General features: G+C 40.7%; 60 protein-coding genes and 6 riboswitches (1 of these 66 running past the window's edge). Of the genes, 43 read left to right on the forward strand and 17 right to left on the reverse strand.

The genetic code is table 11. The annotated features are described in order from the left end of the window. The first annotated feature begins 77 nt into the window (after positions 1 to 77). The gene (locus ACSLGF_RS08290; RefSeq protein WP_060596095.1) at positions 78 to 506 is read left to right on the forward strand and encodes an organic hydroperoxide resistance protein; all 429 of its coding nucleotides are present in this window, start codon (positions 78 to 80) and stop codon (positions 504 to 506) included. A gap of 32 nt (positions 507 to 538) precedes the next feature. Here ACSLGF_RS08290 and ACSLGF_RS08295 read toward each other — a convergent pair whose 3' ends face one another. Next, a complete protein-coding gene (locus ACSLGF_RS08295; protein WP_456004244.1) occupies positions 539 to 985 on the reverse strand; it encodes a MarR family winged helix-turn-helix transcriptional regulator in 447 nt (148 codons plus the stop codon). 161 nt (positions 986 to 1,146) lie between these two features. Between ACSLGF_RS08295 and ACSLGF_RS08300 the strand changes: the two genes are divergently transcribed. Beyond that, positions 1,147 to 1,563, forward strand: a complete 417-nt coding sequence (locus ACSLGF_RS08300) for an organic hydroperoxide resistance protein (RefSeq protein ID WP_099727471.1) — start codon at positions 1,147 to 1,149, stop codon at positions 1,561 to 1,563. 84 nt (positions 1,564 to 1,647) lie between these two features. Here ACSLGF_RS08300 and ACSLGF_RS08305 read toward each other — a convergent pair whose 3' ends face one another. The 3 genes from ACSLGF_RS08305 to ACSLGF_RS08315 form a co-directional block, all read right to left on the reverse strand. Then, on the reverse strand, positions 1,648 to 2,118 hold the full coding sequence (locus tag ACSLGF_RS08305) for a nucleoside deaminase (RefSeq protein WP_456004247.1): 471 nt from the start codon (positions 2,116 to 2,118) through the stop codon (positions 1,648 to 1,650). A gap of 139 nt (positions 2,119 to 2,257) precedes the next feature. Continuing rightward, the gene (gene metE, locus ACSLGF_RS08310) at positions 2,258 to 4,546 is read right to left on the reverse strand and encodes a 5-methyltetrahydropteroyltriglutamate--homocysteine S-methyltransferase (protein WP_456004250.1); all 2,289 of its coding nucleotides are present in this window, start codon (positions 4,544 to 4,546) and stop codon (positions 2,258 to 2,260) included. Between the two features lie 152 nt (positions 4,547 to 4,698). Next, positions 4,699 to 4,890, reverse strand: a riboswitch (cobalamin riboswitch). A gap of 112 nt (positions 4,891 to 5,002) precedes the next feature. Beyond that, positions 5,003 to 5,962, reverse strand: coding sequence for a S8 family peptidase (locus ACSLGF_RS08315; RefSeq protein ID WP_456004253.1), 960 nt, complete (start codon positions 5,960 to 5,962; stop codon positions 5,003 to 5,005). 457 nt (positions 5,963 to 6,419) lie between these two features. Here ACSLGF_RS08315 and ACSLGF_RS08320 point away from each other — a divergent pair, with 457 nt between their 5' ends. The 7 genes from ACSLGF_RS08320 (at position 6,420) to ACSLGF_RS08350 (ending at position 12,779) form a co-directional block, all read left to right on the forward strand. Next, positions 6,420 to 7,106: a response regulator transcription factor gene (locus ACSLGF_RS08320; RefSeq protein ID WP_456004256.1), complete on the forward strand. Its 687-nt coding sequence runs from the start codon at positions 6,420 to 6,422 to the stop codon at positions 7,104 to 7,106. Between the two features lie 3 nt (positions 7,107 to 7,109). Further along, complete coding sequence (locus ACSLGF_RS08325) at positions 7,110 to 8,459, forward strand: sensor histidine kinase (protein ID WP_456004259.1); 1,350 nt, start codon at positions 7,110 to 7,112, stop codon at positions 8,457 to 8,459. Between the two features lie 66 nt (positions 8,460 to 8,525). Continuing rightward, positions 8,526 to 9,215 carry a PepSY domain-containing protein gene (locus tag ACSLGF_RS08330; RefSeq protein ID WP_456004262.1) on the forward strand — a complete coding sequence of 230 codons (690 nt, stop codon included), beginning with the start codon at positions 8,526 to 8,528 and terminating at the stop codon, positions 9,213 to 9,215. A gap of 93 nt (positions 9,216 to 9,308) precedes the next feature. Then, positions 9,309 to 9,827 carry a PepSY domain-containing protein gene (locus ACSLGF_RS08335; RefSeq protein WP_456004265.1) on the forward strand — a complete coding sequence of 173 codons (519 nt, stop codon included), beginning with the start codon at positions 9,309 to 9,311 and terminating at the stop codon, positions 9,825 to 9,827. Positions 9,828 to 10,104: 277 nt separating this feature from the next. Continuing rightward, complete coding sequence (locus tag ACSLGF_RS08340) at positions 10,105 to 10,245, forward strand: hypothetical protein (RefSeq protein ID WP_003212346.1); 141 nt, start codon at positions 10,105 to 10,107, stop codon at positions 10,243 to 10,245. A 131-nt stretch (positions 10,246 to 10,376) separates the two neighbouring features. Continuing rightward, a riboswitch (M-box (ykoK) riboswitch) is annotated at positions 10,377 to 10,541 on the forward strand. Positions 10,542 to 10,749: 208 nt separating this feature from the next. Beyond that, entirely contained in the window at positions 10,750 to 12,108 is a 1,359-nt protein-coding gene (gene mgtE, locus ACSLGF_RS08345) for a magnesium transporter (protein WP_249705228.1), read from the forward strand. A 275-nt stretch (positions 12,109 to 12,383) separates the two neighbouring features. After that, the gene (locus ACSLGF_RS08350; RefSeq protein ID WP_456004267.1) at positions 12,384 to 12,779 is read left to right on the forward strand and encodes a hypothetical protein; all 396 of its coding nucleotides are present in this window, start codon (positions 12,384 to 12,386) and stop codon (positions 12,777 to 12,779) included. Positions 12,780 to 12,813: 34 nt separating this feature from the next. Here the strand turns inward: ACSLGF_RS08350 and ACSLGF_RS08355 are convergent, their stop codons facing one another. Then, a complete protein-coding gene (locus ACSLGF_RS08355) occupies positions 12,814 to 13,143 on the reverse strand; it encodes a MerR family transcriptional regulator (RefSeq protein ID WP_456004269.1) in 330 nt (109 codons plus the stop codon). 191 nt (positions 13,144 to 13,334) lie between these two features. On the opposite strand from ACSLGF_RS08355, the gene ACSLGF_RS08360 reads away from it, so the two are divergent. From ACSLGF_RS08360 to ACSLGF_RS08370, 3 genes are all read left to right on the forward strand, one after another. Further along, entirely contained in the window at positions 13,335 to 13,490 is a 156-nt protein-coding gene (locus ACSLGF_RS08360) for a hypothetical protein (protein ID WP_099727520.1), read from the forward strand. Positions 13,491 to 13,528: 38 nt separating this feature from the next. Continuing rightward, positions 13,529 to 13,693 (forward strand): stress protein, encoded by a 165-nt coding sequence (locus ACSLGF_RS08365; protein WP_099727461.1) that lies wholly within the window; start codon positions 13,529 to 13,531, stop codon positions 13,691 to 13,693. A 358-nt stretch (positions 13,694 to 14,051) separates the two neighbouring features. Next, a complete protein-coding gene (locus ACSLGF_RS08370; protein WP_456004271.1) occupies positions 14,052 to 14,516 on the forward strand; it encodes a MarR family winged helix-turn-helix transcriptional regulator in 465 nt (154 codons plus the stop codon). A gap of 234 nt (positions 14,517 to 14,750) precedes the next feature. Here ACSLGF_RS08370 and ACSLGF_RS08375 read toward each other — a convergent pair whose 3' ends face one another. Then, complete coding sequence (locus ACSLGF_RS08375; RefSeq protein WP_456004273.1) at positions 14,751 to 17,174, reverse strand: EAL domain-containing protein; 2,424 nt, start codon at positions 17,172 to 17,174, stop codon at positions 14,751 to 14,753. A gap of 251 nt (positions 17,175 to 17,425) precedes the next feature. On the opposite strand from ACSLGF_RS08375, the gene ACSLGF_RS08380 reads away from it, so the two are divergent. The 4 genes from ACSLGF_RS08380 (at position 17,426) to ACSLGF_RS08395 (ending at position 21,271) form a co-directional block, all read left to right on the forward strand. Further along, positions 17,426 to 18,037, forward strand: a complete 612-nt coding sequence (locus ACSLGF_RS08380; RefSeq protein WP_456004275.1) for a DedA family protein — start codon at positions 17,426 to 17,428, stop codon at positions 18,035 to 18,037. Between the two features lie 77 nt (positions 18,038 to 18,114). Then, positions 18,115 to 18,286, forward strand: a riboswitch (yybP-ykoY riboswitch). A gap of 32 nt (positions 18,287 to 18,318) precedes the next feature. After that, entirely contained in the window at positions 18,319 to 19,110 is a 792-nt protein-coding gene (locus ACSLGF_RS08385) for a TerC family protein (protein WP_456004277.1), read from the forward strand. A 215-nt stretch (positions 19,111 to 19,325) separates the two neighbouring features. Next, positions 19,326 to 20,081: an RNA polymerase sigma factor SigI gene (gene sigI / locus ACSLGF_RS08390; RefSeq protein ID WP_456004279.1), complete on the forward strand. Its 756-nt coding sequence runs from the start codon at positions 19,326 to 19,328 to the stop codon at positions 20,079 to 20,081. After that, the gene (locus ACSLGF_RS08395) at positions 20,078 to 21,271 is read left to right on the forward strand and encodes an anti-sigma-I factor RsgI family protein (RefSeq protein WP_456004281.1); all 1,194 of its coding nucleotides are present in this window, start codon (positions 20,078 to 20,080) and stop codon (positions 21,269 to 21,271) included. Before sigI ends, ACSLGF_RS08395 begins: the two co-directional genes overlap by 4 nt. Before the next feature lie 38 nt (positions 21,272 to 21,309). On the opposite strand, the gene ACSLGF_RS08400 is transcribed toward ACSLGF_RS08395, so the two are convergent. Continuing rightward, on the reverse strand, positions 21,310 to 21,504 hold the full coding sequence (locus ACSLGF_RS08400; RefSeq protein ID WP_099727455.1) for an alpha/beta-type small acid-soluble spore protein: 195 nt from the start codon (positions 21,502 to 21,504) through the stop codon (positions 21,310 to 21,312). 107 nt (positions 21,505 to 21,611) lie between these two features. Then, on the reverse strand, positions 21,612 to 22,343 hold the full coding sequence (locus ACSLGF_RS08405; RefSeq protein WP_456004284.1) for a DUF1836 domain-containing protein: 732 nt from the start codon (positions 22,341 to 22,343) through the stop codon (positions 21,612 to 21,614). A gap of 278 nt (positions 22,344 to 22,621) precedes the next feature. On the opposite strand from ACSLGF_RS08405, the gene htpX reads away from it, so the two are divergent. From htpX to ACSLGF_RS08430, 5 genes are all read left to right on the forward strand, one after another. Beyond that, positions 22,622 to 23,521: a protease HtpX gene (gene htpX, locus ACSLGF_RS08410; RefSeq protein ID WP_099727453.1), complete on the forward strand. Its 900-nt coding sequence runs from the start codon at positions 22,622 to 22,624 to the stop codon at positions 23,519 to 23,521. A gap of 339 nt (positions 23,522 to 23,860) precedes the next feature. Next, the gene (locus ACSLGF_RS08415; RefSeq protein WP_456004286.1) at positions 23,861 to 25,207 is read left to right on the forward strand and encodes a TrkH family potassium uptake protein; all 1,347 of its coding nucleotides are present in this window, start codon (positions 23,861 to 23,863) and stop codon (positions 25,205 to 25,207) included. Between the two features lie 98 nt (positions 25,208 to 25,305). Beyond that, a complete protein-coding gene (locus ACSLGF_RS08420; RefSeq protein WP_456004288.1) occupies positions 25,306 to 25,857 on the forward strand; it encodes a DUF421 domain-containing protein in 552 nt (183 codons plus the stop codon). Next, positions 25,832 to 25,996: a hypothetical protein gene (locus tag ACSLGF_RS08425; protein WP_456004290.1), complete on the forward strand. Its 165-nt coding sequence runs from the start codon at positions 25,832 to 25,834 to the stop codon at positions 25,994 to 25,996. The genes ACSLGF_RS08420 and ACSLGF_RS08425 overlap by 26 nt, the downstream gene beginning before the upstream one ends. Beyond that, positions 25,989 to 26,171 carry a hypothetical protein gene (locus ACSLGF_RS08430; protein WP_456004292.1) on the forward strand — a complete coding sequence of 61 codons (183 nt, stop codon included), beginning with the start codon at positions 25,989 to 25,991 and terminating at the stop codon, positions 26,169 to 26,171. Before ACSLGF_RS08425 ends, ACSLGF_RS08430 begins: the two co-directional genes overlap by 8 nt. 87 nt (positions 26,172 to 26,258) lie before the next feature. Here ACSLGF_RS08430 and ACSLGF_RS08435 read toward each other — a convergent pair whose 3' ends face one another. Further along, the gene (locus ACSLGF_RS08435; RefSeq protein ID WP_456004294.1) at positions 26,259 to 27,278 is read right to left on the reverse strand and encodes an acyltransferase family protein; all 1,020 of its coding nucleotides are present in this window, start codon (positions 27,276 to 27,278) and stop codon (positions 26,259 to 26,261) included. A gap of 293 nt (positions 27,279 to 27,571) precedes the next feature. Between ACSLGF_RS08435 and ACSLGF_RS08440 the strand changes: the two genes are divergently transcribed. The 3 genes from ACSLGF_RS08440 to ACSLGF_RS08450 all read left to right on the forward strand — a co-directional run bounded on the left by ACSLGF_RS08440 (position 27,572) and on the right by ACSLGF_RS08450 (position 30,499). Further along, positions 27,572 to 29,782, forward strand: a complete 2,211-nt coding sequence (locus tag ACSLGF_RS08440; protein ID WP_456004297.1) for a PAS domain S-box protein — start codon at positions 27,572 to 27,574, stop codon at positions 29,780 to 29,782. A 1-nt stretch (position 29,783) separates the two neighbouring features. Further along, positions 29,784 to 30,275, forward strand: a complete 492-nt coding sequence (locus tag ACSLGF_RS08445) for a methylated-DNA--[protein]-cysteine S-methyltransferase (protein WP_456004300.1) — start codon at positions 29,784 to 29,786, stop codon at positions 30,273 to 30,275. Positions 30,276 to 30,364: 89 nt separating this feature from the next. Next, a complete protein-coding gene (locus ACSLGF_RS08450; protein ID WP_256499502.1) occupies positions 30,365 to 30,499 on the forward strand; it encodes a hypothetical protein in 135 nt (44 codons plus the stop codon). Positions 30,500 to 30,523: 24 nt separating this feature from the next. Here the strand turns inward: ACSLGF_RS08450 and mtnA are convergent, their stop codons facing one another. Then, positions 30,524 to 31,585, reverse strand: a complete 1,062-nt coding sequence (gene mtnA / locus ACSLGF_RS08455; RefSeq protein ID WP_456004302.1) for an S-methyl-5-thioribose-1-phosphate isomerase — start codon at positions 31,583 to 31,585, stop codon at positions 30,524 to 30,526. A gap of 6 nt (positions 31,586 to 31,591) precedes the next feature. Beyond that, positions 31,592 to 32,785, reverse strand: a complete 1,194-nt coding sequence (gene mtnK, locus ACSLGF_RS08460; RefSeq protein WP_456004305.1) for an S-methyl-5-thioribose kinase — start codon at positions 32,783 to 32,785, stop codon at positions 31,592 to 31,594. A gap of 80 nt (positions 32,786 to 32,865) precedes the next feature. Continuing rightward, a riboswitch (SAM riboswitch) is annotated at positions 32,866 to 33,023 on the reverse strand. A 162-nt stretch (positions 33,024 to 33,185) separates the two neighbouring features. Here mtnK and ACSLGF_RS08465 point away from each other — a divergent pair. The 6 genes from ACSLGF_RS08465 to ACSLGF_RS08490 all read left to right on the forward strand — a co-directional run bounded on the left by ACSLGF_RS08465 (position 33,186) and on the right by ACSLGF_RS08490 (position 38,230). Beyond that, entirely contained in the window at positions 33,186 to 34,367 is a 1,182-nt protein-coding gene (locus ACSLGF_RS08465) for an aminotransferase class I/II-fold pyridoxal phosphate-dependent enzyme (protein ID WP_456004307.1), read from the forward strand. Between the two features lie 52 nt (positions 34,368 to 34,419). Continuing rightward, positions 34,420 to 34,521, forward strand: a riboswitch (SAM riboswitch). 99 nt (positions 34,522 to 34,620) lie between these two features. Continuing rightward, positions 34,621 to 35,841 (forward strand): 2,3-diketo-5-methylthiopentyl-1-phosphate enolase, encoded by a 1,221-nt coding sequence (mtnW, locus tag ACSLGF_RS08470; protein ID WP_456004310.1) that lies wholly within the window; start codon positions 34,621 to 34,623, stop codon positions 35,839 to 35,841. Further along, positions 35,842 to 36,537, forward strand: a complete 696-nt coding sequence (locus ACSLGF_RS08475) for a 2-hydroxy-3-keto-5-methylthiopentenyl-1-phosphate phosphatase (RefSeq protein ID WP_456004312.1) — start codon at positions 35,842 to 35,844, stop codon at positions 36,535 to 36,537. Beyond that, on the forward strand, positions 36,501 to 37,139 hold the full coding sequence (locus ACSLGF_RS08480) for a methylthioribulose 1-phosphate dehydratase (protein WP_456004315.1): 639 nt from the start codon (positions 36,501 to 36,503) through the stop codon (positions 37,137 to 37,139). The genes ACSLGF_RS08475 and ACSLGF_RS08480 overlap by 37 nt, the downstream gene beginning before the upstream one ends. Positions 37,140 to 37,155: 16 nt before the next feature. After that, positions 37,156 to 37,686: a 1,2-dihydroxy-3-keto-5-methylthiopentene dioxygenase gene (locus tag ACSLGF_RS08485; RefSeq protein ID WP_099727440.1), complete on the forward strand. Its 531-nt coding sequence runs from the start codon at positions 37,156 to 37,158 to the stop codon at positions 37,684 to 37,686. 301 nt (positions 37,687 to 37,987) lie between these two features. Beyond that, positions 37,988 to 38,230 (forward strand): aspartyl-phosphate phosphatase Spo0E family protein, encoded by a 243-nt coding sequence (locus ACSLGF_RS08490; protein WP_099727439.1) that lies wholly within the window; start codon positions 37,988 to 37,990, stop codon positions 38,228 to 38,230. 47 nt (positions 38,231 to 38,277) lie between these two features. Here ACSLGF_RS08490 and ACSLGF_RS08495 read toward each other — a convergent pair whose 3' ends face one another. After that, positions 38,278 to 39,783, reverse strand: a complete 1,506-nt coding sequence (locus ACSLGF_RS08495) for an ATP-binding protein (RefSeq protein ID WP_456004319.1) — start codon at positions 39,781 to 39,783, stop codon at positions 38,278 to 38,280. A 204-nt stretch (positions 39,784 to 39,987) separates the two neighbouring features. Here ACSLGF_RS08495 and ACSLGF_RS08500 point away from each other — a divergent pair, with 204 nt between their 5' ends. Further along, complete coding sequence (locus tag ACSLGF_RS08500; protein ID WP_003211701.1) at positions 39,988 to 40,443, forward strand: MarR family winged helix-turn-helix transcriptional regulator; 456 nt, start codon at positions 39,988 to 39,990, stop codon at positions 40,441 to 40,443. A gap of 229 nt (positions 40,444 to 40,672) precedes the next feature. Here the strand turns inward: ACSLGF_RS08500 and motB are convergent, their stop codons facing one another. The 3 genes from motB to ACSLGF_RS08515 all read right to left on the reverse strand — a co-directional run bounded on the left by motB (position 40,673) and on the right by ACSLGF_RS08515 (position 44,709). Continuing rightward, entirely contained in the window at positions 40,673 to 41,437 is a 765-nt protein-coding gene (gene motB / locus ACSLGF_RS08505; protein ID WP_456004321.1) for a flagellar motor protein MotB, read from the reverse strand. Beyond that, entirely contained in the window at positions 41,430 to 42,224 is a 795-nt protein-coding gene (gene motA / locus ACSLGF_RS08510; RefSeq protein WP_456004324.1) for a flagellar motor stator protein MotA, read from the reverse strand. The genes motB and motA overlap by 8 nt, the downstream gene beginning before the upstream one ends. A 382-nt stretch (positions 42,225 to 42,606) precedes the next feature. Further along, a complete protein-coding gene (locus tag ACSLGF_RS08515) occupies positions 42,607 to 44,709 on the reverse strand; it encodes an AAA family ATPase (RefSeq protein WP_456004327.1) in 2,103 nt (700 codons plus the stop codon). 244 nt (positions 44,710 to 44,953) lie between these two features. On the opposite strand from ACSLGF_RS08515, the gene ACSLGF_RS08520 reads away from it, so the two are divergent. The 6 genes from ACSLGF_RS08520 to ACSLGF_RS08545 all read left to right on the forward strand — a co-directional run bounded on the left by ACSLGF_RS08520 (position 44,954) and on the right by ACSLGF_RS08545 (position 49,094). After that, positions 44,954 to 45,997: a YkvI family membrane protein gene (locus tag ACSLGF_RS08520; RefSeq protein WP_456004330.1), complete on the forward strand. Its 1,044-nt coding sequence runs from the start codon at positions 44,954 to 44,956 to the stop codon at positions 45,995 to 45,997. Between the two features lie 71 nt (positions 45,998 to 46,068). After that, a riboswitch (PreQ1 riboswitch) is annotated at positions 46,069 to 46,113 on the forward strand. Between the two features lie 156 nt (positions 46,114 to 46,269). Beyond that, the gene (gene queC, locus ACSLGF_RS08525) at positions 46,270 to 46,926 is read left to right on the forward strand and encodes a 7-cyano-7-deazaguanine synthase QueC (RefSeq protein WP_034324944.1); all 657 of its coding nucleotides are present in this window, start codon (positions 46,270 to 46,272) and stop codon (positions 46,924 to 46,926) included. After that, positions 46,927 to 47,367: a 6-carboxytetrahydropterin synthase QueD gene (gene queD, locus ACSLGF_RS08530; protein ID WP_456004332.1), complete on the forward strand. Its 441-nt coding sequence runs from the start codon at positions 46,927 to 46,929 to the stop codon at positions 47,365 to 47,367. It abuts the gene before it with no gap. Next, complete coding sequence (gene queE, locus ACSLGF_RS08535) at positions 47,360 to 48,091, forward strand: 7-carboxy-7-deazaguanine synthase QueE (protein WP_456004334.1); 732 nt, start codon at positions 47,360 to 47,362, stop codon at positions 48,089 to 48,091. The genes queD and queE overlap by 8 nt, the downstream gene beginning before the upstream one ends. Positions 48,092 to 48,106: 15 nt before the next feature. Then, positions 48,107 to 48,604: a preQ(1) synthase gene (gene queF / locus ACSLGF_RS08540; protein ID WP_034324938.1), complete on the forward strand. Its 498-nt coding sequence runs from the start codon at positions 48,107 to 48,109 to the stop codon at positions 48,602 to 48,604. A gap of 271 nt (positions 48,605 to 48,875) precedes the next feature. After that, on the forward strand, positions 48,876 to 49,094 hold the full coding sequence (locus ACSLGF_RS08545; protein WP_456004337.1) for a hypothetical protein: 219 nt from the start codon (positions 48,876 to 48,878) through the stop codon (positions 49,092 to 49,094). Positions 49,095 to 49,217: 123 nt separating this feature from the next. On the opposite strand, the gene ACSLGF_RS08550 is transcribed toward ACSLGF_RS08545, so the two are convergent. Beyond that, positions 49,218 to 49,406: a YkvS family protein gene (locus ACSLGF_RS08550; RefSeq protein WP_003211747.1), complete on the reverse strand. Its 189-nt coding sequence runs from the start codon at positions 49,404 to 49,406 to the stop codon at positions 49,218 to 49,220. Between the two features lie 167 nt (positions 49,407 to 49,573). On the opposite strand from ACSLGF_RS08550, the gene ACSLGF_RS08555 reads away from it, so the two are divergent. From ACSLGF_RS08555 to ACSLGF_RS08580, 6 genes are all read left to right on the forward strand, one after another. Continuing rightward, complete coding sequence (locus ACSLGF_RS08555; RefSeq protein ID WP_034324929.1) at positions 49,574 to 49,768, forward strand: hypothetical protein; 195 nt, start codon at positions 49,574 to 49,576, stop codon at positions 49,766 to 49,768. A 306-nt stretch (positions 49,769 to 50,074) separates the two neighbouring features. Next, entirely contained in the window at positions 50,075 to 50,737 is a 663-nt protein-coding gene (locus ACSLGF_RS08560) for a cell wall hydrolase (protein WP_456004340.1), read from the forward strand. Positions 50,738 to 50,849: 112 nt separating this feature from the next. Further along, positions 50,850 to 52,166: a polysaccharide biosynthesis protein gene (locus ACSLGF_RS08565; protein ID WP_099728687.1), complete on the forward strand. Its 1,317-nt coding sequence runs from the start codon at positions 50,850 to 50,852 to the stop codon at positions 52,164 to 52,166. 54 nt (positions 52,167 to 52,220) lie between these two features. Continuing rightward, a complete protein-coding gene (stoA, locus tag ACSLGF_RS08570; protein ID WP_456004343.1) occupies positions 52,221 to 52,709 on the forward strand; it encodes an endospore biogenesis thiol-disulfide oxidoreductase StoA in 489 nt (162 codons plus the stop codon). A gap of 295 nt (positions 52,710 to 53,004) precedes the next feature. Next, complete coding sequence (locus ACSLGF_RS08575) at positions 53,005 to 54,924, forward strand: heavy metal translocating P-type ATPase (RefSeq protein ID WP_456004346.1); 1,920 nt, start codon at positions 53,005 to 53,007, stop codon at positions 54,922 to 54,924. Positions 54,925 to 55,029: 105 nt separating this feature from the next. Beyond that, positions 55,030 to 56,124 carry a M24 family metallopeptidase gene (locus ACSLGF_RS08580; protein WP_456004349.1) on the forward strand — a complete coding sequence of 365 codons (1,095 nt, stop codon included), beginning with the start codon at positions 55,030 to 55,032 and terminating at the stop codon, positions 56,122 to 56,124. Between the two features lie 54 nt (positions 56,125 to 56,178). Here ACSLGF_RS08580 and ACSLGF_RS08585 read toward each other — a convergent pair whose 3' ends face one another. Beyond that, positions 56,179 to 56,222, reverse strand: the final stretch of a protein-coding gene (locus ACSLGF_RS08585) for a hypothetical protein (RefSeq protein ID WP_180275569.1). 100 nt of this gene lie beyond the right edge of the window; only the last 44 of its 144 coding nucleotides appear in the window; its start codon lies off the right edge, out of view; its stop codon occupies positions 56,179 to 56,181.

The raw sequence follows: 56,222 nt of genomic DNA on the forward strand, positions 1-56,222 counted from the left end.
TTTCATTGACTCTTGAAATTAGATTGTGTACAATTAAATTGTAGAAAATATTAATGGAGTGAAAGAGGGTTATATTCATGTCAGACGTTTTATTTACTGCAACGGTATCAGCTGTAGGAGGAAGAGAAGGAAAGGTTGTTTCAACAGATGGAGTACTAGAGCATGATGTGGCAATGCCTGGAACACCAAGAGCGAAAAAGCTTGAAAAAGCAACAAATCCAGAGCAATTATTCGCAGCAGGCTACTCTGCATGTTTTGATTCAGCCCTTCAAATGGTAGCGAGACAAGAGCGCATCCGTTTTGAAAGTGAAGTAACGGCACATGTGAGCTTAGTCAAAGACAGTTCAGATGGCGGTTTTAAACTAGGCGTTAAATTAGAAGTAAAAGGAACTGGAATCGAGCAATCAGCATTAGACGAACTGGTTCATAAAGCACACGGCGTATGTCCATATTCAAAAGCAACTCAAGGAAACATTGAAGTAGAACTAGTGGCTGTCGCACAATAATTGACATCATAAAAGGCTGAGGGAATGTTCCCTCAGCCTTTTGGTTGTGTTAATTTTTGCAAAAGCTCATGTAAAGAGGCGCGCAATGTTTTAAGCTCTTCTTCTGATCTGCCAGTTCCAGACAGCATGCGAAATGGAATCGCAGTGGCCTTCTCTTTTAGCTGTACTCCATATTCAGTTAAACGAATTTGCACAGATCGCTCATCCTCTTTTGAACGCTCGCGGATGATGAGTCCGTTTTGCTCCATCCGTTTGAGCATGGGGGTGAGTGTACCGGAGTCTAAATACAGAAGCTCGCCCATTGTCTTCACATTTAACGTCCCATGCTCCCACAATAAAAGCAGTGCCAAATATTGCGGGTAGGTGATGTTTAACTCTTCTAATAACGGTTTATACTGCTTCGTCATCTCTCTTGAACTTGCATATAACAAGAAACAGAGCTGATTATCCAGCTTCATATGTTCGAATTCATTTGTCATGTCAGTCACCAACTATTTTTTGTCATACTTATCATTGTATAAGATTTTCTTCCTTTTTAAAATAAATACAGACTAAAAATGAAAAATTCTTCAATGTGCGATAAATGTTTGAGAAATGAATAGAACGTGAAAGGTATAAATAGAAGAAGGAGGAGATGAAGATGAAACCATTATTCACAGCAAAAGTAAAGGCGCAGCATGGAAGAGCTGGGCATGTTCGTTCAGACGATGGTGTGCTTGATCATAACATTGTCATGCCAAACGCAAAGAAAGATGGAGAGACTGGCACGAATCCAGAGCAATTATTTGCAGCAGGCTATGCGGCCTGTTTCGGAGGAGCGCTTGAACAAGTAGCTAAGAAGCAAGGGGTAGAAATTGAATCAGAAGTAGAGGGACATGTTAGTCTATTAAAAGATGAAAGCGATGGCGGCTTTAAACTTGGCGTGAAGCTGATTGTGTCCGCTAAAGGCCTTGACCATGACAAAGCAAAAGAGCTTGTCGAGGCTGCGCATCAATTCTGTCCATATTCAAAAGCAACAAGAGGGAACATTGAAGTGGAGCTTGAAGTGGCTGAATAATGAAAAGAAGACAAAGGGCTAAAATAAAGGTCATTTTAGCCCTTTGTCAACGATCTGACACCTGCTCTCAGCAGGTGTCTTTTTTTAATATTCTTTCTTTTTGTCGTATGTTTCCCAAGCTTCAAACGGTGCAAGGGTTTTTTGAAGAGTCAGCTGGTAAAATGGAATGTTTCTTGATTCGTATTCTTTGTTGATTTCTTCATAAATAAACGAGTCATCAAAACCAGAAGTCGCGGCATCCTGATGTCCAGCTGCAAAATACACGGCTTTTGGTCTAGCCCAGTAAATAGCGCCGAGGCACATCGGGCAAGGCTCACAGCTTGTATATAAAATACAATCTTCTAATTGGTATGTATGTAGAGCCTGGCACGCCTTTCGAATGGCTGTGACTTCTGCATGTGCAGTTGGATCATTATTCGTTGTGACATTGTTGCTTCCCTCTGCAATAATCTGACCATCCTTGACAATGACTGCTCCAAACGGGCCGCCAGTACCACTATTGACTCCTTCTACTGCAAGATCAATTGCGCGTTGTAAAAAAGCTTCGTGATTCATTGTCTTCCTCCCTTTGTTCGACTGACTTCTCTAGTATAAACGAGTCATGCTAGAAAAGGAATCATCCTAGTAGATGATCGAACAGGACAATACGCGGATAAAAAAACCCCTGCCATGTTCAGCAGGGGAGAGAAATCAATTATGCATGCTGCGCCAGTTTTTTACGAGCCACTTCAGCGGCTGTGACCATATTTTTCAAAGCAGCAATGGTTTCAGGCTCTTGTCTTGTTTTTAGACCACAGTCAGGGTTGACCCAGAAGCGATCTGTCGGACAAACGTTCAGTGCATCATCAATGATTTTACTCATTTCTTCAACAGATGGAACGCGCGGGCTATGGATGTCATATACCCCAAGTCCAAGTCCTTTCAGATACGGATGTTTTTCTAAATAATCAAGGAATCCGCCATGACTGCGTGAGTGCTCAATCGTGATCACGTCGGCATCAAGGTCTTCGATGGTATCGACAATATCCTCGAAGTTACTGTAGCACATATGTGTATGAATTTGCGTTTCATTTTGAACAGAAGATGTTGATAAACGGAAGGACTCGGCTGCCCAGTTTAAATATTCTGCCCAATCACTTTCTTTGAGCGGAAGACCTTCTCTAAGCGCAGGCTCATCCACTTGAATGACTTGAATACCTGCTTTTTCTAACGCTTCTACCTCTTTACGCAAAGCGAATGCGATCTGGAAGGCAATGTCTTTCCGGGAGATATCTGTTCTTGGGAAGGACCAGTTTAAGATGGTGACAGGTCCTGTCAGCATTCCTTTGACCTTTTTCTCAGTTAAGCTTTGTGCGTAAACCGTCTCTTTCACTGTCATTGGCTCTGTAAATTCTACATCTCCATAAATGATTGGCGGCTTCACGCAGCGTGATCCATAGGATTGCACCCAAGCAAATTTCGTAAAGGCAAATCCGGCGAGCTTTTCACCGAAGTATTCAACCATGTCTGTACGTTCAAATTCTCCATGAACGAGAACATCCAGACCAATCTCTTCTTGAATATCAATCCATCTTTTTGTTTCTTGCTTAATAAATTCATCATATTCTGCATCTGTCCACTCGTTTTTACGCCATTTTTGACGAGCACTGCGCACTTCAGCTGACTGCGGGAAGCTGCCAATTGTTGTCGTTGGCAGGAGCGGCAGTTCAAGAGATTCGTTTTGGATACGAAGGCGCTCTTCAAAGGCAACTGGACGTTTAAAATCTTTAGATGAAAGATTGTTGCGTTCGGCTGTCAGCTCCGCATTTGTTCCTTTCGCAAATTCTTTTAAGGTAAGAAGCGCTTGTGCTGCTTCAGTGATGTCTGCATCAATGGCAGCCGCTCCTTTTGTTAAGCCTTCTTTTAATCGTGTTAATTCAGCCAGCTTTTCAGTGGCATAAGAAAGTCCGTTTAATAGTTTTTCTTCAAGCTGTTCGCTTGGGTGTTTCGCAACTGGCACATGAAGCAAGCTGCTTGATGGCTGTAGCCACACTTCTTTCGGCTGAACGTTAGCAATCACTTCAGAAAGAAATGATAATCTTTCGCCAAGATCTGACCTCCATATATTTCTTCCATCAATGATGCCTGCTGCTAAAATTTTATCTTTCGGGAAGCCATGCTTTTTCACTTGATCAAGGTTGCGCCCTTGATCATGGACAAAATCAAGACCGATGGCTTCAACAGGATAAGAGACAAGCTCTTCATAGGCATCAACTGAATCAAAGTATGTTTGAAGAAGAATGTTTAAGGCAGGTACGGCTTCTTTGATTGTTTGATAGATTTCTTTTACTGCTGTCACGTCTTCACTTGAAGCTGTGACAAGTGCAGGTTCATCAATTTGAACCCATTTGACGCCGGCTTCTTCAAGTTCTTTTAACAACTGAGTATAAAGCGGCACTAGACGCTGCTCGATCTCTTTCACTTCATTTGCTTCATAGCCTTTAGAGAGAGAGACAAATGTATAAAGTCCAAGTACAACAGGTTTTGTTTCAACGCCAAGCGCCTTTTTCACCTTTTCGTAAGCTTCAAGCGGTTTGTTGTGTGTGAGTTTGAATTCGGTGCTTTTTTCGTATTCTGGAACGATGTAGTGATAGTTTGTATTAAACCATTTTGTCATTTCACTTGAGACAGCATCTTTTGTTCCTCTTGCCATCGCAAAGTATGTATCTAGCGGGTCTTTCAAGCTGCGGAAGCGCTCTGGAATCCAATTGAACATAACAGCAGTATCCAGCACGTGATCATAGAAGGTGAAGTCTCCAGAAGGAACAACATCAATTTGTTGGTCAATTTGTGTTTTAATGGCGGTTAAAAATTGTTCATCCAGTGTGCTTAAGAGGGTTTCACGGTCCGTTTGACCCTTCCAATAAGACTCAAGTGCTTTTTTCCATTCTCTGTTTAAACCAATTCGCGGAAAACCTAGATTACTTGTTTTAACAATAGTCAATTCGAATTCCTCCTCTAAATATAAAAAGACATCTACACTCATGATCAAGATTGATGAGGACAAATGTCTGGTTTAAAAAGACAAAATGTGTGTGCGAAATCAAGCGTGAGTATAACTGACGCTTTTCCGACATCTCCTATCAACCGTAGGGGGTTTGATGTGATAGAGCGGCTGGTATCCTGGCTGGTGAATCTTCAAGCTTTTCATCCTTCCCATCCTCATGACAGTGGATCAAAAAGAAAAGCTCTCCTCACTTACAGTGGCGGGACCGCGCCGGATTTTCACCGGTCTTCCCAATTAAAATTCGACGTGGCATCGAATTACCGACTCTCAAACTATGAATTTATTGTGTTCGATTATATAACGTTCACTTCATTTCGTCAAAGTAAATTTTGAATAATTTTAATTAAAAAAATCCTGAGAAAATTCGATCTTTTCTCAGGACCTATATTTAAGCTATAGAGATAAAAGATCTGCTTCCAATGTTTTTTCTAAAAGGACATCAGGCGCAGTTAAATATAAAAATCCGTTCCCTACAAGGGTTTTCGATTGTTTCAGCGGAAGGGTTCTTCTCACAAGCTGAGCATAGACCTCAGGTTCTGTCAACTTGCGCTGGAACGCTTCTTCCTCAGCATTTTTAATAATGGCCAGTGCACCGCTCACGTGAGGGGCAGCCATTGAAGTACCTGTGAGTCTGCCGTATTTATGGTTAGGGAGAGTGGATAAAATGTCTTCTCCTGGAGCGACGAGGTCGATTTCTTTATTGGCATTGGAAAATTCAGAGGATTCTCTTGCAAGGGAGACAGAGCCGACGGCAATGACCTCATTGTATGCAGCTGGATAGGAGAACTCTTCAGTACGCTCGTCCCCGTCCCCTTCATTTCCTGCTGCGCAGACAACAAGCACACCGCTTTTCACCGCATTTTGAATGGCTTCCTGCAGAGCTGGCTCATTGCTTGGACCACCGAGAGACATGGAGATAATATCAGCCTTCTGCTCTGCGGCATAGTTGATGCCATTAATGATCCATTCGTATTTCCCGCTGCCATTTTCTCCGCCGAGGACTTTCACGATTAGCAGCTTGGCTTCAGGGGCAACCCCTAAAATGCCGCCATTTTGATCCGTTGCTGCAATTGTTCCTGCTACATGGGTACCGTGCCCATTGTAGTCTTTCACATTATCCGCATCTCCATTGTCATCATCGGTAAAGTTCTTCCCTCCGATAATTTGATCTTTTAAGTCGGGATGCTCCGTGTCGCAACCTGTATCAAGGACAGCAATGGTTATGCCTTTTCCTTTGAAGCCACTTGACCAAAGTTCGGGTGCTTTAATCTCCTGAATACTTTCCGGCGTCTCTTTCGCTTCCATCACATTGGCTTTTACTTCATACGGAATTAAGCGAATGTCACCTTTCATAAGAAAGCCCTCCTTATTTTGTTTTCAAAGTAGATTCAGGCTGCGTAATGTTATTGTATAAAAGAAACTTTTGTTCGAAAAGGGTCAATTGTAATAATTTTTAAAATAATCAATCTATTATCAAGTGTGCAGTTCTCCTCGCTTCTTGCCGAAAGAGGTCATCTTTTGAGGAAAACTCTTGATATCATATGAAAAAGAAGGAAATGCTGCATAGTGAGCTTGCACCTGTATAGAGCAAAATGGGTGGAAAGAACTAAAAAGGGCAGACTGAAAAAAACAATCAAATAAAGAGATAGATGAGACGAAAAGAGAAGAAGGCATATATGAAATGTTTTTGTTCGAAAATAAATTCCTCTTTCATGAAAAATAAGATATGAAGATTGTGACTGTTCCTAATGTGAAAGGCAACATATAATAATGGAAAGACAAGCCTGCCTTTTAGATAGGAGAGATAGAGATGAACAAAGGGAAGATACTCGTGATCGAAGATGAAAAGAAAATTGCAAGGGTGCTGTCGCTTGAACTTGAATATGAAGGATATGAGGTTACAGTCAAAGATACAGGCATGAACGGACTCCAGGCTCTTGAAGAAGATAGCTTCGATTTAGTGCTGCTTGACGTCATGCTGCCAGAATTAAGCGGCCTTGAGGTGCTTAGAAGGGTCCGGAAGACAAATGCAGCCACGCCCATTATTTTGATTACAGCAAGAGGAAGTGTTCCTGATAAGGTAAGCGGCCTTGATCTTGGGGCAAATGATTATATTACAAAGCCTTTTGACATAGAGGAATTATTAGCGCGAATTCGTGCGCAGCTGAGATTCAATATAAATGCGCAAGAAGAAAAGGAGACAGAGCTGAGCATAGCAGATCTGACCGTCAATGAGAAAACAAGAGACATACAAAGGGGCGGTCAAATGCTTGAGCTCACACCGAGAGAATATGACCTGCTTGTCCACTTGCTGAAACATCAGCAGCAAGTGCTCACAAGGGATCAGCTTTTAACAGCCGTTTGGGGCTTTGATTACTTCGGTGACACAAACGTGGTGGATGTCTATATTCGCTATTTAAGGAAAAAAGTCGACTACCCATTCGAAAAACAGCTGATTCACACAGTGAGAGGTGTGGGTTATGTGATGAAAGGATAAAGAATGAGATTAAAAAATAAAATCCAGCTTTATACGTCGTTGTCTTTGTTTTTAATGGTGCTGCTGTTTCATACAGCCATTTATTTTATTTTTTCGATGACCTTGACGCAAAAAGATATGTCCCGGCTGTCTGAGGTGGCCGAAAATATTGCTATTGCTTTAAAAAAATCAGAAGAAGAGGGCCTTCCATCCTCGGAGCTGCTGAAGGCGTACCTGCCTCAAAATGGCATGATCCGTGTCGTGACAGAAAAGGACCAATCGAAGCTAACTGTCACAAAGGAATCAACGTTTAGCTCACTGCCTTTTACATATGAATCTGGTCAGACAGCAGAAATAAAAGAATACAACAAACAGATGATTGTGTTCGCTGCTATTCCAGTCATTTGGACAAATGGTGAGATTGTGTCGCTTCAAGTATATGAAGAAATTGAAAATACGGAAGAGAATTTGGCGTTATTAAGAATGATTTTAATCGCTGCTGGCGTTTTAATTATTGTGCTTTCCTATTTTGCTGGCCGCATTTTAACAAAACAAATCGTCCGCCCTATTAGTAGAATGACCAATACAATGAAGGCAAGTATGAAAGAGAAGGCGTTTAAGCGAATCAAACTAGCAGGCGATTCAAAGGATGAATTGTATCAAATGGGACAAACCTTTAATGAAATGTCAGAAATACTCGAGAAACATTATGAGAAAGAGCAGCAATTCTTGCATGATGCCTCTCATGAATTGAAGACACCGATTACCGTCATTATGAGCTACAGTCATTTACTAAAGCGCTGGGGACAGACACGTCCAGAGGTTGTAGAAGAATCCTCTCAAGCGATTCATGATGAAGCGAAAAAAATGAAAAGGCTGACAGATCAATTATTAACACTTGCGAAAAATGGCCAGCCGCTTTACTTGGACATGAAGCCAGTTGATCTTGGTCATTTATGCAAGCAGGTATGTCATACACTTGAAGTCGCAACCAATCGAACCAATCATCCTGATGTGCAAACAGATCAGCCGCTCGTCGCTGAGGGGGATGAAGAGAAAATCAAACAGCTTTTGACCATCTTGATTGATAATGCGGTTAAATATAGTGCAGCGCCAGTTGGTGTGACCTGCGGGAAAGCAGGAGACAAGCCGTTTATTTCAGTCATTGATAAAGGAATTGGCATAAAAGAAGAGGATCTGCCAAAAATCTTTGACCGCTTTTTCCGTGTGGATGAAGCGAGAAACAGTGAGACGGGCGGAACCGGACTTGGCCTTTCAATTGCGAAGCAAATTGCTGAAGAGCACGGGGCCGAACTGAAGGTAGACAGCCGTATAGGCGAAGGGACAACCATGACCATTCTTTTTCAGAAATAAATGGGTCTTTTCTCATCAATTTCTCATTTCCTCCTTATAAAATAGGAAATAGGAAGGAGGCGCTGCATGTCTAGAAAAACGAAAATGGTGCTTGCGCTCGCAGGATGTCTCGTCATTCTTGCGGCCTTTGCAATGCTTATGATTCAAACCATTGATCAAAAATTATTAAGTGAAGCCGAAATCAAAAAAATCATCGCAAAAGACTACAATGGAAACATTACAAATATTGCTTTAATCAATCATAAACAGGACTATACATTGACGCTGGAAAATTCAAATGGCATTTATCAAATCATTGCATCTTCCGCAAACGGTCAAATGAAAGAAATCAAACAGCTAAAAAGCTATCAAAAGCCAAATGAAAAAAATGCTGCACTGCAAGCAGAAGAAGCGGCCGTTAAAAAAGTGAACGGAACCGTGATCCAAAAGAAAGAGAAGTCAGATCGTTTTATCTTTACGATCCAATCAAAAAAAGAATTATATCAAGTGGATGTCGATAAACAAACCTTTAAGGTGATAGAAGCAGAAAAGAAAAAAACAACCTCTAAAGAAAAGAAGCTGACGAAAATCACGGTGGAAGAAGCCATTCAAATCGCCGTAAAAGAAGTCGGAGGGGCAGTGGATGATGCAGACCTTGAGACGTTTAGCGGCATGCTCGTGTTTGAGGTGGAGCTAGATTTGCCGGACGGAAGAGAGGCAGAGGTGCTTGTGAACGCATATACAGGAGACATTGAAGGCATTACGTACGAAAACTAATCCTTTTCTCATAATTTTCTCATGTTTCTTTCCTTCCTTTATCATCTTGTTTTATTAAGATAAAGGAGAAATCAAACAGAGGAGGAAATGAACATGATGAAAAAAGTACTAGTAGCTACAGTATTCACAGGAACTCTTGTCGCAGGTGGTTTCACACTTCAAGCGCAAAATACAAATCAAACAGCAAACGCCGAGCAAGTGGTGCAAAAGAAACCATCGTTTGTCTCAAAGAAACAAGCTGAAAAGGCAGCACTAAAAGTGGTGAAAGGCTATGTGGATGATGTGGACCTTGAGCGTAAAAAAGGAAAATGGGTGTATGAGGTCGAGATTAAAAAAGGCGGCTTTGAATATAAAGTATATGTTGATGCAAAAACAGGAAAAGCGCTTAATGATCCAGTGAAAGAAAAGAAACAAAATGTGAAAATCACTAAAAAGCAGGCTGAAAAAATTGCCCTTGCAAAAGTAAAAGGCACAGTCACAGATTCAGATTTAGATAAAGAAAATGGTGTGTACATTTATGAAGTTGAAATCACTACACCAGGCGGCGAGGAAGTTGATTTTGAGATTTCCGCAAAAACAGGCAAAATCCTGAAGCAAGAATGGGATGATTAAGCAATGATCGAACCTTACACTTTCATGTGTAAGGTTCAGCGTGTAGACAAACCCTCGCATTCTTTGTCAGTCCTGCGTTCCGGTGCTCACGAATCTCAAATTCGCTCCGCTCCGGTACTCGTCCTTCCTAGACTGCAAAGGTTTTCTATCACGCTGAAAAGAAGACAAAGAGCTAAAATTAAGGTCATTTTAGCCCTTTGTCAACAATCTAAACCTTACACTTTCATGTGTAAGGTTTTTTCATTAGGACAAACTACGGGAAAGGAGGCGAGAGAATATGAAGAAAAAAGAAGAAGAGCAGACAATGGATCATGCGGAATATGTTCCGCACCCTGATGGAGAAGGATATGCTTTGTTTTTGCATGATTCCTTTCATCTCCTCTCCCAAGAGGATATGAATCAGCCGGAAGAGGAATAAAAGACATGAAAGGGCGATGGTCAACTTGTCTATCGCTCTTTTTTTGAAAAGTAAGCGAATACATGAGTAGACTTGGCATCTTGCTTATTGACATCATTCCACTTTTTCTGTAATCTCATTGTGTTAACAATATGAGACTTCGTTAGGTGAGGCTCCTGTATGGAGATACGCTGCTGCCCAAAAATGTCCAAAGACGCCAATGGGTCAACAGAAATCATCGACATAAGGTGATTTTTAATGCAGCTGGATTTTATCCTATGCCATACAGTGCTAAAGCTCTACGATTGAAGGAGCAAGTGTTTATTTTGCCATGCTTACAAAGCGCCTTCATTCGGTTGAAGGTGCTTTTTTATAAGAAAAGGAGGTGTGGGGATGGATCATCCCGATTCGAGACACATAGAGAGTATGTCAAAAGATCAAATTGAGACATCAGATAGAGGAGATCCTGACCCCCGCACATTCTAAGGGATTCGGGTATCTCCTGACTTTGGGGAGGTAACAGCAATGATACAGAACATTACGTACGATGAACTCATTTTAAGAATCATTATTCTATTAAGAGATGGCAAACGTAAAGAATTTAAAAACATTATGGAAGAGCTTCAGCCGTATGATATGGCCTATTTATTTAAAGAGCTTCCAGAAAAACACCGCGGCCGCTTTCTCAGTTTTTTAACAGTCGATGATGTAACGGAAATGATGGGTGAGCTTGAGCGGGAATATCAAGAGATCGTTCTTGAAAAAGTAGGGAAAGACAAAGCTACCTTCGTTACAAACAAAATGGATAACGATGACTTAGCCAACTTGTTCGATGAAATGGATGATGATCTAAAAGATCAGCTTTTATCAAACATGGAAGCAGAGGAATCAAAGGCCGTCCAGCTTCTCATGAATTACCCTGCTGAGACAGCAGGCCGGATCATGACCAACCGTTACGTATGGATACCTCAGCATTATACGGTTCAGGATGCGGTTGTGAAGCTGAAAAGCTTTGCTGAAATTGCAGAATCGATCAACTACTTATATGTGATCAATGATCAAAAACAGCTTGTAGGTGTCCTCTCATACCGTGATCTTATTTTAGGTGAACCGGATGAAAAAGTGCAGGATCTCATGTTTACAAGAGTCATTGCCGTCGGAGCATTTCAAGACCAGGAAGAAATCGCAAAGCTGATTGAACGGTATGATTTCCTCGCCATTCCTGTTGTGGAAGAGAACAATGTCCTTGTCGGAATTGTCACAGTCGATGATATCATTGATGTCGTCATTCAAGAGGCAGGCGAAGACTATGAGAAGTTTGCTGCCTCTGGTAAAGATATTACGTTTGACACGCCGTCATTTGTTGCGGCATACCGCCGTCTTCCTTGGCTGATTTTACTATTATTTATTGGACTGATTTCAGGCAGTATATTAAATTATTTTGAAGATACCCTTCAGCAAGTTGTTGCTCTTGCTTTCTTCATGCCGATGATTGCAGGTATGACAGGGAATACTGGTACACAGTCTCTTGCAGTCGTCATTAGAGGGCTTTCAAAAGAAGAATTAACGAAAAAAACCATTATGCGCCTTATTTTTAGAGAGCTGAGAACAAGTATTTACATTGGGATTGTCTGTTCAATCATTATTACAGTTGTCGCGATGGTTTGGCAGGGCAATATGATTTTAGGATTTGTCGTTGGTTCCTCACTCCTTGCGACACTCATTATTGGAACAATGGCAGGTACTGTCGTGCCCATTATTTTACACAGATTAAACGTGGACCCTGCTATTGCATCTGGACCGCTGATTACAACATTGAATGATATTTTATCACTGCTTATCTATTTTGGCATTGCCACAGCGTTCCTTCATACACTGATGTAGCAAAAAGACTGTAAAACGTGTCGTTTTACAGTCACAGCGTGTAGACAAACCCTCGCATTCGGTGTCAGCCCTGCGTGCCGGTGCTCACGAATGTCAAATTCGCTCCGCTCCGGTACTCGTCCTTCCTAGACTTCAAAGGTTTTCTATCACGCTGAAAAGAAGACAGAGGGCTAAAATGAAGATCATTTTAGCCCTTTGTCAACAGTCTTTTTTGAATAAAGATTGCATATAGCGCTTTCATCCTTTACATTTTAAGGAGAAGGTGGGAGAGAAGCATGAAGAAGTTCTTATTCATTTTGATGTGTATTCTTTTGCTTAGTGCATGTCAAAGGGAAGACGAAGGGAAAGACAGGCGGCTTGTTGCTGCAGAGCACATGCTTGAAGCGGTCGCTGAAGGGAATAAAAGAAAAATGGAGAACATCTATGTCGAAGGTGCGGTTCCAAGCCCGAATGATATTCTGACATTAAAAAAAGAATGGGGCATTGAGAAGCTTTCCTATCAAGACTTTCAGCTGGAAGAAGCAAGCATTCATGTCTTTCATGCGAATTATAAAGATGCTCAAACTGGAGAGAAAAAGGCACTTGCCCTTCGGGTAAAAGAAGATCCTGAAAGAGGCGTCCTCATTGACTTTGTAGGGGTTGTCGAAGGAGATGAAGCTTCGCCTAAATAAAAAGAATCGTTCAAAAGAGCGATTCTTTTTTTGTTTATCGATTTTTGTACCGGAAGTGTGCGTTGATCTGGCCTTCCAGCATTTTTTTCTTAAATTGCCCGCTTTTTAACGCCTGTTCTTTTTTCTTCATATCTTTTAAAATTTCGGCTGTCTGCACACCATCTTCCCGTTTATTGGCGATGTCCATTAAACGTTCTACATCAGAAAAAGAATATTTCCGCGTGCCTCTTGTTGAGCGCTGGGGGTAGATGAGTTTACGTTCCTCATAATATCGGATTTGCCTGACAGAAAGCCCTGTTAATTCACTGACAATTCCGATTGAAATGACTTTTTTATCTTTATAAAATACATCTTCCTGCGTCATATACTCACCCCTGCAAGTCTTTTCTTTATATTATATAGAACGACAAGTAAAAAAACCTAACGTTTGTTAGAAAATATAACATAAAAACGAAAAAATGAAAAATTCATGGGAGGAAACTTAACACTAACCGTGCAAACCATCTCACGAGCACATATCATAATGGTGAATTGAAATAGGAGGAGGAGCATATGATGGAGCAAACACAGATCATCCGTATGGCAAAAGAAATCATCGCTTTAGATGTGAAGAGGGACGAATTGCTTGAGCAATTCATGCAGGCTGCGGGTCAGAATGCACATGCTCTTCTAAGAGCCGTACAAAATGATTTGTATAAAAGGTCTTCATAAGCACCCGATCCATATCAATTGATAGGAGGGGATATTCGGTGCGGCGTATATTAAAAGAAGCTTTAGCGAAAGAAAGACGTTATTATACGAAGCAGCTGTGTTCGTTAGGGGTTTACAGCCCTGACACGGCCAAAAACATGACAATTAGTGACTTGAAAAAAGAGTATCATTTCTTTTTCAACAAAACAGAGCGCAATCTGTGAAAATCCCTTTAAATGTGCGCACGTCACATAGAGGGTTCTTTTTTTGCGTGTTCAATATTATTTCAATATTGAATTTTGTAGAATTTTGACGAATTAGTTGCAAGAAAACATAGAGTCTTTACAGATTATGTTAAAATTTGTCGTAACTTGATGGTTTGCTAAAAAAGCTTTTTTTCGAGATGATTGTGAAAAATAAGAAGGATTTTAAAAGTTTATATCGAAATCTTATACATAACACGAATGGAGTCAATTATGTGGTTGAAAGGGTTTTCAAAACGTACTTCTATTTTTTACGAAAGGCTCCAACTGCACCGCAAGAAAGCCTTGAAGTTAAAAAAATATTATAAGAGGTAGATATGTGATGAGACTATCGTTTAATGAAGAAGAAGTAGAACGTTCAATGACGCTTTACAAGGTTTTTGCAAGAGCATTTAAAAGCGTTTCAGAACACAGTATTAGAGACAGCAAAGAGCATGGATTTAATCCAACTGAATTTGCCGTTCTTGAATTGCTGTACACAAGAGGTGCTCAAAAGCTTCAGCAAATCGGCTCAAGACTCCTGCTTGTCAGTGGGAATGTCACGTACGTAATTGACAAGTTAGAACGAAATGGTTTCATTGAAAGAGAACAGGACTCAAAGGATAAACGGTCGGTTTATGCCCATTTAACAGATAAAGGGCGCAGTTATCTTGATAAGATTTACCCGATCCATTCTCTTCGTATTGCGCGGGCGTTTTCTGGTCTGACGCGTGAAGAACAAGAGCAATTGATTAGTCTGCTGAAAAAAGCGGGCATTCACAGTCAGCATTTATTATTTAGATAAAACGAAAAGGTGCCATGGTTGGCACCTTTTAGATTGTTGACAAAGGACTAAAAGGATCTTTATTTTAGTTCTTTGTCTTCTTTTCAGCTCAGCGTGATAGAAAACCTTTGAAGTCTAGGAAGGACGAGCACCGGAGCGAAGCGAATTTGACATTCGTGAGCACCGGAGCGCAGACCTGACAAAGAATGCGAGGGTTTGTCTACACGCTGAAAGGTGCCATCGTTGGCACCTTTTTTATGTGTCCAGCTCATGTGCAGGATAGGCGATGAATTTCTCAATATCGCTTGCTGGAAGGGGTTTTGCATAATAAAAGCCTTGTAAGTCGTCACAGCCCTGCGCAGATAACAGCTGCGCCTGTGCGAAGGTTTCAACGCCTTCTGCAATGACTTCGAGAGATAATTGGTGACCCATCGCTATAATGGCACCTGTGATCTGTTCAGACTTTGAATCACTTAGAATATCCTCAATGAAGGATTTGTCAATTTTCAGTCTATGAATTGGCAAATCCTTTAAATAGCTTAAGGAGCTGTGACCTGTACCGAAATCATCAATACTAATGCGAACGCCAAGCTGCTTCAGCGACGTAAGCACCTGTTTTGATTGCTTAATGTTGTCCATTGTCATACTTTCTGTGACTTCAAGTTCGAGCAGTGACGGCTTAAGGTCGTATTTTTTCAGTGTCAGCTTGATCAAATCAATTAAGTCTTCAGCATTGAACTGTTTAGCAGATAAATTGACGGCCACAGGAATCTTTAAACCATTGTCATACCAAATTTTTGCCTGCTTACACGCGGTATCAATGACCCATCTGCCAATATCAATGATAAGGCCTGATTCCTCGGCTAGTTCAATAAAAGCCTCAGGTGACTTTAAGGAACCGTCTGGTGCTTTCATTCTTAAAAGGGCTTCAACCCCTGTCATTTTTCTTGTTTTGGCATTGACTTGAGGCTGATAGTGAAGCACAAACTGCTCTCTTTGAATGGCATCTCTTAACTCCAGCTCTCGATTTAGCCTGTCTTCACTCGATTTTTCCATTGATTCGGTGAAGAACTCATAACGGCTTTGCTTATGTTTTTTGGATAAATACATCGCCATATCGGCTTTTCTCATCAGTTCCATCCCATCTTTGCCATTTTGCGGGGAGATGGCGATTCCAATACTGATAGATGTAATGAGCTGATGATTCTGGATGAAAAAAGGGCGTTCAAATTGACGGATGATATTTTTAGAAAGCTGTTCAATTTTATATGTATTATGCTCCAAGTGTGGGAAAATCATTAAAAATTCATCTCCGCCAAGTCTAGCAATAAAGCCATTGTCCGGTAAACATTGCGTCAGTCTGTTTGCAGCGGCTTTGAGCAGTAAGTCCCCTATGTTATGACCAAGTGCATCATTAATAATTTTAAAACGATTCAGGTCAAGAAAAAGAACAGCCGTTGATGTCCTTGTCTCTCCTTGAGTGGATAAAACATCATTTAAATGATTGATACCGTGACGCCGATTAGGAAGCTCAGTTAATGCATCATAATGTGCCATCACATGAATTTCTTTTTCTGCAATCCGCTGCTGCGTTAAATCCTTTAAAACAAGATAAATGCTGTCAAGTGTATTGTTGACATGAACAGGTATGTAAGTGACATGGTAATAATAAAAACGATCTGCTGCTTTCAGTTCTGCTTCACGTGTGATGGCCTTCTTTGATTGGTAAATAAATTCTTCCCACATCTCAGTCGGCATCACGTATTGGCTGACATCATCACCAATCCAGGAATTGCACACTTTTAAAATTTGCTTACCTGAGTCATTAGCAGAAAGTACCTTTCGATCGACAGATAACACGATAATGCCATCGATATTATGTTTGATGAGTGATTGGAATCGCTGCTCATTTTCCTTTAGCTTATCTGACTGCTTCATAATTCGGTGATCAATAAAGGCGCCGAAAATCATCAGCGTTTGGACAATAAGAGTCATCAAACCAATGAAAATGGATAGACTGAATGGCGACATTTCAAGAGAACCACCCGCAGCGACCTGTCCCTCTGAATGAAAAAACATGGTAGAAGCAGCCATTCCGGTATAGTGCATACCAGCAATAGCACCACCCATCACGAGTGCGCCAGCTATTTTTAACAGATGATCTTCCTGTCTTTTCTCAGATCGATGGAGCCGAAAAAAGAGATTTAACGAAAAGTAAGAAGCTAGCGCAGCAAGGAAAAACGAAAGGAAAAAGAGGACTGGATCATAGCTAATTGAAACATTGGCCATTGATTCCATTCCGAGATAATGCATGCTGCAAATAGCCGATCCCATAGTGATTGAACTAATCAGCAGTCGTCTTGTGGAGAGCTGCTGCTGAATGCATATCGAAAAAGCGATCAAAGAACCGATAAAGGATGCCAAAATCGATAAAATCAGTAAAGGAGTTTCGTATGTGATGCCAGAATGCATGTGAAATGCCGTCATACCGATAAAATGCATCGACCATATCCCCATCCCCATGATCATTGCACCAATGATCAGCCATCCCTTTTTCTTTGCGCCGCTTGACTGTATCACTCGGCTGGCTAAATGAAGAGCTGAGTAGGAGGCGACAGCGGCGACAGCGACTGACAGAAAGACAAGCCATCCGTTGTAGCTTCCTGTTAAATGTGTCATGTGAGAAAACCTCCTGTATCCAAAAACAGACATATATTTAATATATCGGATCGATTGGCTCCTGTGTTCACTTTTCATTCACTTAAAAAGGACAATCAGCATTTTTTTCGTTCATTTTGTATAGTAAAATCAAATTTTAATGTAAAAAAACGATGAAAAGTGAATCGTTTCTTCGGTTTTATTCGTTTAATAAGTGGCACGGTTCTAAAAGCGATAGGGCCTGTCAAACTGATTATGTGTGAAAGGGATTGATGAACATCGAAGATTTTATTATTTCTTTAGCTGATGCCTTTAAGAATTTGTCGTACTTTGGCATCTTCCTCGCATTATGCATTGAATTTGTTCCTGCTGAAGTGGTTTTGCCTCTCGCGGGTTACTGGGTCTCAGAAGGGGACATGGCCTTCATCGGTGTTGTGGCTGCAGGATCGATTGGCGGCGTGGCTGGCCCTTTGACCTTGTACTGGTTAGGACGTTACGGCGGCAGACCCTTTTTAAATAAATATGGGAAATACTTTTTTGTAAAACCTGAGTCGCTTGATAAATCGGATGCTTTCTTTGAAAAGCATGGCGGTTTTGTCGCGTTTAGCGGCCGGTTTATTCCAGGAGTGAGAACCCTTATTTCCATTCCATGCGGTATTGCCAAGATGAATGTGTGGGTATTTTGCCTGTATACGTTTTTGGCCATTACGCCGATTACATTTGTGTATGTGTATCTAGGATTTATGCTTGGGGAGAACTGGAAAGAGGTTGGCGCCATTTTAGATCCATATCTTTTACCGATTGGGATCGGTGTTGTGTTATTGTTCGTTCTTTACGTATGGCTTAAGCGAAGAAAGAGAAAAACAGAAACGCCAACTGCTTAATCACGGTATTGGGATGAACGTAACCTGTTGACAATCCAGTATCTATTGATTAATATATAAGTAATCTAAATATTCTTAATCCCACCAAAGGGGAGTAGCGTCCGGTTTTTACCGGAAACAAAGTCGTCATTACATGGACTTACGTTCCATCGGCTTTGTTGGCATGATTCTACATATCACATGTCTAGCAAGACCTTTGCCATTTCAGGCAAAGGTCTTTTTTGCATTCATAAGCCTTTGTCTGTTGTGGGACAATAGATAAAAAACAAGGAGGAATGATGATGGATGCAGCAATTATTTTAGAATACGGGTGGGTTCTTCTCGTATTGATTGGATTAGAAGGGATTTTAGCAGCTGATAATGCGCTAGTCATGGCCGTGATGGTCAAACACCTTCCTGAAAAGCAAAGAAAAAAGGCATTGTTTTACGGACTTGCGGGTGCGTTTGTCATGCGATTTGGTTCTTTATTTCTTATTTCGTTTTTAGTGGACGTGTGGCAAGTTCAAGCAATTGGCGCAATTTATCTTCTTTATATTTCCATTCACCACATTTTGAAATCTCATGTATTTAAGAAAAAGGAATCAGAAACAAACATGAAGCAAAGCGGCTTCTGGGCAACAGTTGTGAAAGTAGAGCTTGCCGATATTGCTTTTGCAGTAGACTCTATTTTAGCAGCCGTCGCTTTAGCGGTGACACTTCCAAAAACAAATCTTCCGCAAATCGGTGGACTTGATGGCGGTCAATTTATCGTTATTCTTTTAGGCGGTATCATCGGTCTTGTCATCATGCGATTTGCAGCAACTGTCTTTGTGAAACTGTTGAAAACAAGACCAAGCCTAGAAACAGCAGCATTTGTCATTGTCGGGTGGGTTGGCGTGAAGCTCACGCTTTATACACTTTCACATCCTGCCATTGGAGTCGTGTCCTCTCATTTCATTCATTCAACATTATGGAAAATCATTTTCTGGACGGTGCTTCTCGCGATTGCAGCATTTGGCTGGTTTTTATCAAGTCCATCCAGAAAGGGCGGGCAAGATAGCAAGGAAAAACAAGAAGTGCGCCTAGAGGAGTAGGTTTTTTGAAAGAAATATCATTTCATTTTCATAACACGTATATTACAAAAAAGGGGGAGATACCCCCTTATTTCTTTGCTTTTAGACGAAACGTTGTAAAGTAGATAATGAAATACGTGTCATAATTGAGTAACAGGAAATGAATTCCTCATTTCTTCCTTTGCGCTTCCCTCATAAATTAGCTATCATAAATGAGTAATATAGGGAGAACTGAGGTGAAACCATTGCTTAGCCTTTTGTTTAAAAAAGGAAAGAAAAAGCAAACATTAGAGCAGTCGGCTATCAGTATCCAACAAGGTGATAGCGATCTGCAAAATGCATTAATAGAGCAATACAAACCATTTGTCGCTAAGACGGTTTCATCCGTTTGTAAACGATATATAGATGAAAAAGATGATGAATTCAGCATAGGCTTAATTGCCTTTAATGAAGCGATAGAAAAATACTCTGCTGAAAAAGGAAACTCACTCCTTGCTTTTGCGGAATTAATTATTAAAAGAAAAGTGATCGACTATATTCGAAAAGAAACAAGAAAGGCGCCAACGGTTCAAATGGACCTTCAAGAAAGTGAGAATGGCGAATACTCTCAAAGCAAGATTGAAGCAGAGCTTTCTGCAAATGAATATAGGCGTTTAATTGAACAAGAACACAGAAGAGAAGAGATTGAACATTTTAAAGAACGATTGAAAGTATACGGCCTCACGTTTCAAGAGTTGCTTGAGCATTCACCAAAGCATGCAGATGCCAGGCAAAATGCAATTAAAGTGGCCCATACACTCGTTGAACACGATGAGCTAAGAACCATTTTATTTCAGAAAAAACAATTGCCAGTCAAACAGCTGGAAAAGCTAGTAGAAGTCAGCCGCAAAACGATTGAGAGAAATAGAAAATATATCATTGCGATGGCGATCATTATGACGGGTGATTATGTGTATTTGAAGAATTATCTTAAAGGGGTGCTTAATTCATGAGAAGAGGCATTATAGTAGAGAAAAACAAAAAATATGTCACGCTGCTGACCCCTGATGGACAATTTCTGCGGACAAAGTACGAACAGCAAGACTATGAAATCGGGCAAGAAGTGACATTTCCGAATGAATCACGTCTCGAAAGAAAAAGAGCCGGTTTTTTTGATCTGCTCCGTTTACGTCCGTTAAATGCAGGAATTCTATCAATCGCAGCTATTATTGTCGTGATTTTCACTATGATGCCATCTTTCTCAAGTCAAAAAGCATATGCATATATGACGATTGACATTAACCCAAGCTTTGAGCTAAAGCTGGATCACAATTATCAAGTGATCGGTGTCACACCGCTGAATAAAGATGCGAAACAAGTACTCGCCAGTATGAAAGACAGTATGAAAGATTTGGAAAAAACCGACATGACCAAAGTTGTGCAGGAAATCATAGACGATTGTGATAAAAAGGGATACGTGAACCACTCTAAAAGCATTTATATTTCAACTGTTTATGAAAACAAGCAGGATCATACATATAAAACAAACGTAAAAAGCAAAATTAACACCATCTCTGGTGAATATCAAAAGCGCGATTACAAGCTTGAAACTGTGGAGGGTGACCTGGAAACAAGAGAGAAAGCACAAAAGGCAGGCATCTCAACAGGAACATATATTAGAAATCAAGAAATGCAAGACAAAGAACAGGAAGACATCAAAAAGGATGAAGACGCAGAGGGTGATGCTGTCAAAGAAGAAGAGCCAAAGAAAGATGATGAAGATCAAGCAGACAAAGACGAACAAGAAGAAGTAAAGACAGACGATAGTGAAGAGGTGCAGCCTGATCAAGAGGCTCCTGAAGGCGAAGACAAAGAGCAGCAGGAAGTAGAGAGGGAAGAGCAAGGGTCTGTTCAAACGCCTCACCAAACAAAACCTGATGATGAAAACAAAGACAAACAGATAAAAGAGGAAAAGGATCGCTCTTTCGATAAAGAGCAAAAAAAAAATCACTCAACTGACCCTGATGAAAAAAAGAACTCGAACGACACATCACGTGGTCATGCTGAAAAGCACGCAAAAAAAAACGACAGGGATCAGAAGCGACCGCCCGGTGAACGAAAAAGAGAACATGCAAAGCAAAAAGGAAAAGATGTGCCGCCCTCTTATCGCGAGAAAAGGCATGAGCACACATATGAACAATAAAAAACGCCAGAATAGCTCCGGCGTATTTCACCATGTCATTATTTAGATTGATTGCCCATTTGTGATTGAGCCTGTTGAACGAGTCTTTTTGTGATTTCGCCGCCAACAGAGCCGTTTGAACGTGCGACTGTATCTGAACCGAGAGTCACGCCAAATTCTTGAGCGATCTCGTATTTAAATTGATCTAAAGCTTGTTCTACTCCAGGCACAAGAAGTTGATTTCGATTTGCCATATTATATTCCTCCTTTCACCTCATGTTTGTTGCGCCTTCTTATTTTGAAAAAAACAGCCTGCAATTATGCTGGCAATTGCTGCACAAAAAAGCCAAGGTGATGAAGGTCACCTCGGCTCTGATTTAAGCTTTTTCAGCTGCAGCGTATTAAACATCATTTCTTGTGCGGTGCTTTGCAAGTGAGAAGTGAAAACAGAGAAGACTGTAGAACTGATAATGCCTTTAATCAAGTGCCATTGCGGCTTCGACAATTCTGTAAATCCTTCACGGAGCTTGTCTGTCTGCTCCTCTGTCATTTCTCGTAAATTCGTTTCCTTTAATGGAAAATGTGTATGATGATAAATAAAATCAAGGACATGCGCATATGCTTCATAAAAGCGGATGGGGCTAATAATATCATCCGTTCGATCTGTGATTGTGTTTAATAAGGCAGATAAGATCATGCGAATGGAATCAAAATCAAATACTGATTTTAAATCCCTGACAATTAATAAAATAACGACTTGATCAATGGAGTACTTTTTGCCAAGCTCTGGATGGCCGATCATATCCTTAATATCACGTTTGATCCAGTTTTGAATCGCAGTCGATTTAAGTGAAGTCAGCTCACACAAGTTACCAAGCTCAACAATTTCATTCGTTGAAAGTCCGTGCTCCGATTTTTGCTTCCGCCGTTCAAGCTTCTCAAAAAACGAAGGGATTTTTATGTCAACATATTCATGTTCCTTATCGCTTTTTACAGATGAATTCAAAAGCTGAAGCGGAGTCAGATCTCCCTCTCCTTTTAGAGAATACAGAAGTCTCGTCATGTCAATTCTCGTTAATTTAAAAGTCATCATGTTCCACCTCATTTTTACGTCAAAAACGTGATTATTGATCTAATTCAACATCATAATCTCTTTTTGATGAAAATGCAAAATAAACTAAAACTGGAACGGAGCGTCACAATTTGTTCACTATTCATCGGTTGCAAGTAGCGTGATCATTGAAATGGCGGGGCTTAAGCCGTTATGATAAACATAGAAAACGATTCCTTTTTCCTTGCAATTTGAGACGTTTATTTTTATAATTTTATTAATAAGTTCATTTGAACTTAATATGACAGCGGAGGTTATGTATGGGTAAAAGAATATTTCTGTTTATATTAACGAACATTCTTGTTATCACTACGATTGGTATTGTACTATCGGTTATTAGTGCAGCAACTGGTGTTGGTTCTTATATAGGAGCAGACGGAAGACTTAATATCATGTATCTTCTTGTATTCAGTGCAGTTGTTGGTTTTGTTGGCTCGTTTATGTCATTAGCAATGTCTCGCTGGATGGCAAAAATGATGATGGGTGTGCGCGTGTTAAACCCTGAAAAGGATACGTTAACATATGATGAGCAGCAGCTTGTTGACCGTGTTCACAGATTATCTAGAGCAGCAGGTCTTTCTAAAATGCCTGAGGTTGGTATTTATCAATCATCTGAAGTAAATGCTTTTGCGACAGGTCCTTCTAAGAGAAGATCACTTGTTGCTGTATCGACTGGATTGCTGCATGAAATGGATGATGCAGCGGTTGAAGGTGTTATCGCTCACGAAGTCGCTCACGTTGCGAACGGTGACATGGTGACAATGACGTTGCTACAAGGGATCGTCAACACGTTCGTTGTTTTCCTTTCAAGAATTGCGGCATGGATCGCAAGTCGTTTCGTTCCACGGGAAGAGCTTGTGCCGATTGTCCACTTTATCGCTGTCATTGTCTTCCAAATTATTTTCTCTATCCTAGGAAGCCTTGTCGTGTTTGCATATTCTAGACATCGTGAATTCCATGCAGACCGCGGCGGTGCTGACCTTGCAGGAAAAGACAAAATGATTCATGCACTTCGTTCTCTTGAGGCGTATACGTCAAGAATCAAAGATGATGATCAAACAGCAGTCGCTACATTAAAAATCAGTGGTAAACGAAAAGCTTCTCTTTTCTCGACACACCCTGATTTAAACGAAAGAATTAGAAGGCTAGAAGCAAAATAAGAAAGATCTTAAGACATTCTGTGATAGAATGTCTCAGCGTGTAGACAAACCCTCGCATTCGTTGTCAGTCCTGCGTTCCGGTGCTCACGAATGTCAAATTCGCTCCGCTCCGGTACTCGTCCTTCCTAGACTGCAAAGGTTTTCTATCACGCTGAAAAGAAGACAAAGGACTAAAATAAAGATCATTTTAGCCCTTTGTCAACAATCTGAGACATTCTGTGATAGAATGTCTTTTTTTTTGATGAAAATGAAAATAAAACATAAAATACCTTTAAAATGATGGCTCTTTTCATTAAAATGATATGTATTGAAAAATGAAAGTTAAAAGAAGGAATAACAATGAACCCAATAAAAAAGTTAATTGACCGGCTATCGGCTTTCCAGCTGATTGCCCTTTATTATTTTCTCGCTGTCACAGTCTCATTTGTTCTTTTAAGTTTGCCAGTTGCTCATCAAGAGGGAGTAAAGTGGACATTTATTGATGCCCTATTTACAGCTGTAAGTGCTGTAAGTGTCACAGGTCTGACCGTTGTCGATATTTCACAAACATTTAGCGTCACAGGTATGTGGATTCTTGCGTTTGTTCTGCAAATCGGTGGAATCGGAATTATGACCCTCGGCACCTTCGTATGGATCGTCATGCGAAAAAGGATTGGGATTAAAGAAAGAAAGCTCATTATGGCAGACCAAAACCAAAGCAATTTATCAGGAATTGTGAAACTAATGAAGCAGGTCTTATATTTAATTTTGCTCATTGAGTTTGTAGGCGGTCTGATTTTAAGTATGTATTTTCTGAAATATTACGATGTGCAAGGGGCTTTCTTACATGGTTTCTTTTCGAGTATTAGTGCAACAACCAATGGAGGCTTTGACATTACAGGGAATTCGTTGATCCCTTACAAAGATGATTATTTCGTTCAATTTATTACGATACTGCTCATCATTTTTGGTGCGATCGGTTTCCCGGTACTCGTTGAAGTAAAAGATTATTTATTCAATCAAGACCGAAAACAGGCATCGTTTTCGTTGTTCACAAAAATCACAACGATCACATTTGGCAGCCTAGTCGTTGTTGGCGCAATCGGGATATATGCACTTGAAGCAGGTTTTACCTTTCTAGGGAAGAGCTGGCACGAAATTTTGTTTTATTCTTTGTTCCAATCAACGGCTACAAGAAGTGGTGGGCTTTCGACATTAGACATTACTCAATTAACAGAGCCGACGCTGTTATTTTTATGTTTGCTCATGTTTATCGGGGCATCTCCAAGCTCGGTGGGAGGCGGAATTCGGACAACCACATTTGCTCTGAATTTACTCGCCCTGTTTCATTTTGCGAGAGGAAATAAGTCCATCAAAATTTTCAAAAGAGAGCTTCACCAAGCGGATGTTAATAAATCCCTCATGGTGACGATGATGGCCTTTATCTTGGTATTTGGTGCCACATTCCTGTTAACCTTATCAGAGCATAATACTCTTCTTGAAAATTTATTTGAAGTTTGTTCTGCCTTCGGAACAACCGGTTTGTCACTAGGAATTACCTCTGAGCTCACTGTATTCGGTAAGTGTATTATCATGGTTGTCATGTTTATTGGCCGGATTGGGATTCCAAGCTTCTTATATTTAATTGGCCGAAGAGAAAGTGAAGCGAATTATCATTACCCGAAAGAGCGCGTCATCATCGGCTAAACAGCATTCCCTGTGAATGCTGTTTTTTTTATTTCCAATATATAACTGTCTAAATCACGCGAGATGTTCGCAATCTATAGGTAAGAGGTGAACGAGACGTGCTGGATATAATATGGAAAGCAATTGTCATGCTGCTAGTTGGTACCTTGTTGCTGAGAATAGCAGGGCCTAAATCCATTAGTCAATTAACTGTACAACAAACGGTCATCATGATTTCAATCGGATCGATTATTATCCAACCCTTTATTGAGCATAATTTACTTGAAACGATTTATGCCGCCGCTACATTTATCATTGCACTCGTCATCATGGAAAAATTGTCTATCCAATCTGATTTCTTTGAAAAATTGGTTTCAGGGAAATCTGTGGTCATTTTGCAGGATGGAGAAATGCTTGATCACAAGCTGAAGAAAACGAGGCTCACAAGGGATGAATTCAAAATGCGCTTAAAGCAGCAAGGCATCACGGACATCAGCAGTCTCAAAAAAGCCACGTTAGAAGCTAATGGGCAAATTGGCTATGAATTAAAACCTGAGGAAAAACCAGTAACGGTTAAGCAAATGAAAGAGCTGTTTGAACAATTAAGAGAAGAACTAAACATGTCAAAAAAAGGACTGATTTCAAATGAAAAGAAAAGCAGGGAAAAATGAAGCACTCACAAACAATATGACGCCAACAGAAAGCATGGTACATGACCAAGGTCAAACACAATTTGACGAACAATCAAAAGATCGTCAGGCAAACCGAAATTCTCACCAAGGTAAACAAGGGGGAGCATCTCGTGACTAAAAAACAGGTGAAGAGCAAGGATATCAAAGACCATAAAAAACCGATGAACCCAGACATCTTAGAAGAGGAATTTGGCAGTGAGCTTGGAGATGTGAACAGCAGCAAATGGATTGATACCCTCATGAAGCCAAAAAAGGATGCTGAATGTCATACTGGGCAAAAGAACAAGAAATAGAAAAAACGATCCTCGAGGGCGTCAGCGTGCAGACAAACCCTCGCATTCTTTGTCAACAATCTAAAACGATCCTCGAGGGATCGTTTTTTATTTGATATAGCTGCTTTGTCTGCCAGTGATCGTTCGCATGAGATTGGTCATTTTGAGCTCAATCACTGGCTGTGCAACGGTTTTGACAAATGTACTAGATAGGGTAAAGGTTAAGAGGATGGTTAGCAGCAATAAAATCAGTACACTTGATGTATTTAGTGCCCAATCATCAAACCACGTTGTTCTGAGCAGCTTGATGACAAAGCCATGCAATAAATAGACATATAACGTTCTCGTGCCCCATTTTGTAAAGAAGAAACGGCGTGTTGGGACTAATGCAAAGAAGCTAAATGTAGCGCCAAAGGCAAGCAAATACCACGCCATTCGTTTCATAGCCGCAATCAGTCCTTCATCTCCAAGAGAAGAGTATGATTGTGACCCAAATAAGAAGGAATAATCGAATTCATAGAAATAGCAAAACATGAACACACCGATCAATACAAGAAGTGCTGTTATTTTTCCTTTGCTTGTTCGGATGAATTCAAAGTGCTGCTTCTTTAAATAAAAGCCAGCCAAAAACATGGGCAAAAAGACAAACGTACGCGATAAGCTGAGCGTATTGCTAATGCTGTCCACGTAACCGACAAGTAATGCAATCGATAAACTGACGATCATCGCCCAGTGGAACGGCAGTTTGGAAAAAGGAATGAGCAGCAAATTCCAAAAGAATAAACTAATTAAAAACCATAAAGACCATTGCGGATCAATTGGATTTAAATTGGACATGCTTTGATCCTGCAAGAGATAATAGTACACAGAATAGATCACCTGGAAAATTAAATATGGAATGATCAGCTTAACGGCGACTTTTTTCATAAAACCAGGCTTTCTAAACCCTTTTGCAAAGAAGCCAGAAACCAAGATAAAGGCCGGCATATGAAATGTATAAATCAACTTGTATAAGTAGAGCAGCCAATCATTATCATGGATGAATGATCGTAACAAATGACCAAAAACGACTAGAAAAATCAGAAGAAATTTCGCATTATCAAAATAATTATCTCGTGAAGATGCCATAACATCACCTTTCCTGCTTCATTTCAAACATAAACGTTCTATGTCCACTGTTCCCTCATTTGCCCCATTTTAAAATACATTTTGGCTCATTTCGCTATTTGATTTGAAATTGTAGAATGGTTGTAAAAGAAGCGTAAGAAAAGAGATTCATTATACAATCGTGTCATCCGCATGAAATAAATTAAACAGTCTTCGTGTAAAAAGTTATCTTTTTTTATGAGTCGAATGAAGGAACAATGAAAATATTGTAGAAATATTGTAGAGGAATGAGGCTGGAAAAGGAGTGTAAGAGAATGACTGAAACGCTCGATGGCAAGCGATTAATCCCCGCGGGAGATATCAGAAAATTAGAAAAAGAGAACGAATATTTGCGAACTGAGTTGATGCAGCAAAAAATGCTGTTAAATAAGACGTTAGATTCCATTTTTATATTTGATCAGCACCTCAACATTATCCAAGCCAACGAAGCGACATGCAGGCTTGTACAGACACCGAAAGAAGACCTCCTCAATAAATCCGTTCTAGATTTCCTTTACGGCATCCCGAAAGATAAAATTGAATGCTCACTCGAGATTTTTTTTCGAAAAGGTACATTAAAAAGAGAAATCTCCATCCAGCTTGAAAATGGCGAGACAAAATACATTGAATTTGTCGCAGAACATGACGCCTTGAATCAACAATATATTGTGGTGATGCGAGATATTTCTTCAAAGAAAATCTTAGAACGAGAACGCTCCATGAATGAGCAGCTGTTCAAAGATTTGTTTGACCGAGCGATTGATGGTATGGTCATTTTTGATCAGGATGGCTGCATGATCGACGCCAATCACTCTTTTTGTCAGAGCTTTGAGCTTCAAAAGACAGATTTAACAGATCGCTATTTAAATGAATTTGTCGAAGAAGAAAATCTTCCAGCCTTGCAGCACCTTTTAACGTCATTAAAAGAAACAGGGAAGGCAAAGGGAGAGCTTCCCGTTACCCTTCAATCTGGTCAGCACAAATTATTCGAACTGACCATTACATCAAATGTCATGAGCGGTTTTTATATGTCCATCATGCGGGATATTACAGAAAAAAGGTTAATGGAAGAGAAGCTGTTAAAAAGTGAAGAACGCTTTAGAGAAATATTCGAAAATGCGATGGATGCTATCATCATATGGGCGGACGATGGAGAGATTGTGAGAGCCAATGAATCGGCCTGCCGTATTTTTGAATTACCAATGCATCAGCTGATTGGCAAGAAACTCACAGACTTTCTCGTCAAATCTGATAAGAGATATAGACCGACAAGAAGACGTTATATCAGGAATCATGAAATAAGGGAAGAACTCCTGTTCAGAATGGCAAATGGTCAATTTAAAGAGCTTGAGTTCACCTCAAAGCATGCGGTATTAGAAGGACAGCACTTAACCATTTTACGTAATGTCAGTGATAGAAAGCGAATGGAGCAGGAGCTTCGTGAAAGTGAGCTCAAATTCCGTAAAGTATTTAATGGGTCAATGGATGGCATTGTTCTTTTCGATAATCAATACCGGATTATTGATGTCAATCCTTCTGCAAGCGAACTGCTAGAACTGAAGGACGATCATTTAACTGAAATGAATCTCTTTCATATACTTGCCCCATATCAAATTGAAAATTTAGCACAGCCCGCTCAGGCAATGTCATTAGATGAGATGGACAATGAGGTTCCGTTTGTGCTGAGCCACCCAGATCAGCGCATACTGGAATTCTCTTTTAAACGCAATATTATTCATAACATGAATCTAGCGATCTTTAGAGATGTGACAGAGCGGAAGGAATTAGAAGAGCGGGTGAGAAAATCAGATACACTTCATGTGGTCGGAGAGCTTGCCGCTGGAATTGCACATGAAATTAGAAATCCGATGACGGCATTAAAAGGCTTCATTCAGCTGTTGAAAGGAAATATTGAAGGGGAGTATTCACTCTATTTCAATGTCATCACATCAGAGCTAAAAAGAATTGAATCCATCATTACAGAATTTTTGATTTTAGCGAAACCGCAAGCCATTGTGTATGAAGAAAAAAATGTGGTGCAAATTGTAAAAGACACGATGGATCTTCTGCACGCACAGGCGAATCTTGGCAATGTCCAAATGCACCTCAATGTCATGGATGAGATTCCGCTGATCTACTGTGAACAAAATCAATTAAAGCAAGTCTTCATTAACATTTTAAAAAATGCAATTGAAGTGATGCCGCGGAAAGGAAATGTATTCGTGAGCATTCAGCGGAAGGGCGAGGAGCATATTGTCATTTCATTGCGTGATGAAGGCTGCGGAATGACAGAGGATAAGCTAAAGCGTCTTGGTGAACCATTTTATACAACGAAAGAACGAGGAACTGGACTTGGTTTAATGGTTAGTTATAAAATTATTGAAGAGCATCAAGGAACCATTGAAGTAGAGAGTGAGGAAGGAGTAGGGACGGTTTTCCACCTTACACTGCCACTCAGGCAACAGAAACAAGAAGGAGAGCTTTAATATGTATTATACAGTCTATAGCGCACCAATCGGGGCATTATACATACTAGAAAAAGACGGTGTCATTATCGAAGTGGTGTTTGATGATGAACCGTTCTTGACAAAAAAGCAGGCAGCCGATCTAAAAAAAGAAGATACGTTTGTTTTACGAGAAGCGAAAAAACAGCTTGATGAGTATTTCAAGGGAGATCGTAAAGTATTCGATCTTCCACTCAAGCAAGCTGGCTCTCCATTTCAAGAGCAAGTGTGGGAGGCACTTTCGGCTATTCCATACGGTGAATCAAAAAGCTATGCAGACATTGCAGAAGCGATTGGCAATCCACAGGCCGTCAGAGCCATTGGACAAGCCAACCGGCGCAATGCCTTGCCTATTTTTATCCCGTGTCACCGGGTCATTGGAAAAGACCGGTCTCTCACGGGCTATGCAGGAACGAAGACAGATATGAAAGCGGTTCTGCTTGAATTAGAAGGCATCCCATTTGTTCAAAAATAAATCGATTGACCTGTTCCAAATGTTTAGCAAACGACATATCCTTTTATTAAGCTAAAAAAGTTGGTTGAGGGAAAAAGGAGGGCGCTAGGATGTTTTGGGGCAAAAAAGATAAAATGTATGCTGTCACGTCACTATGTGTCAAAATGAACGTTTTGACAGAGGAACAAAAAAAAGAAATTTTAGCCAAAACGATCGAAACAAAAAAGCGCGGTGCTCTTAAATGACAAGAACACGGCGCTTTTTTGTGATCAGAGTGAGATGCTTTCAGTGAAAAGTGCATCAATCTCCTCTGTGTAATTGGAAGTGATAATTCCTTTCTCTGTAATGATACCTGAAATGAGGTGGTGGGGAGTGACATCAAAGGCGGGATTAAATACCTGAACATCGGGCGGTGCAATTTGTATGCCATTTAATTCCTTTACTTCCAGCGGGTCGCGCTCTTCAATCGGAATATCTGTCCCATCGCGGGTCGATACATCAAAGGTCGAAAGTGGTGCTGTCACAAAAAACGGAATTTGAAAGTGTTTAGCCAGAATGGCAAGACCTAACGTTCCAATCTTATTCGCTGTATCTCCATTTCGAGCGATTCGATCAGCTCCAACAATGACAGCAGAAATTTGCTTTTCTTTCATCGTATGGGCTGCCATGTTATCTGTGATGAGCGTCACATCCACACCACCCTGCATCAGCTCCCATGTCGTCAGTCGAGCGCCTTGAAGAACGGGGCGTGTTTCACAAGCATAAATGTGAAGATCGAGATTTTTCTTTTTGGCTAAATAAAAAGGAGCAAGCGCTGTTCCGTAACGGCTCGTTGCGATGGAGCCTGCATTACAAATGGTCATAATACGGTCACCTGATTTAAAGAGCTGGAGAGCATTTTGACCAATTTGCCTGCATGTTTCTTCATCTTCGATTTGAATTTGAATGGCTTCATGGACAAGATCTGTTTTGGCTGCATTCACCGAAGCAGCACGCTCAATGCGCTGAATCAGTCGGTCTAATGCCCATGCAAGGTTCACAGCGGTTGGACGAGCACTGTTTAAATATTCTTTTAGTCGAGCGACTTCTTGTTGAAAGACATCAATGTCTTCTGTATCAATCTCTTGAGCACTCAGCGCCAGCCCAAAAGCTGCTGTAATGCCAATAGCAGGTGCTCCGCGTACTTTTAACGTCACAATCGCATCATACACATCTTCTTTAGTAAATAAATGCTCAAATACGGTTTCGGCCGGTAATTTTTGCTGATTCAAAATGTTAATATGGTTTTCTTCCCATTCGACGGAACGGGGAACTTCAAATTCTTTAGACAAAACCCGTCACTCCTTTACAGATTGCTGGAATAATGCGACGAGGTCAGACGCTGTTTCCACTGCATGATATTGTTTAATGAATGTTTTGCCGAGCGTAAGTGCTGCTTTTTTCTGCTGAATCCGTTTAGTTGATGATGGAATCGCATCAAGATCAGCTGCATGAGCAAGACCAATGGTTCGGCGAACAAGCTCACAGCCGGCAAAGCCTGCCGCTTCTTTTAAAATCCGGTCAAAGGTTGTTTCTAAAAAGCTGTCCGATACACTAAACGCTTCAATGCTGTCTTCTTTCCATGCCTTTGTGAACACTTCTTTGAATGTTGCCCACACATTGACGACATGGTCAAAAAGGTGCTGCTGTTCTTGTTCATTCTCATGAGATAAAGCATTCAGGAACAGATTGGAAATGAAGTGACCGATATCGAATCCGAAAGGACCGTAAAAAGCGAATTCTGGATCAATGATTTTCGTTTCCGTTTCGTTTGCAAAAATACTTCCAGTATGAAGATCTCCATGAACCAGTGTTTCAGCTGAGGTTAAGAAGATACGCTTCAGCTCTGCGGCTTTTGCTTGCAGTTCAAGATCAGCCCACAGTGCTTTTGCATCTTCTCTTAATTCCTCTTCGAAGTCATTTGTTTCACTATCAAAGAAAGGGTCTGTGAAGACGAGCTTTTCTGTGATGTCACAAAGATCAGGGTTCGTAAACTGCTTCACGAATTGTTTTTTGATTTTAGGATTTGTGGCAAAGTCAGATGTGTAAAATAGTGTTTTGCCTAAAAATTCACCGACATGATCTGATAAATGCGGATATTGTTTTCCGGCAATTAGCCCTTTTCTGACGATTTCTAAGTGTGATAGATCCTCCATTGCTGTCACAGCAAGAGCTGTATCAGAATAATAGACTGCTGGTACGAGATGCGGCGCATATTCTGACTGCTTAATCAGTGCAGCACTTTCAATTCTTGCACGATCTAATGTAAGCGGCCAGCTCTCCCCAACCACCTTTGCATAAGGCAGTGCCTGCTTGATGATCAATCCTTTTTCACGTTTGTGATCAAAAATATGAAAGACGTAATTTAAATTCCCGTCACCGATTTCAGTACATGTCAAATGACTGCTTTCTTGGATCAAACCAAGTCTAATCGCCAGTGCAACTGCCGAGCTCTCTGTTAATTCTTCATATGATGCCGTAAGTGTAACCAATTGCTTCCCCTCCAAATCATATAAAAAAGCCTCTTTCTCCTGAGAGAAAGAGGCTTGATAGCGTGTATGCTCTAAGCCTCTCTTATCTCTCAGCACATACGTCTGATGGAATTAGCACCGTGCCCTATAAGACAATTGTCTTGGCGCTGTACTTGCTGCGCCCCACTTCACAGTGGTATTAACGGTCGGTTGCTGTTGGGGTCAAAAGGCCAAATCCCTCGCCCAACTCTCGATAAGAGAAATCAATATGTAATTGTTTTGTCTGCATGCATTTCTTAATTCAAGATATTATCAGAGCTGCTCTTCACATGTCAATCTTTTTTCAAAATTGCTTTACAATTCATAAAACAATCCATTACAGTGAGTGTATTGTCACGTAACTTGAATAGAAGGTGAAAAAATGGAATTCCAGCAATCAGATGTGTTGAAACATTTACCGAAGCAGTTTTTTGCGTCGCTTGTCCAAAAAGTGCAGAAAAAAGTGCAGGAAGGAGCTGATATCATAAATTTAGGCCAGGGAAATCCTGATCAGCCAACTCCTCCGCATATTGTAAAAGCCATGCAGGAAGCGGTAGCAAAGCCCGAAAATCATCAATACTCCTCTTTTCGCGGAACAGCAAAACTAAAAAAGGCCGCCGCAGCCTTTTATGAAAGAGAATATGGTGTCACGCTTGATCCGAAGACAGAAATCGCCATATTATTTGGGGGGAAAGCGGGACTAGTTGAGCTGCCGCAATGCTTACTGAATCCAGGTGATACGCTGCTTGTCCCAGATCCGGGTTATCCTGATTACTGGTCAGGCGCTGTGCTTGCTGGAGCTCATATGGTCACCATGCCTCTTCTTGAACAAAATGATTTTTTACCTGACTACCATCTATTGCCTGAGGCTGATAAGAAAAAGGCAAAATTGATGTACTTAAATTATCCAAACAATCCGACTGGTGCCACTGCAAGTCGTGCATTTTTTGAAGAAACCGTTACGTTTGCGAAAGATCACAAATTGTGTGTTGTCCATGATTTTGCATATGGCGGCATTGGATTCGATGGAGAAAAGCCGGTCAGCTTCCTGCAAATAGATGGAGCAAAAGAGACGGGTATTGAAATTTACACATTGTCCAAAACATATAATATGGCCGGCTGGAGAGTTGGTTTTGCAGCAGGGAATGCCTCTGTCATTGAAGCCATTGAGCTTTATCAGGATCATCTGTTTGTGTCACTGTTTAAAGCGACTCAAGATGCAGCGGCAGAAGCACTTCTAAGCGATCAAACGTGCGTACAGGTGCAAAATGATCGGTACGAAAAAAGGCGGAACACTTGGATTGCTGCATGCAAAGAGATTGGGTGGGACGTAAGCGCACCAAAGGGATCATTTTTTGCCTGGTTAAAGGTGCCTGAAGGATATACATCTGAAACTTTTTCTGATGTATTATTAGAGAAAGCACATGTTGTCGTTGCACCGGGAAATGGCTTTGGTGCTCACGGTGAAGGCTACGTCCGAGTTGGTCTTTTAACAAGTGAGAAGCGGTTAAAAGAAGCCGCAGAGCGCATCGCTGCCTTGCAGCTATTTGAAAAAAGCCATTGACAACGCAAAAAAATGGTGCGATAATTCAGGCAATATTGAAGAAAATCGAATATTCTTATCAAGAGTAGGCAGAGGGACTAGCCCAATGAAGCCCGGCAACCGACTTCCATGAAGCACGGTGCTAATTCTTGCAGCAGGCGCTGAGAGATAAGATTCGGATGAATGAGACGAAACCTCTTTAAGGCGCTGCCCAAGCACTTAAAGAGGTTTTTTTATTGAACATATAGAGGACGCAATCGAAAGGGGATTCCTAGTGAGTGAATTACTGGCAACATACGTATTAACACATCGAGAGGATGAACAAATTGACCGAAAAGCGGAGCAGATCGCGCTTGGTTTAACAGTTGGATCATGGACGGATTTGCCGCAGCTCAAAAAGGAGCAGCTGAAAAAACATAAAGGCCGAGTAGAGAAAGTGACAGAAAAGGTTGCATCAGCCGAAAATGGCCTGTATCAATCAGAGGTAACAATTGCTTATCCTGAGGCTAACTTTTCAGCTGACTTACCAGCCGTTTTAACGACGATATTTGGAAAGCTTTCACTAGATGGGAAAGTAAAGCTTGTCGATATAGAATTTTCGAAAAGGTTTAAAAGAAAGCTGCCTGGACCGGTATTTGGAATAGAGGGGATACGAAAGAAGTTAAATGTGTTTGATCGGCCGCTTTTGATGAGTATTTTTAAAGGCGTGATCGGCCGTGATATGACGGATTTAAAAGAGCAGCTCCGTTTACAGGCATTAGGCGGTGTTGACTTCATCAAAGATGATGAAATTTTATTTGAAAGTCCATTAGCCCCTTTTGAAGAACGAATCAAAGAAGGAAAAAAGATATTAAAAGAAACATATGAAGAGACAGGGCACCGAACGCTGTATGCCGTCAATTTAACTGGCAGAACCTTTGATCTTAAAGATCGAGCAAGGAAGGCCGCTGAACTCGAGGCAGATGCGCTCCTATTCAACGTCTTTGCCTATGGACTTGATGTCATGCAAAGCTTAGCTGAGGACCCAGACATTCAATTGCCTATTATGGCACATCCAGCAGTGAGCGGCGCGTTTACATCATCTCCTGAATATGGATTCTCACATTCTCTTCTTTTAGGTACATTAAATCGATATGCTGGCGCTGATTTGAGCCTTTTTCCATCTCCTTATGGATCGGTCGCACTTCCGAAAAAAGATGCCCTTGGTATCTATGAAGCTTGCGTGAAAGAGGATACGGTTCAAAAAACGTTCCCTGTCCCATCAGCAGGCATTCACCCTGGTATGGTTCCAGTATTGATCAAAGATTTTGGATTCGATCATGTGATTAACGCAGGTGGAGGAATTCACGGACATCCGCGGGGAGCCATCGGCGGAGGGAAAGCATTTCGATCCATCATTGATGCGGTGATAAATGAAGAGTCCATCCAAGAAAAGGCATCATCTTGCCAAGACTTAAAAGCAGCACTTGATCTTTGGGGAAGGGTAGCAGAATAAATGAAAAAACCAATTGTATGTTGTGATTTTGATGGAACGATTACGAAAAATGATAATATTATTCGCATCATGAAGCAGTTTGCACCAAGTGAATGGACGAAGCTGAAGGATGGTGTCCTGTCAAAAGAGATCACGATTCAAAAAGGCGTCGGACAGATGTTTCAATTACTAACGAGTGATCAGAAGGAAGCCATTCAGTCGTTTATTTTAGAAGATACAGAGATTCGAGATGGATTCGAACAATTTGTTGATGATGTAAAAAAAGCAGACATTCCTTTCTATGTGTTAAGCGGCGGTATGGACTTTTTTGTCTATCCCATACTCGAAGGCATTGTAGATCCAGCCGATATTTATTGCAATCATGCGTCATTTAAAGAAGATCATATTCAGATTGAATGGCCGCATGACTGCGATTCAGAATGTCAAAATGGCTGTGGCTGCTGCAAGCCCTCGATCATTCGAGAGCTGACTCATGAAAATGACTTCATTATCATGATCGGAGATTCAGTGACCGATATTGAGGCAGCAAAACATGCGGATCTCACGTTTGCGCGTGACTATTTGCTGAATGAGTGTAAAGAGCTCGGGCTCGTATATAAGGAGTATGAAACATTTATCGATCTAAAAGCGCAATTTGTTCAAATAAAGGAAGTGAAGGAATGGCTGACGCAAAGAGTAAACGATGGCAGGAGCTAGCAGACGTCAAACGTGAATTGGCACAAAGAGACTGGTTTTACGGAACAAGCGGCAATTTATCTATTAAGGTGTCGGATGATCCAATCACATTTTTGGTGACGGCAAGCGGCAAAGATAAACGAAAAGAAACGGACGAAGATTTTGTTTTAGTGGATGCAGCAGGCCAGCCTGATGATCCAAATCAACCGCTCAGACCATCGGCCGAAACACTGCTTCACACATATGTGTATGAGCGGACGAAAGCAGGCTGCTGTCTCCATGTCCACACAATCGATAATAATGTCATTTCAGAGCTGTATGGGGATAAAGGAGAGGTTCGTTTTAAAGGCAACGAAATCATGAAAGCCCTTGGTTATTGGGAAGAGGATGCAGAAGCCATTCTTCCTATTATTGAAAACCCAGCCCATATTCCGCATCTTGCAGAACAATTTGCAGCGCACCTTGCAGAAGAGACGGAATCAGGTGCTGTGCTCATTCGCAATCATGGCATCACTGTCTGGGGAAAAACAGCATTTGAAGCAAAACGAGTGTTAGAGGCGTATGAATTTTTATTTAGCTATCATTTAAAATTAGCGCTTTATCAAAAGCAGCTTGTTAGATAAAAAGGAGGAAAAACACATGGCGACGATTTTTATTCATAATGAAGAGAACACATTACTTGAAAACGAACAAGAGGTAGCGGCATATTTAGAAAAACAAGGGGTCATTTATGAACATTGGGATATTGAAAAGCTACCAAACCGGTTATCAGAAAAGTATGATTTAACAGATGAGGAAAAAGAAGAAATTTTGACCGTTTTCCAAAAGGAAATACAGAATATATCTGAACGAAGAGGGTACAAAGCGCAGGACGTGATTTCATTATCTGATGCGACACCAAATCTTGATGAGCTGCTCCAAAACTTTAAGCGTGAGCACCATCATACAGATGACGAAGTACGGTTTATTGTGAGTGGGCACGGAATCTTTGCCATTCAAGGCAAGGATGGCGTCTTTTTTGATGTGAGACTGAATCCAGGAGATTTAATTTCTGTGCCTCCGAATATCCGTCACTACTTTACACTGCAAGAGGATCGCCAAGTGGTCGCAGTTCGCATATTTGTCACAACTGAGGGCTGGGTGCCAATTTACGAAGAAGAAACGGTTTAATGAAAGGAGCTGATCCTTCCGCATGAGGCGGAAGATCAGCTTTTTTTTAGGAAAATAGACATAAAATGAGAAAGAAAATGGTTGATTTTGATCTTCTGCATAGGATAAAATTCTGTTTAATCAATGTGTCAGTCCTGTCCAAATTTGAAGTTTACCCCCAGATATGATTGGCTAAGAGGTCTTTAGGCTGTAAAAAATTAAATAAAATAAGCATATTTAATTTAATTTACAAATAAAGTATAATTTTGGTGTCGGATCATTTAGAAAATAGACAGACGAATTCATTGCGGGAGCTGAGATCATGAATATTTATGTAAGGAAAGAACAATTGCTGATGTCCATTGATGAAAAGAGAAAACAAATGGTAGAAGCAGCTCAAGTGGAAGGGTACACAGGTGAGACGACAATTAAATATAGTCAAGAACTGGACAACCTGATGAATGAGTATCAGCATCTTCTTTTTCATGAAAAACAATCTGTTGCATCCCTTCATGATCTTGTGTCCCAAATGAGTCTCCTATCTGTGAACCGGCCCTCTTACTGACATGAAAAAACCGGTCTTGCATAAGCAAAACCGGCTGAACTCTTCAGCTATGCTGAGTGAGCGGAAGGAAGCATGATCATAACGGTTGTTCCTTTATTCACTTCGCTATGAATATCAATTGTCCCGCCATACATCGAAATGATTCGTTTACACACGACAAGCCCAAGACCTGTGCCTTTTTCCTTCGACGTAATAAAGGGGAGGAAAATATGCTTTAGCATCTCTTCTGGTATGCCTTCACCCGTATCCTTCACTTTAATGATGACATGTTCTTTTTCAACCTCAATCACAATCTTCAAATGACCGCCATTTGGCATCGCTTCTAAAGAGTTTTTCGCTACGTTTAATACGACTTGTTTAATGTGATCCTTCGTGCAATACACACCAACATCTTGAATCGTATTGATTTGCAAATCAACCTCGACATTATACAGGTTCGCCTCAGAGAAAACGATCGGCATGATCTCACTCACAATTTCTTTTACAGAATTATTCTGCCATTTTTCTGCAGTTGGTTTTCCTAACACAAGAAACTCACTGACTATTTGGTTAATCCGTTTAATTTCTTCCTCTATGACAGAAAAATAGAGCTGATCTTCTTCTGAATGATACTTCTTTTGCAAAAGCTGTATAAACCCGCTAATCCCTGTTAATGGGTTGCGAATTTCGTGTGCTGTACTTGCCGCGAGTGTTCCAATTAATTCAATCTTTTGCGCCTCATTTTGATGACGCTCCTGCTGGGTTTGACGCCTTAAAATGATATATTGGACAAGTGTGAATAAAATATTTAATAAAATAAAAGCACTGGATAGAGGAACCAGCATAACAGACAGCACTTCACTAGTTGAAGCACGCTGCGGAAAAACCTCTAGCTTCCAGCTGTTTTCATCTAAATATGTAGACACGGCGCTGCCATTATCTGATGCTGGCTGCGGACCACTTGTAAACACAACATGTCCATTTTGATTCAGCATCTTAAAATGAAGATCTGGGTTCAATACATTCATAATATTTCTTAAATAGTCAATTTGAATGGCGGCGACTAAAACATTGGTGACTTCTTCGTTTTCATCCAAAACAGGGACACAAATGGAGAGAATCCGCTGTTTTGTAATTCTACTCACATAGTTATCTGTGATCACGGTCTGCTTGGTCACTTGAATGCGCTTAAAATAATCTCTGAATGAAAGGTTGATTTTTTCCTTTAACGGTGTGGTACTTGCTGTTACATTTCCTTTTTTGTCTAAAAGATACAGGCCTGAAAAACGAGGTTCTTGTTTATAGATTTTCTCTAGGATGTTTTGTACTTTTTTCGCCTCAAGCGGCTGGTCAAATCCCATGGCAAGGGAAGTTAATCTCGCTTCTGTTTCACTAATTAAATAATTCATTTGGTTTTTGTGAATATTTAACATAAGTGTAGCAGTTTGTTTGTTTTTTAAATCGATTTTTTCAGTTTCTTTTTCGTAGATAAAATAACTAATGATTAGGGTTGGAATCATCACCAAAATAAGGTACAGCCTGATCTTCTTCCAAAACCCTTTCAGTATACTCATCATTCATCGCTCCAACGTATTACCTGATAAACTTATTATAGCATTGAACCTATCTTTATTACGATGACTTGTATGATTTTTAAAAAATTAGGTGATTCGTTCTGGTCTCATTTTCATGCTAAAGATGGGTCAACATGTTGACATTTTACTTATTGTTTATTAATGTCACATTAGTGGGTTGCATTTCATAAAGGATGATAAAAAATGGAAAATCATAATGTTGAGAAATCTTTGAAATTATTTATTGTATTATCACGTGCTTATCGCTCAATCAATCATCACATGAACAAACATATTGTCAAGCACGGTCTGAATCCGACTGAATTTGCTGTACTAGAATTGCTGTATCATAAAGGTGATCAGCCGCTTCAGCAAATCGGTGATAAGATTTTACTCGCAAGCGGAAGCATCACGTATGTGGTCGATAAATTGGAGAAAAAAGAACTCCTCAGTCGTAAGGCTTGTGCAGAAGACCGCAGGGTGACATTTGCGCATATTACGGAGCAAGGACGAGCTTTGCTTGATGACATCTTCCCAGATCATGCGAAAGAAATTCATGAGATGATCAGTGTGCTGAGTGAAGAAGAGAAGGATGCCTGCATTGATATGCTCAAACATGTGGGGCTGCGTGCAAAGCATTTATATGATCATAAAGAATAAATAAAAAAGGAAGCCGCGGGCTTCCTTTTCAGCGTGTAGACAAACCCTCGCATTCGGTGTCAGTCCTGCGTGCCGGTGCTCACGAATGTCAAATTCGCTCCGCTCCAGTACTCGTCCTTTCTAGACTGCAAAGGTTTTCTATCACGCTGAAAAGAAGACAAAGGGCTAAAATAAAGTTCATTTTAGCCCTTTGTCAACAATCTGTAAAGGAAGCCGTGGGCTTCCTTTTTTATTTCGCTTTTTTCTCAATCGGTAAAATGAGTACTTCTACACGTCGGTTTTTACTTCTGCCTTCTGCTGTATCATTTGAGGCTATCGGTTTAAATTCACCGTATCCTTTTGTACTAAAGTTTTCTTGGTCTAGATTGCTGTTCTCAAGCAGAATATTTAAAAAGTTAACAGCACGAATGGCGCTTAAATACCAGTTGGATTCAAATTCTGAATTTCTGATCGGTACATTATCTGTATGTCCGCTTATGACAATGTCACGAGCAGGGTTAATAACGAGCAGTTTTGAAATTTCTCTTGCTAACGGGACATCCTGAGGGCGAATAACTGCCCGGCCAGAATCAAAGAAGATACTGTCTTCAATCGTGATGAGCAAACCTTCGTCTGTAAGCTTTGTTTCAAGCTTGGAACCGAGTTTCTTATTGGTAATGAATGAATCCACTTGCTTTTTGACCTTTGTGAGAACTGCTTGGTCTCGGGCCTTTGCTTTGGCTTCTTCATCTTCTTCGGCTGATTTCTTGATTTGGTTGCTGTTTTCAGTTTCTTCCGTGCTTTGCATGCTAGTTTGATCCATGACACCAGTACCGCCAGTAAAGACGACATTAAAAGACTTGGCCATCTGTTCATACTTTGCCGCATCAATCGAACTAGATGCAAAAAGCACAATGAAGAGGGCGAGCAGAAGCGTCAGAAGATCGGCATAAGGGATAAGCCAAGATTCATCTACATGGTCTTCATGATCATGTTTTTTACGTTTCCTAGCCATTTTGTTTTTCTCCTTCTTCAATGACAAGATTTGCACGTTCTTTTGCTGGTAAGTACATGAGAAGTTTTTGTTCAATGACTTTTGGAGATTGACCTTCAAGAACAGAAAGAATACCTTCGATCATAATCAGACGAAGCTTTACTTCTTCCTTTGATTTACGCTTCAGCTTGTTGGCAAATGGATGCCATAACACATAACCGGTAAAAATCCCGAGCAGTGTGGCAACGAAGGCAGCACTGATCGCATGTCCAAGCTTTTCAATATCTCCCATGTTTGCAAGTGCGGCAATGAGTCCGACAACGGCGCCAAGTACACCTAACGTCGGAGCGTATGTACCAGCTTGTGTAAAGATTAATGCGCCTGACTGATGTCTTTCAGACATGGCGTCGACTTCTTCTGTTAAGACATCTCGAATAAATTCAGCACTTTGGCCGTCAACCGCCATGCTTAATCCGTTTTTTAGAAAATCATCATCGACTTCCTCAAGACTTGCTTCTAATGCCAAAAGACCTTCACGACGAGCAATTTGTGCCCAGTTTGAAAATAGAGGGATCATTTCTTGAATCGTTGGAAGCTTGCTGTCTTTGAAAATTTTGCCGAACAATTTTGGTGTTTTCTTAATTTCACTAGATGGGAATGCGATGACAACAGCTGCAATCGTCCCAACAATGATGATCAATATAGCCGCCGGGTTGATAAGAGCGGTTAGACTCACACCTTTCAAAACCATACCGACACTCAGTGCAATAAATGCTAAAATAATACCAATTAACGATGTTTTGTCCATTATCTCACCAAATCCTTTAACTATCTTTTTCTATAGTTAATATCGGTGTGTTCTAGAAGGGTTTTAGTCAGAATATAAAATTAAGACAGTTTCTGTGAAGAAATTTTGACGAAAGCGCTTTCTATTTGCCGTAAAAAAGAAACTCCCTTATAGATGTAGGGAGTTTCTTTTTTCATTTTGTGCTGTTTCATGTATAAGCAGCTCTTTTAATTTTTCTTCATATATGATTTTGATCAGATCGTAGTTCCAATTTATCATGTGATCCATGTGCTCCACCTCTTTTTCTTTTATCATAAAGGAAAAGAGGCGGGGGAGCGTCAGCGTTCAGTTGGAACTTAGCCACCAGCACATGATGGAGCTGCTCCTCCTTCTTAGGATGTACTTATCCTTTTTTCACAACGATTTCGTCATGTTCAACATCGACTGTAAATCCAGAAAGGTGTTCTTCTTCAAGCAAAATCTCCGTCATTTGATCCTCGACGTGCTCTTGAATGGTTCTTCGTAATGGACGCGCACCAAATGCAGGATGATATCCAAGCTCCGCGATTTTTTCTTTCGCTTCGTTTGTGACGTGGACCGTTAAATTTTGCTCTTTTAACTGCTCTGACAGTTCATTGAGCAGAAGATCAACAATTTTCACTAGATCGTCTTTGTCTAATGAGTCAAATTGAATGATGCTGTCAAAACGGTTCAAGAATTCTGGTTTGAAATAGGCGCTGAGTGAATCAATCAGTGATTGTTCCTCAATTGCTTCTTCCTGATCAGGCTGAAAGCCGACTTTGACCGTTTTATCTGTGCTGCCTGCGTTACTTGTCATAATGATGACCGTGTCTTTAAAGCTGACGGTTCTGCCTTGGCTGTCTGTTAACCGGCCATCTTCCATGATTTGAAGGAACATGTGCTGGACATCAGGATGTGCTTTTTCGATTTCATCCAGCAAAATGATGCTATATGGTTTTCTGCGAACCTTTTCAGTAAGCTGACCAGCTTCATCATGTCCAACGTAACCAGGAGGAGAACCGATGATTTTGGACACGGAGTGTTTCTCCATATACTCACTCATATCTAAACGAATGATCGCATCTTTTGAGCCAAATAATTCTTCGGCTAACGTTTTAGACAATTCGGTTTTCCCCACACCTGTTGGCCCAACAAAAAGGAAGGAGCCAGTCGGTCTATGTTTCGATTTTAAGCCAGCTCTGCTTCTTTTGACGGCTTTCGCTACTTTTTCCACGGCATGTTCTTGACCAATCACTCGTGCTTTTAAGCGAACGTCAATTTCTTTCATTTTTGTTTGTTCGTCTGCTTGCAGTTTGCCAACAGGGATGCCTGTTTTTTGTTCCACAATGCCCTGAATATCCTCTGCTGTGACGACATGTTCTTTGTGATCTGTTTTGTTTTGGAGTCTTGCTTCAATCGCTTCTTCTTCATCTCGAAGCTTCGCTGCTTTTTCATATTGTTCTTCTTTTAAAGCAGCTTGTTTTTCAGCGGCGATTTGCGCAAGACGGTTTGTCAGTTCATCTTCACTTGCTACATCAAGAGAGAGGTTCGCTTTTGAACCAGCTTCGTCCATTAAATCAATGGCTTTATCCGGCAATTGACGGTCTTGAATATACCGTGAAGATAATTGAACGCACGCTTTAATGGCTTCATCAGAATAGGTGACACCATGATAGGCTTCATACTTATCTTGAATGCCTTTTAAGATGTCGATCGCTTCATCCTGTGTTGGCTCATCCACGATGACGGGCTGGAAGCGACGTTCAAGTGCGGCGTCTTTTTCAATTTGGCGATACTCTTTTAATGTGGTCGCACCTACTAGCTGCAGCTCGCCTCGTGCAAGGGCTGGTTTTAAGATGTTCCCAGCATCCATTGATCCTTCGGCAGACCCTGCGCCTACAAGAAGATGGATTTCATCTACAAATAAGATGATATTTTTACGACTTTGCAATTCTTTGATTAACTGCTTCATTCGTTCCTCAAATTGACCACGTACCCCTGTGTTCGCCACAAGTGAGGAGACATCTAATAAATAGATTTGTTTGTTCTTTAATTTATTTGGTACATCGCCACTCGCAATTTTTAGTGCAAGTCCTTCGGCGATCGCTGTTTTACCAACGCCTGGTTCACCAATCAGAACAGGATTGTTTTTATTTCTTCTATTTAAAATCTCAATGACTCTTGCGACTTCTTCATCACGGCCAATGACTGGATCAATCAAACCAGCATTTGCGCCATCAGTTAAGTTCCGGCCAAGCTCATCGAGTAAGCCCTTTTGTTTAGGCTGCTCCCCGCTTGGGGCATGTCCTGTTGGCTCGGAGAAGAATGAACTTCCTCCGAACAATTGAGGTCCCATTTTCATTTTTGACTGCTCCATCAAAGAGGTGTAGCAGTCTTCACATAAAACCATTTGGCTGCGGGACGAATTCACTTGCATATTCAGGCGAATAGTTGCTTCATTTACTTGACAATGTTGACAACGCATTTGCCATGACCTCCTTAAATAAAGTTTGACTTTATTTGACCAATGAATGTTAAATAAAATGGTCTGTTGTTTGACCATCTTTGACTATAGTATACTCTGACCTATTTTGACTTTCAACTGTTTTGCTCAAAGCCGGATGAAAAATCCTTTTTTGCATTTAATCATGGTTTGTCCTTCTTTTCAAGGAACTTGTCTCATAGGATAAAAAAGAGACAATCGAAAGTGATAGGTGCGGAGGGGTCACATGAAATGTTCAAATGAATCCGCTTTTCAGCTAGCCTTTGTATATGTAGGAACTGTAGTTGGAGCTGGGTTTGCGACAGGAAAAGAAATCGTAGAATTTTTTGTTCGTTTTGGCTGGATTGGGTTGCTGGGAATTCTGATGAGCGGCGCTATTTTTACTCTACTTGGCGCAAAAATGATGCTTATTTCTAAACGAATTGAAGCAGAGTCTTATCAAGATATGAATCGTTTTTTATTTGGAGCAGCTGCGAGTCGATATATTAATGTCGTCATGTTTTTTATTTTACTTGGTGTCACCTCAGTGATGCTTTCTGGCGCAGGGGCTATTTTTGAGGAGCAGCTTGGTATATCGAAGGAATATGGGATTTTTATGACGATCATTCTGAGCGTCATTGTGCTTTTTAAAGGATCAAAAGGATTATTTGGTGTCAACGTACTCGTTGTCCCGATGCTTATTTTCTTTTCATTGATCGTGTTTCTTGATTCATTTGTTTTTAGCAGCAGTGAAAGTTATGTTCTTGCGCTGCAAATGGGAGAGGGCGAATGGATGTTGTCTGCCGTCTCATATGGTGCCTTTAATTTAGCGCTGTCTCAAGCTGTGTTAGTGCCGGTCGCAAATGAAATGACATCAGAAGCTGTGATTAAAAAGGGAGCGGTCTTTGGGGGCGTCATGCTCACACTTATTCTACTTGCTTGCTTTTTATCTCTTTCTTCATTAGACATGCTGGAGGCGTATGATATTCCAATGGCCCAAGTGGTGTATCAAGTAGCAAACTCCATTCATCTCATTTATTTATTCGTGATCTTCGGTGAAGTCTTTACATCCGTCATAGGCAATTTATATGGACTGGAAAGACAAATGAGGGCGTATATCCGAATGAAAAGCATCTATACGATATCTCTTATTCTTGTATGCTGTTATATGATCAGTAAAATTGGATACGGTACACTGATTTCAACGGTTTACCCTATTTTCGGTTATATCAGTATCTTTTTTATCCTCTTTCTTTGTCTGAAAAAAATGCCTAAATCGTTTAATAGGTAAAGAAGGGATAGCCTGCATGAAAAATATGTGGTACACTATCCTCTGTGAAAATTGAACAAAATTCCGTGAAAACGGGAGAGGTTCTAGCAAAACCCTCTATAAAAAACTAAGGACTTGCCGTATCCTTGGATGTGGCACTTTTTATTTTTTATGGCTAGGACACCTCATATACATGTGAAGGTGTCTTTTCTTTTGAGAAAATAGGGGTTTCATGAGCCTTTCAGATGCAGCTAGTACGGTTGTACTCATCTGCAAAAGGAGGAGAACAGGAATTGAAAAATGAAAAAGCAGTCGTTGTTTTTAGCGGGGGACAGGACAGTACGACATGTTTATTATGGGCACTTCAACAATTTGAAGAGGTAGAAACCGTGACCTTTCATTATAATCAGCGCCATCAAGAAGAAATTGATGTAGCCAAAAGAATTGCTGACAAGCTAGGTGTGAAGAATCATCTATTAGATATGTCTCTTTTGAATCAGCTGGCACCAAATGCTTTAACAAGAGATGACATTGATATTGTGGAAAAAGAAGGAGAGCTGCCTTCCACATTTGTTCCAGGGAGAAACTTAGTCTTCTTATCCTTTGCCTCTATTCTTGCGTATCAAATCGGAGCAAGACATATTATCACAGGTGTTTGTGAGACAGACTTTAGCGGCTACCCAGATTGCCGAGATGAGTTTGTGAAATCTTGCAACGTCACAGTGAATTTGGCGATGGAAAAACCATTTGTCATCCATACACCACTGATGTGGCTGAATAAAGCAGAAACATGGAAGCTTGCCGATGAGCTGGATGCGCTAGACTTTGTGAAAAATGAAACGCTCACTTGCTATAATGGCATCATTTCTGATGGCTGCGGGGAATGTCCTGCATGTAAGCTTCGGAAAAACGGCTATGACACTTATATGGAAATGAAGGAGGCGAAATAAATGCTTTCTCAAATCTATCCACAAACGGATCACCCATTTTCGTTTGAATTGAACAAAGATATGCATCTATCTGCAGCACATTTCATCCCAAGAGAAGATGCCGGTGCATGCAGCCGCGTACATGGTCATACGTATACGATTAACATTACGATTGCAGGAGACGATCTGGATGAATCAGGTTTTCTTGTCAATTTCAGTACGCTGAAAAAGCTCATTCATGGGCAGTACGACCACACGTTGCTTAACGACCATGAAGAATTTTCATCAAACGATCCATACGCTATGCCAACCACTGAGGTTGTTGCAAAGACAGTGTATGATAAAGTGGCGGCGTATTTATCGACTTTAGCGAACAAACCGGTATGTGTTCAAGTTTTTGTCAGAGAGACACCAACAAGCTATTGCATCTATCGTCCGAAACGAGTTGAGTTCAATGACTAAAGCGATTCCTGTATTAGAAATCTTTGGTCCAACCATCCAAGGAGAAGGAATGGTCATTGGACAAAAAACAATGTTTGTCAGAACGGCTGGCTGTGACTACTCCTGCAGCTGGTGTGATTCATCATTTACATGGGATGGGTCAGCTAAGCATGATATTCAGTGGCTTCAAGCAGAAGATATTGTTAAAGAGCTGAAAAGAATAGGTGGACAGGCTTTTTCTCATGTCACCATTTCAGGAGGGAATCCTGCGTTATTAAAACAAATGGAATCACTCATTGATTTGCTGCATGAAGAAGAGATCGATACAGCGCTTGAAACACAAGGAACGATGTATCAGGATTGGTTTTTAAAAATTGATGATTTAACCATTTCTCCAAAGCCGCCAAGCTCGAATATGAAAACAGATTTTACGAAACTGACACGTATTATAGATGAATTGAAAAATGGAAACAGATTGCAGCATGCAAGTCTAAAGGTCGTGATCTTTGATGATCGTGATTTAGCCTATGCGAAGGATGTTCATGCGAAATACCCAGAGCTTCCTTTTTACTTGCAGGTAGGAAATGATGACACAACGACAGCTGACGACGCTTCCTTATTGACGCATTTATTAAAGAAATATGAAGCGCTTGTAGATCAAGTGGCGCAAGATCCAGACTTGAATCGCGTGAGAGTCTTGCCGCAGCTGCACACGTTATTGTGGGGAAATAAACGAGGCGTATAGAAAGGAAGAGACAAGATGACGACTAGAAAACCAGAAGAATTAGAAGGTGTCACTTTATTAGGAAACCAAGGGACCAATTATTTGTTTGAATATGCACCACAAGTGCTTGAAACGTTCCCAAATAAACATCCAAATAGAGACTATTTCGTAAAATTCAATTGCCCGGAGTTTACATCACTTTGTCCGCAAACAGGGCAGCCGGATTTTGCGACGATTTATATTAGCTATATTCCAAATGAAATCATGGTTGAGAGTAAATCGTTAAAATTATATTTGTTCAGCTTCCGTAACCATGGTGACTTCCATGAGGATTGTATGAATATCATCATGAACGATCTGATTGAATTGATGGACCCAAGGTATATTGAAGTATGGGGCAAATTCACACCAAGAGGCGGTATTTCAATTGACCCGTATACAAACTACGGAAAACCTGGGACTAAGTATGAAGAAATGGCATCGTATCGTATGATGAATCATGATATGTATCCAGAAACGATTGATAATCGCTAATCAATAGGAAAAGACATGCCGGATGACATGTCTTTTTTTATGGAATCTAAGTGGAAATATGAGGCTGAAACATAAAAAAAAGAGAAGAGTCATGTCACTCTTCTCATACCAATAGGAATAGAACTTGCTAGGACGGCTGGGGGCTACCAGCTCGTAAAATCATTATACATGACAGAACGTATGTTTGTAAAGGTGGGTCGTGCTTTTTTTGCTTATCACGTTTGCTTTGAGATAAAATAGGGGCAATGAGTGGAAAACGGAGGCGTTTGTGTTGAAAAACAAAGAAGAGAAAACAGAGAAGTTGCTGATGGAGCTAAGAGAAGAGCTGCAGATGCTTGAACATCAAAACAAAGAACGATATAAATGGAGTGCCTCCACATTGCTTGGGGTGATTGCACTCTTAATCGATAAAGGCGTTATGACACCTGAGGAAGTAGAGATGTACAAGACCAAGGCAGAAATGCAAACCTTTCATGCGCAAAAAGACTGACCTCCCTTCAAAAGGTGTCAGTCTTTTTCATATGTGATTGTCAAAAGAGAGCAAAGCTGTCAAACGAGTCAGCTTTGCTACGTATATATTTATGTAACGATAGTTTGAATTGAGGATTGCAAATTAATGTACGGAGTCTTTGATGATTTTATAGTTTTTATGATTAACGACTGTTAGTGAATCCAGTTCTAAATCTCTATAGTTGTCCATGATGGTGACATCCACAATGACAGAGTTTTCATTCACTTTTTCAACTACACCTGTTAAACCATTTCTAAATTCGATCACATTTCCAATTTTTGCAATCTTCAACCGATCCCTCTCCTTTAAAAACAGATTTCATTCCCTATTAAAAAGTATTTTGCAATATTTTCATACCAATGTAAAGGATAAAGACGTTTTTGTTTCGTTTTCGTTGTACGCTTCTCAATCGAATGATATATTTAATATTTGATCATAGCAGAAAAGGAGCGGTTTTTTTGACTGAAGAACAAATCCTCACAATACTTGAATCATTACGGAATGGGACGGAGAAGCAAGTGACCATTCAAAAAGATGATTTTTTAACTTTTCGTTCTATTTTGGTAAAGCAAGATGATTTTAAATATTTTCGCGGAATTGCCAAACATCGTGGAGATGTTATTTTTGAATATCTTAAAGAAGCAAGAAGTTAAAGCTTTTTCTCACTAATGAGAGAAAGCTTTTTTATTTTGGTTCTTTTGTCATACTTCAAATCAGCCTGATACATTTGAAAAGAAAATGTAATAACCCATAATCAGGAGCATAAGGATGATTATAGGCTAAAAAAGAAGCTTTTTAAGCGCTAACATTTCCAGTTCATGTGCATTCAACTAGGACATGCCATTTAATGACGTAATTTGGACAGGCATGCAAATCTTTGTGCGTGAAAATAGAAGGAGCTCTTGTTAGAGTGGACAAGTATCTTACGGCCTACTTTGATTAAAGGAGGAATGAGGCGAATGATTAAAATTCATACAGCTCTTTTTGCCATCCTTATGCTCGTCGCAGCAATGAAGATGGACAATATACAAGAGCAGCAAGGCACATTAAGTCACGAACTTTCACAAGCACCTGTTAAGCATCAGCTTTCATATATAGATCAAGATGATCATCATAAGGTCATCCCAGCATTTTCAGAGGGGAAGCGTCAGCCGAAAGTCAAAATGCTAAGCACGTCAACAGAAGAAAAGGCTTCAAAACCGAAGCAAAAAAAACAAGTGAAGTCTGAAACGACGAAAGAGGCAAACTCCAAAAAACAAACGCGTTATTCTAATGAAGAAATGGACTTGCTTTCTCGATTGGTACATGCTGAAGCGAAAGGTGAATCTTATGCAGGGAAAAAAGCTGTAGCAAGCGTCGTCTTAAACAGGGTAGAGCATGGTTCTTTTCCTGACAGCGTCAGAGGGGTTATTTATCAGCGAAATGCCTTCCAGCCAGTATCGAATGGAAGCATTAATGATAAGGCAGATCAAGATTCCGTTAAGGCTGTGAAGCAGGTTGTGAAAGAACATGACAGAACGACAAAGGCCATTTATTTTTATAATCCAAAAACGGCGACAGATAACTGGATTCGTTCCCGTAAAATTGTAGAACGAATCGGCCGTCACGTATTTGCCGTCTAAAGAAAAGCAGCGATCAACAGGTTGCTTTTTTTTGTCTTCAATTATCAAAATATTTTCAGGACTTGTCTCATAGAATGTGAAAAGAATTTGCTTTTAGACAAGGGGAGGCTACATGAATCGATTTGTAAAAGGGGTCATTCTGCTATCTGTCGCAGCTTTCATTGCGGAGTGTATAGAGTTCTTAGTCAATATGATTTTAGCGAGAGAGCTTGGAGAACATGGGATGGGTCTCTACATGAGTATCCTTCCAATCATCATGCTTGTACTTGTGATCGCTAGCCTAGAGCTTCCAGTCTCCATTTCTAAATTCATTGCAGAATCGCATGAGCGGCTTCACAAAAGTATGCTCCGCCATGCCTTTAAAATGACGCTTGTGGTGACATGTACCACCACGGGAGCAGCAGCGATTGTACTGCCTTTCATTCCTGTGTTTCAGTCGTATCATCCGCTCATGAAAGGCTTAGTGCTGTCTCTTATTCCGATTATTGCGTTTACCTCTATTGCACGCGGTTATTTTATGGGAAAGCAGCAAATGGGCAGAATCGCCCTAGCAAATATGCTGAAAAAAACGATCCAGCTCATCTGCTTGTTTTTATTTTTCCATTGGTATTCCTTTGATATTGAAACAGCGGTGCTCATCGCCATTGGGGTCATTGTTGCGAGTGATCTTGTCGTCTTTATTTATTTATACTCCCAGTACGTCATGGCGAAAAATGCTGTGAATGTGAGGTCTGTTGAACTAAGAGGGAGTGACGTGAGAAAGCGCCTGTTGGCTGTCTCGATTCCGACAACAGGGATGCGCATCTTTCATGCCATCGCCAATGCCGTTGAACCCTTTTTAATCAAAGGAGCCCTCGTTGCAGCAGGTATCTCTGGAACACTGGCTGTTGATCATTACGGAATGCTTGCTGGTGTAGCCATGTCGATCGGTTTCTTCCCAGCGTTTATCGCCCATTCGATCATGATTGTGATGATTCCGAATGTATCTGAAGCCTATGCTTTAGGGCAGTATGATCTCGTGAAAAAACGTGTCAGGCAAGCGATTCTCATTACGTTTGGGTATGGGGTGCCGGCAGTGATGGTGATGTATTATTTCGCTTATCCGCTCACGCAGCTCTTTTTTGATTCACCACAAGCTGCCGTCTATCTGCAGCTGCTCTGGCCGTACTTTTTATGCCACCTGTTTGTGATGCCATTTCAAGCGTGTTTAATCGGTATGGGCCTGATTAAAGATGTGTTCCTACATAATATATGGGTGCATGTCGTCTCATTTTCTATGGTGTATTTCCTCGGGTCAATTGAAAGCCTGAACATGATGGGCGTTATATTAGGGATGAACACGGGTATGCTGCTGCTGACTGCGCTGCATTATGCCACCATTTGTAAGGAGCTTGGCGTTTCGATGTTTCTTAGAATGAAAAAAGCTTGAATGTCATCTTCATCGAGAGGGCAAGCTATAAGAAAACTGGGAAGGAAGATCCTGATGAAACGTAAATATCTACCCGCCAGTCTTCTGATGATGACCCTTCTTCTATTTCTGATGAACACAGAGGCAGAAGCGAAAGAACCTGTGATGGCGCCGAGGATAGAGGTTCCTACATTAACTGGTGAAACGCAAATCGTTCCGCCGAAAGGAAAACGAACAATCCTGCATTTTTGGACAACATGGTGCCCTTCCTGCAAAATAGAGCTGCCAGCCTTTGAGCAGATCGTGAAAGAAAATCAAAGTGATGTCGACATTCTGACCGTTAATTTACTAGGTGCTGAACAAAGTAAAAACGCTGTCGCCCAATTTATGAAAGACAGAAAGTTTACATTCCCGATCGTTCTTGATGAGCACGGAGAAATGATGAAGAAATATCAAATCATCACGATCCCCACCACCTTTTTTATTAATGAAAAAGGAGAAGTGGTGAAAAACCATGTAGGTCCACTGACGAAAAAACAAATCAAAGAGTGGACGAATTCGTAAAACATATGTTTTCTGTGAAGAACCAATGGTCATTCCGTTGGTTCTTTTTTAGTGTTCAATTGCTTTTCATCTGAATAAACTGTGCTCAGAAGAGGAAGGAATGACCTGCATCAATAATGATAATTATTATCAAGAAGAAATTATAATAATTATTAATTGAAAATTGATTAGAACCTGTTATAATGAGTTACAGACCTATAAAAAGCTTGAAATAGCAGAAATTATAGATGAAAAACGGAACGGGCAACGATTGATGATGTGAAAATCATTATCAATTAGAGAGGAGAAAACAATCATGAATGAGAATACAGCACTTTATCAAACGACAAAACAAAAGGAATCGAAATGGTCCTTTCACAAATGGACACAGCACGGAGAATTAATGGCAGCAGGGATCTCGGGAATTCTCATCTTGATTGGGTGGGTTCTAAAGGATGAAAGCATGTGGAGTATCCCTCTTTTCATCCTTGCTTTTGTTATTGGAGGTTTTGCAAAGGCGAAAGAAGGGATCGAAGAAACCATTTCGTCTAAGACACTGAATGTAGAACTTTTAATGATTTTCGCAGCGATAGGCTCAGCTATTATTGGATATTGGGCGGAGGGCGCCATCTTAATTTTTATTTTTTCATTGAGCGGTGCGCTTGAAACGTATACGTCAAATAAAAGCAAGAAAGATTTAACAGCTTTAATGAGTATCGCACCAGATGAAGCGACTTTAATTGAAGACGATGGCACAACCATTCAAATCGCTGCTTCATCATTAACACCGGGCGACCGTATTATGATCAAAGCTGGAGAGCGTATTGCAGCAGATGGTGTGATCCTGAGCGGGAGAACAAGTGTGGACGAATCTGCACTCACTGGTGAATCGGTTCCTCAGGAAAAAGGGCAAGGGGAAGACGTGTTTGCAGGAACTGTGAACTTAAATGGTTCATTAACAGTGGAAGTAACGAAATATAATGAAGAGACGCTTTTTCATAAAATTATTAAGCTTGTTGAATCCGCTCAAGAAAGTGTTTCGCCAAGCCAAGCATTCATTGAAAAATTTGAAGGTGCATATGTAAAAGGTGTGTTAATTACCGTCGCTATTTTAATGTTTCTGCCTCATTTTGTACTCGGCTGGAGCATGAGTGAAACCTTTTACCGGGCGATGGTGTTTATGGTGGTTGCTTCACCTTGTGCGCTTGTTGCATCCATTATGCCAGCAGCTCTTTCACTTATCTCAAACGGTGCAAGAAACGGTATGCTTGTGAAAGGAAGCGTCTTTTTAGAAAAGCTGGGCACAAGCTCGATGATGGCATTTGATAAAACGGGAACGATCACAAGCGGAAAGCCAGCTGTTGAAAAAGTGGTGATGGCAAAAGGGCAAGATGAATCAGCTTTTTATCAGGCGCTCTATCAAATTGAAAGTCAATCAAACCATCCATTAGCTAAAGCGATTTCTGATATGGCAAAAGAGCATCAAACGGAGCGGTCAGCACATGTGACCATTGAAGAAACGTCTGGTTTTGGTGTGAAAGCACAATTGAACGGAGACACATGGAGTATTGGGAAGAAAGATTTTGCCGGAAAAGCTTCAATGGACCGTGAAATTGAAGAGACTGGTGATGTTCTTTCATCACAAGGGTATACAGTCGTCTATGTTCAAAAGAATCAAGAAGTCGTCGGCTGCCTTGGTCTAAAGGATCAAATCAGACGAGAAGCTAAAAAGATGATTCAAGAGCTGAATGATTTAGGCATCCAAACGGTCATGCTGACAGGAGATCAGCAAAAAACCGCTGAAGCCATTGCAGAGGAAGCCGGGATCCAAACCGTTGTCGCTGAATGTCTTCCAGATGAAAAGGTAAACGAAGTCAATAAATTGAAAAAACAAGGTGATTCGATCATTATGGTAGGAGACGGGATCAATGATGCACCTGCGCTTGCCACAGCAGATGTTGGCGTTGCGATGGGCGGGGGCACTGACGTTGCCTTAGAAACAGCGGATCTCATTTTAATGAAGAACAATTTAAATAACCTAACAAAGATGATCCGCCTTTCAAGAAAGATGAATAGAATCATTAAGCAAAACATCATTTTCTCATTAACTGTGATTTGTCTTTTAATTTGTGCGAATTTCTTACAAGTTCTTGATTTACCTTTTGGTGTGATTGGACATGAAGGCAGTACAATTTTGGTCATTTTAAACGGCCTGCGTCTGCTTCGTGCATCTTAAGCAAATCAACAAAGCGCACTTGGCTTCATGCCAGTGCGCTTTTGTGCGAAATACAGCAAAAACTGATACAATAGATCAGTAGTCAAACGTGTGAGGAGGATCACGATGAACCGAATGAAGAACTTGTCTTCTTGGCTTAAGGAAAAAGACATTCAAGGTGCATTTATACATACAAAGGAAAATGTGTTCTATCTATCTGGATACTTCACAGAGCCGCACGAAAGAGTGATGGGGCTGTTTGTGTTTCAGGAGGCTGATCCATTTTTTATTTTGCCTAAGATGGAAGTGGAGCAGGCGAAAAATGCTGGATGGTCTGGTGATCTCATTGGATATGAAGACCATGAAAATCCATTTGATTTCATTCAGTCAGCAGTAGAAAAACGCGGTGTACGAGCAACTCGACTTGCGATTGAAAAAGAGTCAATTCCGCTTCAAAGAGCAGAGCAGCTTCAAGCTGTCACTGGGGCAGAAACTTTTGTCCGGGCAGAAGAAGAACTCAATCAGCTAAGACTGATTAAAGATGAATCTGAAATTGCTACACTGAAAAAAGCCGCTCAATTGGCAGATGAAGGAGTAAAAATTGGGGTGGACGCCTTAAAAGAAGGTGTCACAGAAACTGAAGTGCTCGCTGTCATTGAATATGAGTTAAAGAAAAAAGGCATTCAAGGCATGTCCTTTTCGACGATGGTTCTCTTTGGAGAAAAGTCAGGCGAGCCTCACGGAAATCCAGGACAGGCAGCCTTAAAAAAAGGCGACTTTGTGTTATTTGACCTTGGTGTCATTGTCGATGGGTATTGCTCAGACATTACAAGAACATTCATCTACCAGGAAGCTTCTGACAAGCAAAAGGACATCTATCAAACCGTCTTAAAAGCAGAAATGGCAGCACTTGAAATGAGCCAGCCAGGTGTGAGAATTGGAGACCTGGACTTAAAAGCACGCGGGCTGATCACAGAAGCGGGGTATGGTGAATATTTCCCGCACCGCCTAGGACATGGATTAGGGGTTTCAGTTCATGAGTTTCCTTCCATGAGCCAAGCAAATGACGACCTACTGCAAGAAGGCATGGTCTATACGATCGAGCCAGGTATTTATGTCCAAGGAGTCGGCGGAGTTAGAATTGAAGATGATGTTCTTATTACAGCAGATGGTCCAGTCACCTTAACCAATTATCCAAAAGAGCTGACGATCATCAAGTAATGAAAAAAATCACGATGAACGTCCAAGTATTGGAAGTGTCATCGTGATTTTTTGTCACTCTTTTCGATCCTTATCAACAAAAAAATCATCAATTGATT

Source organism: Bacillus sp. A015, assembly GCF_053851875.1.

Excerpts from the sequence above, each read along its gene's own strand:
- ACSLGF_RS08290 (WP_060596095.1), top strand. The coding sequence starts at position 78 with ATGTCAGACGTTTTATTTACTGCAACGGTATCAGCTGTAGGAGGAAGA.
- ACSLGF_RS08295 (WP_456004244.1), bottom strand. The coding sequence starts at position 985 with ATGACAAATGAATTCGAACATATGAAGCTGGATAATCAGCTCTGTTTC.
- ACSLGF_RS08300 (WP_099727471.1), top strand. The coding sequence starts at position 1,147 with ATGAAACCATTATTCACAGCAAAAGTAAAGGCGCAGCATGGAAGAGCT.
- ACSLGF_RS08305 (WP_456004247.1), bottom strand. The coding sequence starts at position 2,118 with ATGAATCACGAAGCTTTTTTACAACGCGCAATTGATCTTGCAGTAGAA.
- ACSLGF_RS08315 (WP_456004253.1), bottom strand. The coding sequence starts at position 5,962 with ATGAAAGGTGACATTCGCTTAATTCCGTATGAAGTAAAAGCCAATGTG.
- ACSLGF_RS08320 (WP_456004256.1), top strand. The coding sequence starts at position 6,420 with ATGAACAAAGGGAAGATACTCGTGATCGAAGATGAAAAGAAAATTGCA.
- ACSLGF_RS08325 (WP_456004259.1), top strand. The coding sequence starts at position 7,110 with ATGAGATTAAAAAATAAAATCCAGCTTTATACGTCGTTGTCTTTGTTT.
- ACSLGF_RS08330 (WP_456004262.1), top strand. The coding sequence starts at position 8,526 with ATGTCTAGAAAAACGAAAATGGTGCTTGCGCTCGCAGGATGTCTCGTC.
- ACSLGF_RS08335 (WP_456004265.1), top strand. The coding sequence starts at position 9,309 with ATGATGAAAAAAGTACTAGTAGCTACAGTATTCACAGGAACTCTTGTC.
- ACSLGF_RS08340 (WP_003212346.1), top strand. The coding sequence starts at position 10,105 with ATGAAGAAAAAAGAAGAAGAGCAGACAATGGATCATGCGGAATATGTT.
- mgtE (WP_249705228.1), top strand. The coding sequence starts at position 10,750 with ATGATACAGAACATTACGTACGATGAACTCATTTTAAGAATCATTATT.
- ACSLGF_RS08350 (WP_456004267.1), top strand. The coding sequence starts at position 12,384 with ATGAAGAAGTTCTTATTCATTTTGATGTGTATTCTTTTGCTTAGTGCA.
- ACSLGF_RS08355 (WP_456004269.1), bottom strand. The coding sequence starts at position 13,143 with ATGACGCAGGAAGATGTATTTTATAAAGATAAAAAAGTCATTTCAATC.
- ACSLGF_RS08360 (WP_099727520.1), top strand. The coding sequence starts at position 13,335 with ATGGAGCAAACACAGATCATCCGTATGGCAAAAGAAATCATCGCTTTA.
- ACSLGF_RS08375 (WP_456004273.1), bottom strand. The coding sequence starts at position 17,174 with ATGACACATTTAACAGGAAGCTACAACGGATGGCTTGTCTTTCTGTCA.
- ACSLGF_RS08380 (WP_456004275.1), top strand. The coding sequence starts at position 17,426 with ATGAACATCGAAGATTTTATTATTTCTTTAGCTGATGCCTTTAAGAAT.
- ACSLGF_RS08385 (WP_456004277.1), top strand. The coding sequence starts at position 18,319 with ATGGATGCAGCAATTATTTTAGAATACGGGTGGGTTCTTCTCGTATTG.
- ACSLGF_RS08395 (WP_456004281.1), top strand. The coding sequence starts at position 20,078 with ATGAGAAGAGGCATTATAGTAGAGAAAAACAAAAAATATGTCACGCTG.
- ACSLGF_RS08400 (WP_099727455.1), bottom strand. The coding sequence starts at position 21,504 with ATGGCAAATCGAAATCAACTTCTTGTGCCTGGAGTAGAACAAGCTTTA.
- ACSLGF_RS08405 (WP_456004284.1), bottom strand. The coding sequence starts at position 22,343 with ATGATGACTTTTAAATTAACGAGAATTGACATGACGAGACTTCTGTAT.
- htpX (WP_099727453.1), top strand. The coding sequence starts at position 22,622 with ATGGGTAAAAGAATATTTCTGTTTATATTAACGAACATTCTTGTTATC.
- ACSLGF_RS08415 (WP_456004286.1), top strand. The coding sequence starts at position 23,861 with ATGAACCCAATAAAAAAGTTAATTGACCGGCTATCGGCTTTCCAGCTG.
- ACSLGF_RS08425 (WP_456004290.1), top strand. The coding sequence starts at position 25,832 with ATGAAAAGAAAAGCAGGGAAAAATGAAGCACTCACAAACAATATGACG.
- ACSLGF_RS08435 (WP_456004294.1), bottom strand. The coding sequence starts at position 27,278 with ATGGCATCTTCACGAGATAATTATTTTGATAATGCGAAATTTCTTCTG.
- ACSLGF_RS08440 (WP_456004297.1), top strand. The coding sequence starts at position 27,572 with ATGACTGAAACGCTCGATGGCAAGCGATTAATCCCCGCGGGAGATATC.
- ACSLGF_RS08445 (WP_456004300.1), top strand. The coding sequence starts at position 29,784 with ATGTATTATACAGTCTATAGCGCACCAATCGGGGCATTATACATACTA.
- ACSLGF_RS08450 (WP_256499502.1), top strand. The coding sequence starts at position 30,365 with ATGTTTTGGGGCAAAAAAGATAAAATGTATGCTGTCACGTCACTATGT.
- ACSLGF_RS08465 (WP_456004307.1), top strand. The coding sequence starts at position 33,186 with ATGGAATTCCAGCAATCAGATGTGTTGAAACATTTACCGAAGCAGTTT.
- ACSLGF_RS08475 (WP_456004312.1), top strand. The coding sequence starts at position 35,842 with ATGAAAAAACCAATTGTATGTTGTGATTTTGATGGAACGATTACGAAA.
- ACSLGF_RS08480 (WP_456004315.1), top strand. The coding sequence starts at position 36,501 with ATGGCTGACGCAAAGAGTAAACGATGGCAGGAGCTAGCAGACGTCAAA.
- ACSLGF_RS08485 (WP_099727440.1), top strand. The coding sequence starts at position 37,156 with ATGGCGACGATTTTTATTCATAATGAAGAGAACACATTACTTGAAAAC.
- ACSLGF_RS08490 (WP_099727439.1), top strand. The coding sequence starts at position 37,988 with ATGAATATTTATGTAAGGAAAGAACAATTGCTGATGTCCATTGATGAA.
- ACSLGF_RS08495 (WP_456004319.1), bottom strand. The coding sequence starts at position 39,783 with ATGAGTATACTGAAAGGGTTTTGGAAGAAGATCAGGCTGTACCTTATT.
- ACSLGF_RS08500 (WP_003211701.1), top strand. The coding sequence starts at position 39,988 with ATGGAAAATCATAATGTTGAGAAATCTTTGAAATTATTTATTGTATTA.
- motB (WP_456004321.1), bottom strand. The coding sequence starts at position 41,437 with ATGGCTAGGAAACGTAAAAAACATGATCATGAAGACCATGTAGATGAA.
- motA (WP_456004324.1), bottom strand. The coding sequence starts at position 42,224 with ATGGACAAAACATCGTTAATTGGTATTATTTTAGCATTTATTGCACTG.
- ACSLGF_RS08515 (WP_456004327.1), bottom strand. The coding sequence starts at position 44,709 with ATGCGTTGTCAACATTGTCAAGTAAATGAAGCAACTATTCGCCTGAAT.
- ACSLGF_RS08520 (WP_456004330.1), top strand. The coding sequence starts at position 44,954 with ATGAAATGTTCAAATGAATCCGCTTTTCAGCTAGCCTTTGTATATGTA.
- queD (WP_456004332.1), top strand. The coding sequence starts at position 46,927 with ATGCTTTCTCAAATCTATCCACAAACGGATCACCCATTTTCGTTTGAA.
- queE (WP_456004334.1), top strand. The coding sequence starts at position 47,360 with ATGACTAAAGCGATTCCTGTATTAGAAATCTTTGGTCCAACCATCCAA.
- queF (WP_034324938.1), top strand. The coding sequence starts at position 48,107 with ATGACGACTAGAAAACCAGAAGAATTAGAAGGTGTCACTTTATTAGGA.
- ACSLGF_RS08560 (WP_456004340.1), top strand. The coding sequence starts at position 50,075 with ATGATTAAAATTCATACAGCTCTTTTTGCCATCCTTATGCTCGTCGCA.
- ACSLGF_RS08565 (WP_099728687.1), top strand. The coding sequence starts at position 50,850 with ATGAATCGATTTGTAAAAGGGGTCATTCTGCTATCTGTCGCAGCTTTC.
- stoA (WP_456004343.1), top strand. The coding sequence starts at position 52,221 with ATGAAACGTAAATATCTACCCGCCAGTCTTCTGATGATGACCCTTCTT.
- ACSLGF_RS08575 (WP_456004346.1), top strand. The coding sequence starts at position 53,005 with ATGAATGAGAATACAGCACTTTATCAAACGACAAAACAAAAGGAATCG.
- ACSLGF_RS08580 (WP_456004349.1), top strand. The coding sequence starts at position 55,030 with ATGAACCGAATGAAGAACTTGTCTTCTTGGCTTAAGGAAAAAGACATT.